We start from the raw sequence: 57,671 nt of genomic DNA on the forward strand, positions 1-57,671 counted from the left end.
ACGCCGTCCTTCCGAATCACCCGAAGCTGGTAGTCGATGTTCTCATGGACGACTCGGACCGAGCCACCCTCGAAGACCAGGATCTTGCTGGCGGCAAGATTACCACGCAAATTGGTCAAGACGATCCAAGGCCGGCCGCCCTGGGGCGCCGGCATCACGTCGACCTTCACGAAGTGGTCGAGCTTCTTGCCGACGAAGCGCCCGAGCTCCTGGAGGTCGCCGCCGACGTGACGATAAATGTAGAGGTCGCTCTGGTCAGTCAGCAGAACTTCGGGCTCGCCGTCGTTGTCGACGTCGGCGTGGGCCAGGGCCCGGACCTCGAAGGGCAAGCGCTGGGAAACGGCGACGTAATCCTGGGTGGAAGCGGCCGGCTCGACCTTATTGGAAACCTTCGGCTCGGACTCGCGGCGCGGGGCCGGCTTCTCGACTTTGGCCGGCGCAGGCGCCGGGGCCGGCTCAGCTTCGGCCTTGAAGACTTTTTCCGGTGGGGTCGGCTTGGCGGCCGGGATCGGAGCTGGAACCGGCGCGGAAACCGGAGCCGTCTTTTCGGCCTTGGATTTCGGCGCCGGCAGAGCTTCGGTCACGACCGGCGCCGGGGCCGGCGCGGCCGGAACTTGCAAGCGGGAGGCGGCGAAGGATTCCAAGCTGGGCAGGAGCTGATTCTCGCTCGCGACCTCCAGATAATCCTGGCTCACCCGGCCGCTCGAATCGACCCACTTGAGCAAGACCCGGTAAGTTTGGCCAACGATATTGATCCGGCCGGCGACCAAGAGCGCATCGTCGCCCTTGCCTTGGGCCGTGTTTTTCAATTTATCGGGATCCAAAGTCTGGCCGACCGTTCGGGCCGAAACGCCCTTCTTGATCAAGGCCCCCACCACCGCATCTTGAGCCGCCCCCGAGAGATAGGCCTGATCCTTCGGACCGTTGACCGAAAAGGCCCCGACCCCGACTCCCGATTGGGCCGCCGCCAATGGGGCTAAGATTACGGAAAATAAGAGAATTTGAATGGAGAAAAAAAGCCGCCGCGTCATGGTGGCGGACTATCTTCATTCCCGAAGGCTGGGTCAAGTCCTGAATCGGGGGAAGGCAAAAGGGCCCTAGTCTCCGCCCTGCAGCAAGTAGGCTCTTATGAAGCCGTCCAGGTCGCCGTCTAAGACGCGCTCGGCGTCGCCCATCTCGAAGTCGGTGCGGTGGTCCTTCACCATTTTGTAAGGATGCAAGACGTAGGAGCGAATCTGGGAGCCCCATTCGATCTTCTTCTTGGTGGCGTCGACCGCTTCCTTGGCGGCCCGGCGCCTTTCCATCTCCTGCTCGTAGAGGCGCGAGCGCAGGACCTTCATGGCCAAAGTCTTGTTCTGCAGCTGGCTCCGCTCGCTTTGGCATTGAACCACGGTGTTGGTCGGCAAGTGGGTGATGCGGACCGCGGTGTCGTTCTTCTGGACGTTCTGGCCGCCGCTGCCGCCGGCCCGGAAGGTGTCGATCCGGATGTCGGCCGGGTTGATCACGATCTCGACGTCGTCGCTGACCTGGGGATAGACGAAGACCGAGACGAAGGAGGTGTGGCGACGCTTGTTGGCGTCGAAGGGCGAGATCCGCACCAGCCGGTGGACGCCATTCTCGGCCTTGAGGAAGCCGTAGGCGTATTCGCCGTCGACGGTGGCGGTGACGCTCTTGTAGCCGGCGCCCTCGCCTTCGGTCATGTCGATGATCTGGGTCTTCCAGCCCTGGCGCTCGCAGTAGCGAAAATACATCCGGGCCAGCATCGAGGCCCAGTCGCAGGACTCGGTCCCGCCGGCGCCGGCGTTGATCGTGAGAATGGCCGAGAACTTGTCCTCCTCGCTCGAGAGCATCACCCGGAATTCGGCGGCCTCGATGGCGGACTCGCCTTGGGCGATGGCCTGCTCGGCCTCGGCCCAGGAGGCGTCGTCGCCGGCCTCTTCGGCCAGCTCGAGCATGGCCGCGGCATCGTCGACCTTGCCCTGGAGGTCCTTGAAGTAAGCCAGCTCCGACTTGGCGTCGTCGAGCTCTTTGCTCAGGCTCTTGGCTTTGAGGGAGTCGTTCCAGAAATCGGGTTGGGCCGAGAATGCCTCGAGCTCGTCGGCCCGTTTCTTCTTGGTGTCGACGTCAAAGACGCCTCCGGACTTGGGAGAGCTTCTCTTGGAGGGAGAGGACGGCGCCTTTCAAATCTTTGGACATGAACCACTCACTTTCGAGGTCGAAATTTGCGAACCAGCCCCGTTCCTAGCAGAACTCCCATAAAAAGCAGCGAAAAAATCGGCAGCGCATCGCCGATCCTGACATAGAGCGTCTTGTCGTCGTAGAGCGGCAGGCTGGTCATGAAAGCCTCGCGAGTAAACAGCCCGCCCTGCCACTGGATGCGGCCTTGCCGGTCGATCTGGGAGCTGATGCCGGTGTTGGCGGCTCGGACTATCGCCCGCCGGGTCTCGATCGCCCGGAATTGGCTGAAGACTTGGTGCTGGTAGGGAGCGCTGGAATGGCCGTACCAGGCGTCGTTGGTCGGGTTGACCAAGACCTGGGCGCCCTTGGCCGTCATGATCCGGGAAATTTCGGGAAAGATATCCTCATAGCAAATCAGGATGCCGAGCGGATGACCGTGGTAATCGAGGTTGTGGTATTCCTTCCCCGGCAGCATCTGGCCGACTTGGGCCGTCATCTTCCGGGCGAAGGTCAGGTATTTTTGCCAAGGCACATACTCGCCGAAGGGAACCAAGTGCCGCTTGTGGTAATAGCCGAGGATCCGGCCGGTCCCGTCGGCGAGCAACACCGAATTGTAATAAGGCTCCTCCTCCAAAACCGAACCGGGCCGAGAGCTTCGGGTCACGGCTCCAAAGAGAACGTCGGCTTTGGACTGGCCCAGGTCATAGGGCGTCTTTTCGACGTCGTAGGGGATCTCGACCGGCAAGGAAGCCTCGGGCCATATCACCAATTGAGCGCCTTCCGACTCCAAGCTCATCGTGCCGTTCTGGAAAATATCCAGGATCTGCCGGGCCGCGCCGCCGCGCCACTTGTCGTCCTGCGAAATATTGGCTTGGACGATGCCGGCCTTGAGGCTCCGGAGCGGAGCGGTGTGGTCCCGGACCAGGCGATAGCGCCCATAGCCCAGGGCGAAGAGGAAGAGCAGCAGCGCCGGCGCCAGCGCCTTCCAAGCCCGCTTCTTCCGGTCTTGGCGCCAGGCGACGAGGAATTCGGCCAAGGCTTCGTTGATGAAGACGATCAGCCAAGTCACGCCGTAAACCCCGAAGAGATCCGAGATCTGAATGAAATGAAGAAATTCGCCTTGGGAATAGCCGACCTGGCTCCAAGGAAAACCGCCGGCCGGCAGATGACCGCGCAGGAATTCGATCCCGACCCAGACCAAGGGCCGCACCCAGAGCATCCGCCAGCCGGTGAAGCGGACGATCCAAGCGCTGATCGCGAAGATGACCGCGAAGTAGGCCGCAAGCACCGCGAAGAGGATGGAGAGCGACATCACGGTCAGGGCCGGCGAGAGCCCGCCGAAGGAGTTCATCGCGGTGTAGATCCAATACATTCCGATGCTGTAGTGAAAGACGGCGGCCACGAAGGCGCCGGCGAAGGATCGCTGGGGGCCGGCGCCGCGCAAGGCGAGGAAGAGCGGGATCCAGGCGAAAAAAGCCAGGAAGCCCAGCTCCGGAAAACGGAAGCCGGCGAAGACCGTCGGATAACTGAAGGCGGCCAAGACTCCGCTTAGAGCCGCAGCGATCCATCCCATTTCATCGAACCTTTCCGGTGCAGGCGCTGGAGGTATTTCCGCTCCAGCGCCTCGAATGCCTTGGCCTGGCGCTCGCCCTCTTCATGATCGAGGCCGTGCAGGTGAACGAAGCCGTGGACCGCCAGCCGCAGGGCCTGCTGGGTCAAGCTTCGCCCGGCCCGGCGGGCCTGGGCCGAGGCCACCTGGGTGCAAATCACGATTTCGCCCAGGTGCCAAGGACGGTCTTTGGGCGGCTCTTTCATCTCCAAGGGAAAAGACAAAACGTCGGTGACCTTGTCGACGCGGCGATGCCGGCGGTTGAGCTCCCGAATCCGGCGGGAGCCGACGAAGCTCAGCTCCAGCTCGGCCCGCCCCCGCTTCGAGCCTCGAAGCAGCGAGGCCAGGCAGCTCTTCAGAGCCGCGGTGTTCAAGCGCCGGTTCTTTCGGGAATAGACCTCAACGGGCATTCGCTTCGCTCTCGCGGGCCCGGATTTCCTTGAGCGGGGTGACGTTGGAGCGCTTCTCCTCCACGTCGGGATACTCGATGCGCTGATGGTAGATGCCGACCAGGACTCGGACGAAGCTCTCGGCGATGAGATGGAGGTCCTTCAATGTCATGTCGCATTCGTCAAGCTGGGCCTCGGTGAAGTTCTTGTTGATGATCTTCTGGACCATGCCCTGGATCTTCTGCGGCGTCTTCTCGGGAATAGAGCGGACCGCGGCCTCGACCCCGTCGGCCAACAGGATGATGCCGGCCTCGCGGGTCTGGGGCCGGGGGCCGGGATAGCGATAATCCTTTTCATCGACGCTATGGCCGGCGGCTTCGGCCTGCTCGACCGCCTTGTTGTAGAAATAGCTGATGATCTTGGTGCCTTGGTGCTGGGGAATGAAGTCGGCGATGCGTTTGGGCAGCTTGTACTCCCGGGCCAGATCGAGGCCGTCCTTGACGTGGGAGGCGATGATCAGCGCCGACATCGAGGGCGCCAGCTTGTCGTGACGGTTCTCACCGCCTTGCTGGTTCTCGATGAAATAGGAGGGCTTCCGCATCTTGCCGACGTCGTGGAAGTAGCTGCCGACCCGGGCCAGGAGCGGATTGGCGCCGATCTCCGAGGCGGCGGCCTCGGCCAGGACCGCGACCAGCTGGGAGTGGTGATAGGTGCCCGGCGCCTTGACGATCATCTCCTTCAGCAAGGGATGGTTAAGGTTGCCCAATTCCAGGAGCTTGATGTCGGTCACGTAGTCGAAGAGCATTTCGGCGATCGGCGCCAGCACCATGACGAAGATCGAGGCCAGGATGCCGCCGGTGAAAGCCAGGCCCATATTGAGCAAGATGTTCGGCAGATTGAGCACGTTGGTGATGCTGACCACCGAGACCAGCTTGATCGCCAAAACCACCATCGCGTTGACCGCCCCGACCACCACGCCGGCCCGCAAGATCTGGCTGCGCCGCTCGACGTGGGCGATGGCCGCGGCGGCCGCGATGCCCGAGATCAGGTAATAGATCGAAAGGTCGAGGTCGCCTTCCAGGAACATCCCGGTCAGGGCGCTGGCGACGATGGCGAAGACCAGCGAGATCTCGGAATTGAGGATGTAACGGGTCAGCATGGCGCCGGCCGCGACCGGAATCGCGTAATACATCGCCTGGACCGAGACATCGAAAGGCAGCAGGTCGCGGAAGGCCGAGGAAAGGGCGGCGGCCAGCCGGACGCTGAGCAAGAGCAAAAGCAAAATCCCGCCCAGGAAGTAGAGGTCCTCGCGGGTCGGGTTGAACTTGCGGATGAAACGGTTGGAGAAGACGTAGGTGATGAGCAGCAGCAGGCAAACGAAAAGGGCGGTGCCCAGGAATTTGATCGCGAAGCTGGTCTGGCTCTTCTGCTTGCGGATCCCCTCGAGCAAGACCAAATGATGGGGCTCGTAACGGTCGCCGCTGCGCAGGATCGATTCGCCGGCTTGGACCTTGATGATGACGCTGCGGACGTTGCCCAGGGCCCGGGCCTTGCGCAACTCGGTTTCGACCGCATCGAAGCTCAAATTGGGCCGGACCAGCCGGCTGGCGATTTCCAAAAGCTGGGCCGAGGCCACCGACTTGCCCTTCTCCTTGGGCGTCTGCTTGGCACGGTCAAGCAGCCCGGTTTGAACCGAATCGAGGGTCTTCACCGCCGAGATGTCCTTGAGCAGAGCCTCGTCCTCGGCCGCTTCCGAGGATTCGCCGGTGCTGCTTCTTTGCACATAGCGCAAGGTGATGCCCGAGCTTTCGGCCCCGGCCAAGTCGTTGCGGTTCAGAACCACCATCTGGGACATCGCCTGGCGCAGCGTATTGCGCAGGCTGTATTCGGTGTCGGTGGAAAACTCGTCCAGGATGAGGGCCCGGATCTGATCCTCGGTCGGCTGAAGGCCGAGGCTGGTGAGGAGGATCCGCTGGATCTCCTCTTGGTCGGCCAAGGTCTGAAGGGCTTGGCGCGAGGCCTCGAAGGCGTCGTGAACCTGCTGGTCGATCTCGGTCAGAACGCTCTCGTCGAAATCGAAGACCGGAGCGACGTTGCGAATGGCCTCGCGGCGATTGGTCTCGGTCGCCTTCTCGTCGACGATCTCGTAGTTCTGGTCAGCCTTGATGTCTTTCGGGGCGACCCGGCCGACCTTGACGTTGGCCGGCAGGTAATCGACGTGAAAGGACAGGGTCAGCGAGATGGCGAAAACCAGGACGGCGAAGACGAACCAGCTGAAGAAAGCGGAATGGAAGAAGCGCCGGAAAGAGCTGAAGTCCGACCTGCGAAATCCGCCAAAGAGCGATGAAAAACTTCGATTTTTTCTTCGATCTCCCATTTACTTGGCGGGCCCCTCCCCCATAATTTGAATGGTGATTTCGCGGCGGGCGACCTTGCTGTCGTCGAAATCGTAAAGCACGACCTCCTGCCAAGCCCCAATCATTAATTTGCCGTCCATCAGGGGCAGAACGAGGCTTACCCCGATAAGGGCCGAACGAATATGCGCGTCGTTGCGGCCGGAACCGGAACGGCGGTTGGGCCGCGGGCCGGTTTCGGCCGGGACCTGGGTCTCGATCCACTTCTTCAGATCTTCGTGGATTTTGGGGTCATTCTCGAGCAGGGCCACGCCGGCGGTACCGCCGGGAATCAAGATCGTGATGACGCCGCTTTGGATCCCCGACTCCCTCACCGCCCGCTTCACATCGTGGGTGATGAGCAAAACATCAACCTTGGCGGTCGTGTTAACGTAATAATTTCTTAGGAAGATCATACCCTTAAAACAACCTCGGCGCGGGGCGGCTTGCAAGCCTTTTTTGATAGTAACCCTGGGGTGGGCTCGGGCCAAGCTGGAAATTGGCTGCTCCTGGCGCAGTGCGCCATGGATTGTCCCCCTTTCCCGTTAAAAATCGTCGGCTTGGACGCAATTCCCACCCCCCCGCCCCCCGATAATGGAATAGTCCGGCTACCCTTAAATCGGGTTGACCGGGGGGATGGGAACTCTTTAAATTGGTTTTATTAAGAGAGAGTTAAGATAGCCGATGGCCACTTCAATCACCACTAGCCGCTCGCGCCCCTTCTATAAGAACAAGTATGTCGAATATCGCCGGATGTACGACGAGGCGCGGAACTTCTCCAAGGCCATGGACACCGCCCAGGGCGGCGGCTCCAATCCCTCGACCAAGTCCCTCGGCTCCAAGCCGCCGAGCCAGGCCCCGGATCTGCCGAAGAACGACGCCAACACCAAGAATTTAGCCAACAACAACCCGACTTCGACCGGAACCAACACCAATCCTTCGCCCTATGGCGTGAAGTCGAGCGAGGTTCCGCCGGCCGTCAACCTGTCGGGCGCTCCCGGCGTCAACGTTCCGGCCACCGGCTCGGCCAGCGAGCGGATGCTGAACAAGGTCAAGGAATACGATCCCTACATTCGCGCCGCCGCCGACCGCTACCAGCTCCCGCCGGAGCTCATCGCCGGCGTCATCTGGCAGGAGTCGCGGGGCAATCCCCGGGCCGTCAGCCATTGCGGCGCCATGGGATTGATGCAGCTCATGCCGGCCACCGCCGCCGGCTTGGGCGTGGGCAATGCCTTCGACGCCGCTCAAAACATCGACGGCGGCGCCAAGTACCTTCGCCAGATGCTCGACAAGTTCGGTGGCCGGGTCGACTTCGCGGTCGCCGCCTACAACGCCGGCCCCGGCAACGTCATGAAACACGGCGGCATCCCGCCCTTCCGAGAAACCCAAGACTATGTTCCCAAGGTCTTGGGCTATGCCAACAGCTTTCAAGTCGCCGGCGCTTTCAATAATTCCGTTCCCTCCAACGCCATCCGCGCGTAGGGGCACCCCTTGCGGGTGCCCAATCCGCCCAACGGCGTCCGTGCATACGGGCGACCGCAAGGGTCGCCCCTACAAGCAAATTCCCTCACCACTAATTTTCACCTCATGCTATCTTCCACCGCATGAAGCGCGCTCGGGTATCCAAAAAACGGGCACAAGAGAAAGCCAAGGCTTTGGCGAAGCCCTCCTTTCCACCGGTGGCGATCACCGGCAGCGGTTTCAAGGGAATGGCACTGCTCCGCTGGCTCGAGAATTCACCGGAGTTTCCCCGGGTCGTCTTCCTCGATTACCGCAAGCCGACCGAGGTCCTGAAGAAAACCAAATTTTATCGAATCGATCTCACCGAGACGCTGGCCGACGTCCAGCTTTACGAGATCCTGGCCCAGGAAGGCATCGACACCTTGGTTCACACCGCGATGCCGATCACGCCGCCCCGCAATATGGCTTGGGCCCATGAGCTGCTCTCGGTCGGCAGCATGTACGTGTGCAACGCCGCCGCCGAAGCCGGAGTCCGCAAGCTGATCTTGGCCTCCACCGCCGACGTCTATGGCGCCTTCCCGGACAATCCGACCTACCTCACCGAGAATAATCCGCCGCGGGCCGGCCGCAGCTCCAAGTTTCTCCACGACAAGATCGACGCCGAGCGCCAGTTCCAAAAATACGCCGCCAAGTACCCCGACAGCGTGGTCACGATCCTGCGGCCGGCGACCATCCTCGGACCGACCATCCAAAGCTACAAGACGCGCTATCTCCAGCGAGCCTTCGTCCCGACCGTGCTGGGCTACGATCCGCTGGTTCAATTCATCCACGAGGCCGATCTCTTTCAGGCTTTCCAGCACGCCATCCGCAAGGATTGCCCGGGGATCTTCAATCTGGCGAGCAAGGGCGTGATCCCGCTTTCCCGGGGCATCAAGCTGATGGGCAAGATCCCGCTGCCCTTGAGCCTGCTGGGATTGAAGTCGCTGATTCAGACCCTTTGGTTCCTCGACATCTCGCCGGCGCCGGCAACCCATCTCGATTTTCTCAAGTACAGCTGCCTGGTGACTTACGAGCGCGCCGAGGCCGTCATGGGCTTCCAACCGCGCTACAATTGCAAAGAAACCCTGCTCGAATTCGTCGGCGCCCAGCGACTCCGCGACATTCGGCTGCAACAGGAGGCCTTGACCACATGAAGCAAAGCTCCTCCACCGACAACCTTTACTACTTGCCGGGCGCGGCCGGCGGCGCCGCCACCGAGCCCGAGGTCGAAAAGTTGATTCGAGGCCTGGCCAAGCGGCTCGGCCACCTCGAGAAAGAGCTCGGCAAGCACCTCAAAGTCATCGAGAAGGAATTGGGCACCCGCAAGAGCTCCAAGAACGGCGCCCAGCAGAAGATCTACAAGGAGCTGAAGAACCTCCAATCGCGGGTCGAGCCCCAGATCCAGGAGATCGTCGACAAGCTGAATTCGACGGTCGGAGCGAAGGCCGATGGCGGCGGGTCGCTCTTCTCGGCCCTGACTTCCTGGATTCCGGGCTTGAGCTTCTTCAAGCGGCACCTGCCCTTCATTTCCGATCCCAGCGTCCTCGAGGAAGAAGTCGACCCCTTCGGCCGCGATCCCAACTTCGAGCAGATGCTCAAGCCCTTCTTCGACTTCATGTACTACAAGTACTGGCGGGTCACGACCCATGGCTTGGAGAACATCCCCAGCTCGGGCCGCGGCCTGCTCGTCGCCAACCATTCCGGCACCCTGCCCTGGGACGGCTCGATGATCCGGCTGGCGGTGACCAACGACCACCCTTCGGGCCGCGACGTCCGTTTCCTGGTCGAGGACTTCGTCTACTATCTGCCCTTCGTCGGAACTTATATGTACCGGATCGGCGGGGTCCGGGCCTCGCAAGAGAACGCCGAGCGCTTGCTGAACAACGACCTGCTGGTCGCGGTCTTCCCCGAAGGCGTCAAGGGCATCGGCAAATATTTCTCCCAGCGCTACCATCTGCAGCGCTTCGGCCGGGGCGGCTTCGTCAAGCTGGCGATCAAGACCGGCACCCCGATCATCCCGGTGGCGGTGATCGGCGCCGAGGAAATCCATCCGATCCTCTACAAGTCCTCGCTCCTGGCCAAGCCGCTGGGAATTCCCTACGTGCCATTCACTCCGACCCTGCCGGCGCTGGGCCCGTTCGGCTTCCTTCCGCTGCCGACCAAGTGGTCGATCTATTTCGGCAAGCCCATCGATCTCAGCGGCTACGGCAAGGAGGTGCTCGAGGACGAGCTCGAGATTCACCGGATCAGCGAGCGGGTTCGGCAGACGATCCAGAATTTAGTGACCGAAGCGCTGAAGAAGAGACACAGCGTTTGGTGGGGTTAAGTTTCCCACCCTCTCCCCTTGCGGGAGAGGGTGCCCCAAAGGGGCGGGTGAGGGGTGGCGCTAAGGAGATGCCTGCTTTGCCGCGCCCTGAGGGCTTTCAAATCACGTACCTTTTATTCTTTAATTTCCGCGCCAGCGCCGCTCCGAACTCCTCGGCGCCGCGGCGGCCCAAGCGGCCGTAGAGGTATTTCTTGCCCAGCTCGACGCCCGGCTGGTCGTAGGGATTCACCCCGAGCAGGCCGCCGGCGTAAACCGTGGCGATCTCGAAGAGGTAGAAGATCTGGCCCAAGCTGTAAGGGTCGGGCCCGTAGAAGCTGAGCTTGAAGCTGGGCACCCCGGCCTCCTTCAGCGAGGCCTCGGTGGCCGAGAGCTCGGCGTGGAGGATCTCGCCCATCGTCTTGCCGCCGAGATAGCCCAGGCTCTCGATCTCGGGATAGAGCTTGGGAATGCTCAGATCGGTGTCGAACTTCTCCTGCGACCACAGCATCACCATCTTGTCGGCCGGTCCCTCGACGTAGAGCTGCATCTGGGAATGTTGGTCGCGGGGCCCGCTGGCCTGGACCGGCGTGATCCCGGCCCGCACTTCCTTGCCTTCCACATCATAACGCTTGCCCAGGCTCTCGGCCCAAAGCTGGCGGAACCACTCCACCGTCCGATTGAAGCGCTCGGCGTAGTTAAAGACCACCAGCTGCTTGCGGCCGTGCTTCTCGGCCAGGAGATAAGCGACCACCGCCAGCATCCCGGCCGGATTGGTCCAAAGATCCTCGCGCTGGCAGCGCTTGATCATCCGGATGGCTCCTTCGACCAGCTCCCGGATCGAGACGCCCAGAAAGGCCGAAGGCAAGAGCCCGACCGGCGAGAGCACCGAGAAGCGGCCGCCGACGCCGGGCAGGATGTCGAAGCTTTCCAAATTTTCCTGATTCGCGATCTGCCGAAGAACTCCCTTTTGCGGGTCGGTGGTCATGATCCAATGCTTGCGCGAGGCCTCGGCGCCCAATTTCTGGCGCAGCAGCTCCCAGCAATGAAGGAACTGAGCCATCGTCTCGACGGTGTTGCCCGACTTGCTGACGACGTTGAAGACGGTGCGCGAAAGGTCCAGCGAGGCGAAGAGCCGGCTCAGGCAATCGGGATCGAGGGTGTCGAGGACGTAGAGCTTTTTGCTGCCGGCGGCCGGCGAGCCATAGCTCGGCCCGAGCACCGCCTCTTCCACCGCCTTGGCGCCGAGGCTGGAGCCGCCGATGCCCAAGACCACCAGGGTGTCGAAGTTCTGCCGCAGCTCGGCGGCCCGCTGCTCGACGTGCGAGATGACTTCTTCCAAGAGGGGCAGATGCATGAATTGAACCTGCCCGATCTCGTGCATGGCCGTGAGGGCCCGGTGGACCTGAATAAAATTGGGCGTAACCGCCTCGAGCTCGGATTCGCTGATTCCGGAGGCTTGCTGGGGGGCGAAGGCTTCGTTGAAATCGAGGTGCAGGTCCCGGTGGAGCATGCCCCGAGCGTACAGGAGCCGCTCGGATCGACTCAAGAAAATTATCCCTTAGCGGCGGACGATGCCGCGGCCGCTGAGGGAAATCGATCCGGCCGGGTTGCTGCTGATCGAACCCGTGTAAGAGCTTTCGCTAGGCGGGCGAAAGGTGACCGAAAACGAGCTCGAGCCGTTGGCCGAAAGCGAAATACTGGAAGTCGAGACCGAGAAACCGTAAGGCGCCCCGGCGAGATAAACGGTGACCGGACAGGCACAGGGGTTGCTGATCGAGAAGCTGTGGGTATCGCTTCTTCCGACCTCGACGTCGCCGAAAGAACCGCTGCCGGTGATCGTGACATAGCTGCAGGTGTCGACCGGAATCGGCTCGCTGCCATCGGGAGCGAAGAGATCTTTGGCCGAGCTGAAGAGCTGGGTTTGTTTCCGCAGGCTTTGCAGCGGATCGGAGGAGAACAAAGCGGTCAGGGGCGAGAAGGAGCTCGAGCTTTGAGCCGGGGACCCCGCCGAATCGGAGGCTTGGGGCGCCGGAGCCGGTAGCGAGGCGGAGGTGCAAAGCGGCTCGGCGACGACGACAAAATTGGAGGGGGTGACGGCCTCGTTTCCCATGCTCTTCTCCTTAGATCGAATTTGTTTAAAAATCAAAGACTTGTCAACAAATTCGAAGAGCGGCCGGGTCCACCCCGGCCGCTCCTTGCTTTATCGGAGAAATTTCCCAAGAGATTCCCTATTTTTAATGCTTCCCGCCTTTGCCCTTGCCGCCGCCTCCACCGCCTTGGCCGCCACCCTTGCCACCCTTGCCGCCACTGCCGTTTCCGCCGCCTTTTTCTTTTCCGGCCTTGCCGTTGCCGCCACCATTGCCGCCTTTGTCGACCTTGGCATTCTTGGCGGAGCCGCCTTTGTCACCCTTGTCCGGCTTGGCGCTCAGGCCTTTCGAGCCCTTGTCCTTCCCATCCTTGCCTTTCCATTCGGGACCATCCCAATCCTTCCAATCCCGATCGTCCCAGTCCCAGCCGCGCCAACGATCGTGGCTCCAGCGGCCGTCCCAAAGGCCCATCTTCTTAGCTTGGCCCGGCGGAATCCAGAGACCGTATTTCTTGGCCTGGCCCGGCGGCATCCAATAACCGATCTTGGGATGGACCGGATAGACGATGAAGCGAGTGAAATCGGGTCCCCGAAGCGGGATGCTCGGTAGAAAGAACGGATCCACCCGCAAAATGTCGACGAGGAAGCTCTGGCGAGCCCGCTGAACATAGTAAACGTCGGTCACCGGTTGACCGAAGCCGACCAGCGGAGCCACCGCGAAAGTTTGCATGATCTGGCCGTAGTTCATGCCGGATTGGCGAAGCCCCCAAATCGTGAGCGGCAAAGTGCCGGCGGCCTGGGCCAAAGAAAGGATCGCCGGAACTTCCTCGGCGGGAGCCGCCATCACCGGAGCCACTTGCACCGGCTGAAAGCCGTAGGCCTGCCCATAGAGACTGGAGGCGCGCTGGGCTTCCGGCGAGCCGAGGTCGACATTGATGAGGTTGAAGTCCGCTTGGGCCGGAGCCGCCGCGATCGAAAGGTAGGCGGCTAGAGCCAAGGTTGAGAGCCATCGTTTCATGTGTTTCTCCTTACCAGCGATCCGACGCCCACATCCCCTGAAGGTCACAATTATCTGCCCCGCCCCGGCCCCCCGCCTTTCCCCTTGAATTGATTGCCGTTTCCCTTAGGCGCCGAGGGTTTGACCCGCTCCGGCTTTTGCACGGCCGGTTTGGAACGACCCTTGTCTTTTTCGACCGAGGGCGATTTTTTCTCGGGCTTGCCCGAAGCCGGAGCCGCCGCCTTGCTCGGCTTCTCCTTCTCTTGGCCCGCCGGATGCTCCAAATGCGGCGAAGCCGGGCGCTTCGGCTTCTCGACTTTTCCGCCGCGGCGCGGGCCCGAGGCCTCGTCGGCCAGCTCGCTCAAGCTCGGCTTGGCCTGCTTGGCGAATCCGGCGTCGATCGACTTCTCCAGATCGGCTCGCGAGCGGCCGGCCATCATTTCCGATTGGAATTGCAAGATCGCCTGCCGGCGCGACTCCGGCGAGGCCGTCGCGCCGCGCTTCACCGCTTCGTCGACCAAGGCGGCGGCGTTGCGGGTCCGGGCGCCGGTGGCTTCGAGGGCCGGCGTCATTCGCTTCGGCGGCACCCGCTTGGCCAGGCCTTCGTTGGCCTTGAGCAGGTAGGGCTCGGCCGGCAAGCCTTGATCCTCGAGGGCCTTGGCGCCGCGCAAAACCTCGGAAACGAATTGGGGATCGGCTTGGCCCTCCCGGCTGCGCTTCAGGAAAGTCCGGAGCGCGGGGCCCTGCTCTTGCAGCGCGGCCGCCTGGCGCTCGACTTCGCCGCCCTGAGCTTGGGCCGAGAGCGGCGCCGCGAGCGCGAACCACAGGAGCAGGATGGAGAGGAAAGCTTTCATATCAAAGCCGAAGCACCGAGTTCCTTTCGCCGAAGCCGTCCTCGACCGGCGGGCCGGCGCTTTCATCGACAATCCATTTCTTGCCGTCGACGACGAAGGCATAGCTGTAAATTCCGGCGGCGAGCGGCAGCTCCACCGTGAAGCGGTCTTTCTTTTCGGCCGAAGGGCTCAGCGTCACCGGCGTCCATTGGTTGAAATCGCCGGCCAAGGCCACTTCCTTGACGTCCGGGCTCTCGATCGCGAAGCGGACGAAATACACCGCTTGGCCGTCGGGGCCCGCGGCTTGGCGAATCTCGGCGCCCGGGAATTGATAGGCGGGGCGATCGGAGCGATACCAGATCAGGCTGAGCGCGGCGGCCGCGGCCAAGCCCGAGGCCAGGGCCCATCGCCGCCAAGCCGGCCGGCGCAGCGGCAGGACCGCAGCCGGGGCGGCGGTCGGGAGCCGGCTCATCACCCGGCGGGTGAAGTCGGGCGAAAGCGGCGGAATCGCTTCGCGGGTCCGGCGAAAAGCCTCGATCCAGCCGGCGGGGTCTTCGGCGGCTTCGGGGTGCTCTTGAAAAAAGGCGCTGAGCTCGGCTTCGGAAAATTCCTCTCCCAGCCATTGGCGCCATCGGGCGATGATTTCATCTTTCATGGTCGGGCCTCCCCTTTCCACTTGCGGCGCAATTGAGCCAAGCCTCGCATCACTCTCATCTTCACGTTACTCAAATTCTCACCGAGCATGGCCGCGATCTCCTCGTAAGGGAGGTCGCCGAAAAACCTCAGGCTGAGGGCCTCGCGGTAGATATCCGGCAACTCCGCCATCGCCGAGCGCAAGGCCTCCGCTTCCTGCCGCGCCACCGCCGAAACTTCGGATGAGGCCCGCGGCGACTCGACCCTGGCCAGGTATTCTTCCTCGACCAGCGACTCGGGCTTTCGCTGCCGGCTCCGCCAGTGGTCGCGGCAGCGGTTCAGGGCGATCTGGTGAAGCCAGGTCGAAAATTTGGAATCGCCGCGAAAATTCCCCAAATTCCGGAAGGCGTTGAGAAAGACATCCTGAGCCAATTCTTCGGCGCTCTCCTTCCTGCCCACCCAGGAGTAGACCCAACGGTAAACCGCGTCCTTATGGCGGTCGACGAGCTCGGCAAAAGCCGAGCTGTCTCCGGCCCGGCAACGGCCGAGGGCTTCCAAATCCGGATCGTGGATGGGCTCCATTCTTCCTCAAATCAGGCCTTGGCCGTCGGGGATCGAGACGCCCAAAGCGGTTATAAGTCACAACCTTCCGGGCAGGCACCCGGTCGCCAAACCTTGTAGCAAGGGGATGACACCCCGCTCCACCATTTTTGGGTTTGACGCCCTGCTCCCAGAGTATTAAGTAAGTAAATACTTACTTTATGAGTACCCCAGCCCGACCCCAAAGACTCTCCTTCTCCGAACGAGAGCGCATCATTCTCGAAGCCGCCGGCCGGCTTTTCGCCGAAAAGGGCTTCGTCGGAACCACCACCAAGGCCATTGCCACCGAATCGGGCGTCAACGAGGCCCTGCTCTTCCGGCACTTCCGCAATAAGGAAGAGCTCTACAACGCCCTGATCGCCCAGCGGCTCGGCGACTTCGAAACCGAGCTGGCCCCGGCCCTGAAGCGGATTTTCCCGCTGCCGGCCCGCGAAGCCTTGATCGAAGTCGCCAAGCTGGTGGTGCAGCGCAATCGCGAGAACTCCTCCTTCTGCCGGATCATCTTCTTCGCGGCCCTGGAGAATCACCAGCTCGGCGAGCAATTCTTCAAGCAACGCCTTCCGCTCTGCGAGTTCCTCGAGGGATTTTTCGCCGATAAAATCCGGCGTGGCGAAATCCAGGACCGCTCGCCCCAGGTCCTCTCCCGAGCCTTCATCGGGACCATTCAAAATTACGTCTTGGTATCGCTGGTTTTCAACGCCCCCGACTTCTTCCCGCTGCCCGAGGCCGAGATGCTCGAGGCATTCGTCGACATTTTCCTGAAGGGGGTGCAGCGATGAGGCGCTTCCTGATCTTGCTCCTCCTGCTCGGCGCCGGCCGGCTCGAGGCGGCCGAGCCGAAGATGTCGCTGGAGGAATGCTACCGCTACGCTCTCCAGCGCAGCGAGACCGTGGCGATCAGCGAGCAGGAAATCGCCCGGGCCCAAGCCATTTACACCCAGGCCCTGGGCTCGGTCCTGCCCAAGCTCTCGATCAATGTGAGCGAGCTGCTTCAGGATTCCTCGGCGTCGAGCGACGGAGCCGGCGAGGTCGGCACCACCTTCACCCAATTCAGCCGGCCTTCGGTGGCGGTCACCCTCACCCAGCCGATCTTCCGCGGCTTCAAGGAATTCCGAGCGATCAAGCTGGCCAAGATCAACGAGTCCCAGCAGCGCCTGCTCTGGCGCAATGCCGAGCGGCTCCTCTTCCAGGACGTGGTGGTCTCCTTTCTCACCATCGTCAAGCTGGAGCGGGACATCGAGACTTTCCAAAGCATCCTCAAGGTCCAGCGCTCGAGCTTGGGCGAGCTGAACGAGCGGGTGCGCTTGGGCAAATCGCGGGATGCCGAAGGCGCCCTGCTCGGGGCCGAGATCGCCTTGAACGAGGCCGAGCTCGAGCGCCTCCGTGGCACCCGCCAGATCGCCTACGACAGCCTGGCCTTTCTCACCGGCCTCAGCCCCCAGCCGCCCATTGCCTACGACAATCCGCCGGTTCGGGACTTGAAGCCGCTGGAATATTACATGACAAAAGTCGACAATCGCTTTGACGTCGAAGCGGCGAGGGATGCTTCTCAAATCGCGCGGGGTGAGATCAAGATCCGCCAGGGCGACCTGCTGCCCCAAGCCGACGTGGTGGCCAATTATTACCCCTACCGCGCGGGCTTCCAGCGGGACATCAAGTGGGATGCCACCTTCAATGTCGGCATCCCGGTGTTCAATTGGGAAACGGTCGGTTTCATTCGGGAGGCCAAGGTGAGGGCCAAGCAAAGCGAATTGCAGGAAGAGCTGACCCGGCGGACCGCGTCGACCGAAATCCAGAAGTCCTACGACGGCTACGTCTCGTCGGTGAACCAATACAAGAAGTTCGTCAACGCTTCGTCCAAAGCCCGGCAAAGCTACGACCTTCAATCGAAGGATTTTACGGACGCCTTGATCACGACCATCGACCTGCTCCAGTCGCAGGAAACCTGGCTGGAGGCGCTCCGTCAACGCAACACCGCCGAAGCCCAAGCCTGGCTCGACTGGCTGGGGCTTCAAGTGACATCGGGGATTTTGCCATGAACCTAGCCGAGGTCTCGATCAAGAACCCGGTCTTCGCCTGGATGCTGATGCTGGGCCTCATCCTTTTCGGAGCGATCAGCCTCACCCGGATGGGCATCAGCGAGATGCCCGACGTCGACTTCCCGGTCGTCACCGTCACGATCACTTACGAGGGCGCGGCCCCCGAGATCATGGAGTCGGACGTCGTCGACATCATCGAGGACGCGGTCCTCTCGATCCAAGGCATCCGCAACATCACCTCCTCCTCGCGCCAGGAAAACGCCACCATCACCATCGAGTTCGAGCTCAACCGCGACATCGACGTCGCCCTCCAGGAGGTTCAAACCAAGATCGCCCAAGCCCAGAGCCGGCTGCCCGAAGAGATCGACCCGCCGATCGTCACCAAAACCAACCCCGAGGACCAGCCCATCATGTGGATCTCGCTCTCCGGCGACAAGCCGCTGCGCTACATGATGGAGTATGCCCGGGACCAGGTGAAGGACAAGATGCAGACGGTCAGCGGCGTCGGCGAGGTGCTCTTGAGCGGCTTCGTCGAGCCGAACCTCCGGATCTGGGTCGATCCCAAGAAGCTCGACGCCTGGGAGCTCACGGTCCAGGACGTCATCGACGCGGTCCAGCGCGAGCACCGCGAGATCCCGGCCGGCCGGATCGAAACCAGCGACAAGGAATACAACCTTCGCTCGATGGGCGAGGTTTTCAAGCCCGAGGAGTTCGAGAAGATCGCGATCACCAACCGGGGCGGCGCCCCGATCTACAAGCCGATCTTCATCAAGGACGTGGCCCGGGTCGAGGCCGGGCTCGACGACATTCGCCGGATCAGCCGGGTCAACGGCCGGACCGCGATCGGCCTCGGCATCAAGAAGCAGCGCGGCTCCAACGCGGTGGCGGTGGCCGACGCGGTGAAGCAGCGGATGGAGGAGCTCAATCCGACCTTACCCGAGGGGCTCAAGCTCGCGGTCAACTTCGACTCGACCCGGTTCATCAAGTCGACCACCGACCAGCTCAAGGAAGAATTGGTCCTGGCCGCGATCCTGACCGCCATCGTCTGCCTGCTCTTCCTGGCCTCGCTCTCCTCGACCTTCAACGTCCTGATGGCCATCCCTTTCTCGATCGTCGGCGCCTTCACTTTTCTTTTCTTCGCCGGCTTCACCATCAACAACTTCACCATGCTTGGCCTCATCCTGGCCATCGGCATCGTGGTCGACGACGCGATCATGATCCTGGAAAACATCGTCCGCCACCAGGAGATGGGCAAGCCGCCGGCCAAGGCGGCGCTCGAGGGGACCAAGGAGATCACCGGGGCCGCCATCGCGGCCACCCTGTCGATCATCGCGATCTTCATTCCGGTCATCTTCATGAAGGGCATCCTCGGCAAGTTCTTCTTCCAATTCGGCGTGACGATGGGCGTGGCGGTGGCGCTTTCGCTGCTCGAGGCCCTTACCTTGACGCCGATGCGCCTCTCCTATTTCAAGATCGCCCACGGCAACGAGCAGGGCTGGTTCGGCCGGCTGGTCGACCGGGTCTTCGGCGCGATGAACCGGACCTACGGCCGGATCCTCAAGCTCTGCCTAAATTGGCGCTGGGTCGTGGTGCTGCTCTCGGTCGGCCTCTTCGCCGCTTCCTTCATGGTCCTGCCCAAGGTCAAAAAGGAATTCGTGCCGGCCCAGGACCAGAGCATGTTCCTGATCCGGCTTGAGACGCCGCTCGGCTCCTCGCTCGAGCACACCGACCGGACCCTGCGCCAGGCCGAAGCGATGATCTCCAAGCATCCCGAGGTGATCCGTTACTTCGCGGCGGTCGGCGGCTTCGGCGGCGGCGAGGTCAACACCGGGATCATCTTCATCACGATGCAAGAGCCCCATGACCGGCCGATCGATCCTCAGCTCGGACGCCGGCTCAGCCAATTCGACCTGATGGGCCAGGTCCGCAAGGAGTTGCAGACGATTCCCAACCTCGAAGTCGTCATCCAGGACTTCTCGACCCGCGGCTTCACCGCCCAGCGCGGCTTCCCGGTCGAGTTCACGGTCCGCGGCCCCGATTGGGAAAAGCTGACTCAAGCCTCCCAGTCCTTGATGGATAAGATGAAGAAAGACCCGAATTTCATTGACGTCGATACCGATTACAAATTCGGCCAGCCCGAAATCCAAATCACGCCCAACCGCGATGCCGCCGCCGCCCGCTTGGTCAGCGTCGAGGACATCGGCCGGGTCGTCGGCGCCATGATCGGCGGGGTCGAAACCGGCAAGTTCACCGAGTCCGGCCATCGCAACGACATACGGATCCGGCTGGAGCAGGATTATCGCCAGGACGCCAAGGCGATCGAGCGGCTTTTCGTCCGCAATTCCCGGGGCGAGATGGTGCCGCTGAGCGCGGTCGCCACCGTCAACGAGCGCAAAACCCTCAACACCATCACCCGCAAGGACCGCGAGCGGGCCATCGGCATCTTCGCCAACGTCGGTCCCGGCCACTCCCAGGATGAAGCCTTGAAAGAGGTCGATCGCTTGGCCAAAGAAACCTTGCCCGAAGGCTACCGAATCGTGCTCAGCGGATCGGCCGAGACCTTCAAGGAATCCTTCCAAAGCCTCTTCTTCGTTTTGTGGCTCGGTATCATCGTCGCCTACATGGTCCTGGGCAGCCAGTACAACAGCTTCATCCACCCCTTCACCGTCTTGCTGGCCCTACCCTTCAGCGTGTCCGGCGCCTGGCTGGCGCTTTATTTCACCGGCCTCTCGCTCAACATCTACAGCTTCATCGGGGTGATCTTGCTGATGGGTATCGTGAAGAAAAACTCGATCCTGCTGGTCGATTTCGCCAACCAGCGGCGGGAAGAGGGGCTCGACGTCCGGGAAGCCTTGCTCACCGCCTGCCCGCAACGGCTTCGCCCGATCTTGATGACCTCCTTCGCCACTTTGGCCGCCGCCGTGCCGCCGGCCCTGGGCTTGGGCGCCGGATCGGAAACTCGGGTGCCGATGGCCACCGTCATCATCGGTGGCGTCTTCATCTCGACCCTGCTCACCCTCTTCGTGGTGCCTTGCGCCTACAGCCTCTTGGCCAAGCTCGAGCGCAAGAAATACACCACGCCGGCCAAGGCCGCGGCCGAGAACGGCAATGGAAGCTGGGAAAACGGAAGGGCGTCGGCATAATCCCGGGCCGAAAAGAGAATTATTCGCAGGCCTTGGGAATCGCAACCGTATCGGTCGTTTCGTCCCACCAGATCGAGGCGATGCGTGGCATGAAACCGATCGCCTGAAAGTTGTCGCAAAAGCTGTGCAGCTTGCCGAAGATCAGGGCGATGTCCTCGCCGGGATGATCCTTGTAAAATTTCATGATCTCGCGGACCGCATAAGCCTCGCGGAGGGTGAACATCAATCGATGAAACTCAGGGTCCTTGCGCACCGCGTCCGGATTGCCTTGATGAGAGTTCCAAACTCGAGCCAACTGATCCATCAGCTCATCGCTTTCCCCCGGATCGATCGTGCGATGGAGAGCGACTTCGGGATGGTTGTAAGCATAAATCAGCGCAGCCTGCTTGTAGATGGCCAGCAGGCGAAAGTAGTTCGGCTCCCGCTCCGAAGGAAGGTCGTGCTTGGAGAAGAAATTCTTGAAATCTCCCAAGCCGTCCCGAATGAAATTCATCAAGGGTTCTCGATCGCCGGCGGGAATGTCGATGGGCAAATCCTCGACGAAGACGTGCTTCGGCATAAAGAGCTCCAGCGAATCCACGATATGCCGTTGATATTCCATCCCCGCCCTGTATGGCTCGAGCGACTCCAGGCCCGGGTCCATGTCCGGCATCGAAGAATAGCTTTGGCGGTAGAAATAGATGGTTCCGTATTTTTTCGGATCGCCCAGCAGGTCATAGCGCCCGCGCAAGCTGCCGCTGCTGAGAATGGCGGCGGCGCCCTGGGCCATGGCCGAAGGGGCGCTCGTGGTCGTGGTCGATGAGCAGCCGGTCAAGCCGCCGAGAGCGCTCAAGGCCAAGCCGCCCAAGCTATAGGCCCAAGGGTCGCCATAACTTTCCTCGGGTTTGGAAAAAGCCGGAGATTTGAAAATCTCGGCGGCAAAGGCGCTACGCACCGTCTGGTTGAGCTTCCCGCCGAGATCCCGGCTTTTTTCGAAGTAGCTCTTTCCGGCTTCGGAAGACTCGGAACAGGCCAAAGGCTCCTCGGGGGCCTGCCGGCATAACAGCTCGGATGGATGGATTTCGGAAATATCCCGGCAAACCGGGTCGGTTTCGACAAACATAGTGCCCTCTTGATCAAATGGAATCGGAGCTTTGTCGGCGAGCCCCGAAATTGGTTGCTAATCCATGGCTTAGCGGGGATCGATCGGCAAGCCCAGCTTCGAAAGCCCCAACTCCGCCGCCATCAACAAAAAGCTTTCGGGCCGAAGCCCGGGCTGGAGCATCGACTGGAGCAGGAGCGGCGGCAAGCGCTCGATTCGGGCCCGCCATAGCTTCCGCTCGGCCGGGCCGAGAGCCCGGTAGCTTTCCGGAAAGACCCGGGAGCCGTAGACCGCATAGTGGTAAAGAATGCCTTCCTCGGCTTCAATTCGGTCGAAGCTCACCGGCGGCCGGCCGCCCAAGAGATCTTGGATTTCGGAATCGCGCAACAGCGCCGAGCTCCTGGGCAAGAAACCAAGCCGCGAAAGCCAAGCCTTGGCCATCATCGGTTCATGCTCGGCCCAGTAAGCCAAGTCCGAGAGCAGGTAGGTGGGACAAGACTCCAGGGTGTATTCGAGGCTGCTTTTTTCACTGGCCGGAGGATTCAGCTTTTTCTCCTGGGACCATTGCCGCCAAAGTTGGACGATTTTTTCACGCTTGGCCTCGTTCGCCATCGTTCCGGCGAGCCGGCGAACCCAGTCGCCGCGGATCTCCGGCTGGGCGCGATCGACGATGCCATAAGCCCGGTCGAAGCGTTGGATCTGCTCCAGGAAAGCCGCTTTCACCTGCTCCGGGCTGCTGAAATGACCGATGCTGTCCAGGTTGAGTCGGGCCACCGCCAAGAGCATGCCGTGGGCCGTGACCGCTTCGTCATAGCGCTCCAGCTTGGCCTCGATGGCCTTCCACGATGCCGAGTCTTCGCGAAGTCCCAGTTCATCCAGCCGGCTTCGGGCGCCATCGACATATTGCCGCAGCTCCTTCAAGATCGGATGAATCTTTTTCAGCTCTCGATGCAAGAAATCGTAGAACTGGAAATAGTGCTGGCCTTGGACCGCGGCCGGCGGCGCCGCCACGAACTCGGCCGCGGTGTTCATCGCCCCTTCAAGCAGGGACTCAATGCGGGACTGGCGCTCGAGCAAGCCGCGGCTAAATGCGGCCCAGACCGGATTTTGAACGGGACCTTGAGGCGAATCGATGCTCCACACCGGCGGCCGAAGGGCGGCGCTGTAATCCAGGGTCAATTGGGCGCTCCGCTCGAAGGCCATGTGGGCGGTGTCGAGCAGCCAGGAGTCTTGAAGCTTGCGGTTGGCTTTCCGATCCGGGAAGGCGCGGTTGACCGAAGGCAGCAGCCAGGCGGCGCCGAAAGCCGAGCGCCCGAGGTAGGCGCCGGTCAAGGCGCCGGTCAAGGAAACGACATCCTCCCGAATCTCCTCCGGCGCCGCCATCGCTTTCCGCAGAGCCCGGACGGGCTCGGCGCAGTGGCAAATGAAGGCGTCGATCGAATGGGCGAAGATCGCCAACGGCCCGGTTTCATTGAGTTGAGCGAGGACCAAGCGGGTCCAATCATTCGGTGCGACCTCGGCGGCCCATTCCCGAGGATGCCCGTCTCTTTCCAAGGCCTTTTGCAGCCAATCGAGGATCCAACGATTGGCCTCGCGGGCCTTGGGGCTCATGAAAAACTCGATGGCCTTGATTTTCTCCCGCACTTCGATGCTTCGGCCGCGATGCTGCAGCATGAGCGCCGGAAGATGGAGGCTGAACCAAGAACGGAAAGGCTGGTCGTGGCTACCGAGGTATCGCAGGGTTTCTCCGGGCAAGGACGGCATTCGCGAGGCCGGCGGCGAGGCGTGATTCAGCAAAATTTCGGCATAATCCCGGTTGCCGGCCTTCAGCAAGGCGGTGAGGAGCCGCGGAGCTTCGTCGGGATCCTTGGCCCGAGGCGAGCGGGGATCCAAGCCCAGTTCCGGCGAGAAGCGGTGGAGGCCGCGCAAGACTTCCTTGGCCAAAGCGCCGTACATCATCCCGGAAAGGCGAGCCACTTTAAGGCCCTGGGCCGGGTTCGACGCGAAGTCGATGGGAAAGACGGCTTGGGGCCAAGTTTTTTCGGGAAAGAGCGAGCTCCAGTTGGCGAGGAGCCTCAAGGTTTCCTCGAGGCTCCCCCGGGCGAAGTTCCGCTCGATGATTTCAAAACCCGCCGCCAAACCGGAGGAAGCGCCGCCGATCCGGTCGATCTTGTGCCGCACGGACATCGCCCGCTCGTGGAGCGCCGGCCTGGAGGCGGTGACGAAATGGAGCTCGCGCAGCTGCGAAACGAGCCGCTGGCCCTGGTCGAGATTCTCATGAAACTTCCGGCGCCAATCGGCCATGAGCTCGGTCAGCTCCGGAATCGTCCGGGGCTCGCCGCGATGCCTTTCCATCATATTGGCCCGAAGCTCGGCGGCGGCCCGGAAGCTCGCCAAGCTTTCCAAAATTTTGGCGTAACATTCGGCGGCCTCATAGGCGAGGTCTCGGGCCCGGCTCAGGGCCTGATCAGGGTCGATCGGCGCCGGCGACGGCCTTCTTGTCCCTTCATGGGCCATCGGGAAGAGCTCGACGATTTTGGGCCCCTGCTTGTCGCCGGGCCCCTTTCCATCGCCCGAACCGGCGCTCATGACGTATTGCGGAAACAGCTCCCAGGATTTTTCGGCGATCCATTGGCGATCCATGGTTTGGCGGCGCCACTCGATGCCTTGCATCGCTTTCCGGTAGCTCTCTCCCAAAATCCCGTCGCTCATCCGCCCGGCCACATTGAATTGAAGCAGCGTGGCCAAGGCCTGGAGATGGGCGGCCGCGCCGGTGACTTCGGGGCGCAGACCCCAGCGGCCCTCGACGCCTTGAGCGAGCAGGATTCCGCCGTAGAGGCTCAATTGTTGAATGGCTCGGCCACCGCCCAAGGCCCGGCTGAAGCCGCCGGCCCCCTTCAAGAAGGACAGCGTCAGGCCGGCGGCGAGCAGCTCCTCGCCCAAAACATTCGGATGCCAATCCTGCGGCTCCTGGCTCCAATGCCGAGCGGCCTTGGAGCTGAACACGAAGGCCGGCAGCTCGGCGCCGAAGGCGCCGGCTTGGGTGAAAAGCTTGGCTCCCCAGCCGCGAGTTAAAGGGCCGGGAGCGGCGGCGAGCAAACGCGAGCCGAGCGCGGCCTGACTCAGCCGGAAGACGGTCCCGCCGACCGCGAAGCCCAAGAGGCTGTAGGGATCGGAGGCCTCCCGCCAAAAGCCGCGGGCCAAGCCCTCGGCGCGGTCGCCGACGTTTCCATCGCCCTGGGCGGCGGCGAAGCGGCGCCGGGCCAATTCAACCGGGGCTCGCAAATCCTCGGGGACCGGCCCCTCGACCGCCAAGGCTTGAAACAAGATCCGCGCCCCTTCGGCCTTTCCCCGCTGCTGGAGGCGATCGGCGAGATTGAGTACAGCGAGGGCCCAGAGGCCGGGATCGTTTTCGCCAGCCAGGCTCTGCAATTCGCGTTGAGCGGTGGGATCGAGGGAAGTCGAAAGCCGGTCGCCGAGGGCGGCAACGAGAGTGGCCGCCGGATGGGCCGAAGCTTGCTCCGCGTTGAGTAAAACCGTCCAGCCCAAGGCGGTCGAGCCCGGGCCGGGATGAATGTGCCCCGAGCCGTTCATATCCTAGATGCCGAATCTATCGGTAGCTAAGTGCCGGAGTTGCTAGGGGTTTTGGGGAATTTGTCATCCTGAGCGGCCAATGTCATCCTGAGCGGAGCGAAGGATCTGCGACTGGCCAAGGTTTTTGAAATGCCCATTTTCTTCGTGTCAATTTAGGAGAGTCCGAGAACACGAAGGAGCTTTGGTGCCAAACATTCTCTTGATGGGTCGTAGATCCTTCGCTCCGCTCAGGATGACAAGCCGATCCAGAAACAGCCTTACTTTTTCTTAAAGGTGATTTCCATGCCGAAGACGCCGCCGCCGACTTGGGCGGTATCCTCCAGCGGATCTCCAAGCAGCGGCGCGGCGACGACCAGCTTCATCTCGCCCTCGGCGCTCAACGGCGATCCCTCGAAGGTGATCGTCCCGCCATGGACGTTGGGCGCTTGGCTGCTGTCGATAGTGACGCTGCCGGTGGTCAGCTTCAGGCCGGTGAGATGGATGACGTTAGAGCCGTTGAAGGCCGTGCCCTCGAAGGTCAGGGAGCCGTCGGCGCCGAGTGGCGCTTGGCCGGTGTCCTCTTCGAGCGAGATCTCCAGCGACTCGAGCGGCGCGCCGTCGGGCAGCGGGAAGGTGACCTTCGGCCAGTTGTTCTTGAGAATTTGGACGTTGCCGCCGGAGAGCTCGGTGAGCTTGAGGGTGCCCGTCACCGAGTCGGCGACAACGAGGTCGGTCAGGACCGGCTCCGGCAGATCCTTGTGGCTCAGCGTGGTTCTCACCGCGAGCACGTCGAACTCTTGGCCGGCCCCGCCGTCGGTCGTGCAGCCTTCGGCCGCGGTGGCGGCCTTGCCCCGCAGCTCGATCTGCATCACGCCGAGCTTGGGGCCGTTCAACACCACGTCGAGGTAAGTGTTGTGATAGCCGTCCCCTTGGGTGACGACCTTGGGGTTGTAGCTGGCCTTCACAGTCATGATGCCGCCGGGCGGGATGATGATCTCTTGGACCATGTTGCCGACCGCTTGCTTGACCGTATTGCCGACCGAAACCTCATCGACCGTGAAGAATTGGAAGTAGGACTCGCCCTCTTTCAGCGTCTCCGGATGCTTGCCCTGGGCGTCGAAATCGTTGGTGCCGAATTCGAAGTGAACGCCCTGGATTCGCTGCGGCTCGGAGGTGTTGTTATTGCGGATTTGGAGGGTCTTCTGCTGGCCGACGCAGGCCACGGTCTCGTAGTTGGCGATGGCCACGACGCCGCTGACTTGCGGCGCTTCGCCGGCGCAAGCCGCCAAGCTGAGAAGCCCGAAGAGAAGGAAAATTTTTTTCAAGGATTGGACCAACACGACTTCCCCTAAAATCAACCCCCGATGCACCCTGCACCGTCTATCGGAAATATCGGCGCCCTCACTCAAATGTTGTGAAAAATCAAATGCTTGATGACAAGGCGCGTCAGGCGCTAGTTTTGAAAGCTATGCGCCGCCTATTTGCAATCTTTTGCATGACCCTTGGACTCCTGCCCTCTCCCCTCGCGGGAGCCAAAGGGCAAACTGACGACTTAATGTCGCCAGGCAAACCTTTGGATAGTGTTAGCCATTCCGAGCTTGCTGGTGGCCGAAGGCCGGGAGAGGGGTCTTGGCCCCGCGGCGACGGCCAAGTTCGCATCTACAACTATCACTTGAATGAATTCGCCGAAGTGACCTTCCGCAAAGGGGAAAACCTGGATCCCGAGGGCCTAAAAGCTTTCCAGGCCCTGCTCCGCTCCCGCGACAACTTCGAGCAAAAAGCGATCGACCCCCGCCTCCTCGACCTGCTCGACCACCTCCAGGATCACTTCCAAGCCGATCAAATCGAGATCATTTCCGGCTACCGGCGCCAGGAGCTCAACCAGTCCCTCCTCCGCCAAGGCCACAAAGTGAGCCCGGTCAGCCTCCATACCCAAGGCCAAGCCCTCGACATCCACATCGACGAGATCCGGGAGGAAACGCTGCGCGACTATCTGGCCGGCCTCAAGCTCGGCGGTCTCGGTTATTACGGCCCGCTCGACTTCGTCCACGTCGACGTCGGCCCGGTTCGGCAATGGGCCGAGCCCCGGGGTCCCCGCAAGCTGGTGGGAGTGCTCGATCCCCAGGCAGCGGTCCGCCTGACCAGCGACCGGAACGATTACTTGCCGGGGGAAACGCTCCATTTCACCTGGGAATGGCCGGAGGCTTTCGACCCCGCCCTGATCCAGGAGCTGCGGCTGGAGCTGTTCCGCCGCGGCCGCTGGCAGGCCTGCCCCACCGCCCCCCGAAGCGAAAAGAGCTTCGGCCTGCCCAGCGAAGTCCTCCGCTGCGAGGGCCGAGAGCAGCCCAGCTACGGCAAATTCCGCTGGACCTTCCACTTGAAGGATGGGTCGCAAACCCTTTCCTCCAATGAATTTTACCTAAAAAAACAATAAGGTTTTTCCACAACCTTCCCTAGACTCCCACGACAAGCCCTCATCGAGGGAAACCGGTTCCGATGGGTGAGAACGGCACAACGTCGGCCGCCATTCCGCGAGGCACCTCGCTAGTATCAGGAGTTGGACCCGCAGCGGCGCACACTCCGAGCTTTGGCGAACTCCGCCAAAGGCTGGGTCCGAGTCTACCGGCGGCCGCCCGCCGCGAGCTCGAATCGCTGGGAGCCGAGAGCGATCCCGAGCTGCAAGCCATGGGACTCCTCGGCCTGGCCTCCCGCCTCGAGCATCAGGGCCATGAGGCACTCGCCCTCCAGGTCCTTCAAACCTTGCAAGAGCTTCCTTCCGTCCCGGCCGATTTGCGGCACCGGGCTCAAATCCGCCAAGCCGCCTTGAATGGCCAGGGAGCGCCGATCGGCGCCCGAGCCGAAGTCCTGTTTCGCCGTTTCGGCGGCGAAGTCACGAACCCTTCGGCCCTCTTCGCGATGGGCGCCGCCGGCGCCGTTTTTCGGCTAGCCCGCTTGGGAGCCTTGAGCCGCTTCGCCGCTTCGCCGGCGTCGGCTCTAACCCGGGGACGCCTGGCCTCGCCGTTGGCTTCGACCCTGGGCTTCCTCGCCGAAGCTCCGGCTTTCACCTTGGCTCATCGAGCGGCCGACGCGATGCTGGACCGGCCCTTGGACTGGAGCGGTGAGTCTTTAAGACGGGAATTGACATCGAGCTTCATCGCGCTAGGAGCGATGCGCTTAGTCGGAGCTACCCCCTCCTTTGTAAGGAGGGGGTTGGGGGGAGGTAGAACCGCTGCAGCGACATCAAGCTTCGGCGTCTCTGCCAACGCTCTACCCCTCCCTGGCCCTCCCCTTCCAAAGGGGAGGGAATTCCTGGAACCAACGCTCGCGCTCTACGCCGGCATTCTGCTCGGCCACGGCTTGGAAATGGGTCTTGGGCTCAGGCCGACCCAAAGCTTCGACGAGCTGCTCTTCGACTCGGCGGCGATGCTGGTGCAGTTTCATGTCGCCGGCAACCTGAGCCGCCGGGCCTTCGGGGCGAATTGGTCGCGCTGGGAAAACGGGCTCGAGCTCCAGTCGCGGCAGCTCGCGGCGGAGCTTCGGTCGGGGCCTGCCCTTTCCCTGGCCAATCCGGCTCTCCTGGGCCCTCCGCTTCCCGAAGTGCTGCAGATGACCTCGACTTCTCACAAAGGCAGCGGCGGCTTGCGCCTGGTGAGCTCGGCCTCACGGGCCGGCGAGTCCTCGGGCCCGCCCTCGCTGCCGCCGGAGAAAATCCGGGCCCTGCCCCGCGGCGGCGTGCTGGCGCGGACCGCGGCCGGTTGGATTCAGTTCGGCGTCCCGATGTGGACCAACAAGGACCTCTACGAAATTTTCATCCAAGCCAACGGATACAAAATCCCGGCCGAGGAGATCCGCGAGCACCTGCCCCGGACCTATATTTTCGACCTCGACTACGTCCCGCGCCACGACGGCCTGCTGCCGGCCGATTTCATGCAGTACATGTACTACGTCAATCGCGGGATGGAGTGCGCGCTGGTCGCGCCCGACGCGCCGACCGCCCAGCGGCTCCGCGAATTCCTCGACCTATCCTATCAAGGGCCGCGAAGCGAGGCTTTGACCGCCCAAGTCGAGGGCGAATACCCGGCCGGAGCGGTCGGTCGTCCTCGGATGGGCGAGGAGATCAGCCGGGGCTTTCCGGCGGAGGCGCCGGAGACGCTCCGCCGCATCTCTCACCTGAACCAAGCCGGCGAATATCTCGACGGCGAGGTGCGGGTGGTCAAGCTCGGCCCGCTCCGCTACGAAATCTTCGAATCGGGAACCTCCCAGGGCGTCCTCGACCTGAAAGACCATCCCATGCCCCCGCCGGCGAGCGAGGAGCTCCACTCGCCCGAGCTGACCAGGGCCCGGCGCAAGGTTTTGAGCGAAGGCCGCCCGGCGATATGGCCGATCGGGACCGGCCACGGCTTCACTTTTCGCGAGGAGACCAGCGGCTTCCTGCTCTGGAACGGCGGGCAAGCGGTGGTCGTCGATCCGCCCTCGAGCACCGTGGAATTCCTCCGCCGCCACCGCTTGCCCCTAAGCAAGCTGCAAGGCATCCTCCTGACCCACGGCCACACCGATCACTACGGCAATGCGGTCCCCCAGCTGCTCCAATCCCGGCCCGATCTCAAGGTCTACACGACGCCGACGATCAACCGGATGCTGCGCCGCCAATATGAGCTGGCCATCGGTGGAAACGTTTCCTGGAACTTCGTGCCGCTCTATCCCCAGAGTTTCACCAACTTGCTCGGCCTCCACCTGCGGCCCGAATACTCCTTCCACCCGGTCCCCGCGATCGGCTTTGAAATCTATGACCGGCCCGATGTCCGCGCAGGCCGGCTGGCCCTCTCCTTCACCGGCGACACTTATGCCGACCATGTCGACCTCTGGCGCCACACCCAGGGCGAAAATCCCTTGATGAGCGTGGCCCGGGCCACCCAGGTCCTGCGCCACGGCGCCCTGCTGATGGCCTCCAAGGGCCAGAATCCGCCGCCGGTCTTCCTGATCGAAGGCGGCATCCCGCCGATTCACATCAATCCGCTGCGCACCCGCGAGCTCTTGGACCAAGCCGAAACCTTGGGCGTCGACACCTCGCGGGTTCGGGTCTACCACGTCGCCGGCGACAAGGCGGCCGAGGCCCGAGTGCCGAAATGGCCGGCCGGGGTCGAGGGCTTCTTCGATTTGTCGGGGTATTTCAAGAAACGGCGTTAACAACCCAAATGCCTTGAGATCACGATCCGCTGGACCTCGCTCGAGCCTTCGCCGATCTCGAGCAGCTTCTGGTCGCGGAAGAACTTGGCCACCGGATACTCTTCCATCAGGCCATAGCCGCCGTAGATCTGGACGGCGTGGTTGACCACCCGATTCATCACTTCGGAGGCATAGAGCTTGGCCATCGCCGCTTCCTTGGTGAAAGGCCGGCCCTGGTCCTTGAGCCAAGCCGCCTTGTAGAGCAGGGTCCGGGCGGCTTCGATCTCGGTTGCCATGTCGGCGAGCTTGAAAGCGATGGCTTGATGCTTGGCGATCGGCACGCCGAAGGTCTTGCGGACCTTGGCGTAGTCGAGCGCGGCCTCGAAGGCCCCTTGGGCCCCCCCGACGCCCATCGCCGCGATGCCGAGCCGGCCATGGTCCAAGGTGGTCAGCATCATCTTGAAACCCTCGCCGCGGCGACCCAGCAGGTTTTCCTCCGGGACTTTCACATCCTCGAAGTAAAGCTCGGCGGTATTCGAGGAGCGCCAGACCAGCTTGTGGTGCATCTCGCGGGCGGTGTAGCCCGGCGTCCCTTGCTCGACGATGATGCAGCTGATTTCCTTCTTGTCGCCGTCCCGGCCGGTGACGGCCTGGACGCTGACGCCGGCGGTCATCGCGTTGGCGGCATTGGTGATGAAGATCTTGCTGCCATTGATGATCCAATGGCCGTTTTCGAGCCGGGCGGTGGTCTTGCTGTTGCCGGCGTCGCTGCCGGCGTCGGGCTCGGTGAGACCGAAGCCCCAGAGCTTTTCGCCGCTGCAAAGCGCCGGCAGGTATTTCTGCTTCTGGGCCTCGGTGCCCCAACGGTAGATCGGCAGAATGCCGAGGGTGTTCTCGGCTGCCATCGTCGCGGCTTGGCAACCGTCGACTCGGGCCACCTCCTCGACGGCGAGGACGTAGGAAAGATAGTCGAGCCCCTGGCCGCCGTATTTCGGGTCGACCGTCATGCCGAAGAGCCCAAGCTCGCCCATCTTGCGGGTGATATCGAGGCTGAACTCCTCTTTCTCGTCGAGCTTCTGCCGGACCGGCTTGATCTCCTTCTCGGCGAAGTCGCGAACGGTTTTGCGGAGCATTTCTTGTTCGGGGGTGAGGTCGTGATTGAGCATGAGGCGTGAATTAGCGAGATAGCCTTTCCCGATCAAGGCTTATTTGAGCGCCAGGCGGCCGTAGCCTTTCTCTTCCAGATAACGCGGGTAGAGCTGGTAGGCCGGCTTGATCGCCGGCAGCAGCTTGAGGATCTTGGGGATCGGACCCTTGGCCGACATCTCGCGCCGGGCCAGCGCCATGACCAAGTTGACCTTGCCGTGCCAGAAGCGGTGGGCCACGTCGGCCTTCATGCTCATCTGGACGTCGGGCTTGAATTCGGCGTCGTTGAACCTCAGCCGCACCGGCTCTTCGGCCGTATCGGCGGCGATGCTCAGATCGGGGTCGCTGTAATTGAATTGAATCTTGAGCTTGGCTGCCTTCAGCTTGGGACCGATGACCGGATCGCTGAACAGCCGATCGAAGAAACCACCCAGCACCTCTTGCAGCTCGGCCGTCGATTGAAAATAAGCCATCAGTAAGCCTCCCGTATTTTCGCCAAGACTTCCTCCTCGGTGACTTCGCGCGGATTGAAAAAGCTGGTGCCGTCCTCGACCGCAAGGCGCGCGATCTCGGGCAGGTCGGCCTCCTTGACCCCGGCCTCGCGGAGAGTTTGGGGAAGGCCGCAAGCCCGGTGCAGCTCGAGCCGCAGGTCGCGAACCGCCCGGATGACCGCGCGGGCGTCGGCTTCCTCGTCGCCCGAAACCTCCAAGCCGAAGGCCGGCGCCATCCGGGCGTAGCCGGCGGCGGCGACCTCGAGGTTGTACTCCATGCCATAGGGCAGGTAAATGCTGTTGGCCATGCCGTGGGGGACGTGGGCGATGCCGCCGGTGGCGTGAGACATGGCGTGGACCACGCCGACCATGGCGTGGTCGAAGGCGATGCCGGCCATGTTGGCCGCCGCCATCAAATTTCCGCGGCGAGCCGGGTCGGAGCCGTCGCGCACCGTCTCGAGCAAGTTTGTTCGCAGCAGCTCGATCGCCTTCAGGGCCAGGGCCTCGCTCATCGGGTTGGCTTGGATGCTGGTGACCGCCTCCACCGCGTGGGTCATCGCGTCCATTCCGGTCATCGCGGTGACTGCGGGCGGAACCGTCAAGGTCAGCTCCGGATCGAGCAAGGCCAAGGTCGGAACCAGATGGGAGTCATTGAAGGAAAGCTTCAGCCGATTGGCGGCGTCATAGATCACCGCCGAGGAAGTGACCTCGCTGCCGGTGCCGGCGGTCGTCGGAATGGCGATCAAAGGCTTGAGGTCCTGGGTGATGGTCTGGGAGCCGGAGTAGTCGTTGACCAGATCGCCGCCCAAGCTCAGCAGGATATTGGCCGCCTTGGCGGTGTCGATCGCCGAGCCTCCGCCCAACACCACCAGACCCTCGGCGCCGGCCTCCTCCGCCTTTCGGGCGCAATCCTGCACCGTCTTGAGCTCGCTGTTCGGCGGGACCTCGGAAAATAAACCGACCACTTCGACGCCGGCGGCTTCGATCCCTTGCTTGATCGTTTCAGCCAAGCCGTTCTTGGCGAAGAAGGGATCGCAGACCAGGAAGAGCTTGGCGACCCCGAGCTGACCCAGCTCATTGGAAAAATCCCGGGCCAAGCCGGGCTGAAAGAGGACCTTGCTGCGCAGAAAGAACTGATAGGCGGCGATCTCCACCGCGAAAAGGTAAAGGGCCAAGCGGGTGACGTCAACGATGGATTTTCGTCAATTCCATGACATAAATTATCATAATTTACGATAAATTTTTGTCTCATCTGGAATGGTTAAAAAAATAAATAATATATAAATCAAGTCTTTGAATAGCCGATGACTTGCTGAGTCGAGCCCTGGTACCCCATTTGCTCATACTGAGAATGTCCGTCGGCTCGTACCCGGCGGACGCCAAGGTTATCCGAGGGAAAGGACGAAAGCATTACCGGGCAGCATCCCCCTCGCTCAATCGGGCGTCAGCGCACTCCAACAATTGAATAGGTCTAGCGGACCAGGTTTCTCAGGGAGGGTATCAACCATGGAACGTCGATATCGAATGGATGCGTGTATCCGCATCCTGCTGGGCTGTTGTTTGTCTTGGATTCTTATCGCCGGAGCCGGCTCGCCAAGCGCGTGGGCGACCGGCGGAGGCGGAGAAGAGCCCGAAGAATGCGGACAACAAGCGGTTAACGTTTGCATCATGCTGGATCGGACCGGAAGCGTGTCCTCCAGCGAGCGCACCAACGAGGCGACCGCCGCCAAGACCTTGGTCGGTCAGATCGCCAATCTCGACAATGGAACCCGGGTGGCCATCGGCCGCTTTGGCGACGGCAGCAACGGCGGCCTCGAGGCCGAAATCGTCAAGTCCATCGCCACCGTCACGCCGGGCAACCTCGGAACCTTCGAAACCAGCATCAACAACGCCCTGGCCAGCGGCAGCAGCGTCGGAACCAACGTCAAGGATGCCATCAACGTCTGCAAAGACCACCTGATCAACAACAATAACGGCAATCAGAACATCCTGATCCTAATCTCGGATTTCGATCCCAACGAGCCGACCAATCCCGATAGCTCGGCCCTGACCGCCGCGACCAACGCCAAGGGCGCCGGGGTCCGGATTTTCGCCATCGGCTTCGACAATGCCGGAGCCAACACCGCCGACAATGACAATCGCGCCTTGGGCGCCTCGATCGCCAGCGGCAATTCCAGCGACAACTTTTGCACTTCGAGCGTTTGCGGCTCGACTCAGATCAACGCCGAGAACACCGACGGCGACGATTGGTTCATCTCGCCGACCGCCTCCGGTCTAACCGCGATCTTCGATTCGATTTTTGAAGTGATCCAATGCGAGGACGACGGCAACCCCTGCACGGTCGAAGCTTGCAACGAGCAAGGCCTTTGCGGCTCCTCCTTCATCCCCAACTGCAAGCCTTGCCAGCATGACAACGAGTGCGACGACGGCAACGCCTGCAACGGCGACGAGTTCTGCGGCGGCAACGGCACCTGCCAAGCCGGCACCAGCCTGACCTGCAACGACAACAGCCTTTGCACCACCGACAGCTGCAATCCGGCAAGCGGCTGCGTTTTCACGCCGAAGACCTGCGACGACGGATTGAGCTGCTCGGTCGACTCCTGCAACCCGCAGGACGGTCAATGCAGCTTCGACACCTCGAGCTGCGAATGCGACGAAGCCTCGGACTGCAATGACGGCAACGCCTGCACCGACAATGCCTGCGTCCAAGGAGAATGCGTCTACACCAACGACAACGGCAACTCCTGCGACGACGGTCTCTTCTGCAACGGCACCGAATCCTGCGATGCCGGGGAGTGCAAGCATTCCGGCGATCCTTGCGCGGCCGGCGGCGAATGCGCCGACAGCTGCGACGAGGAGACGAATAGCTGCAACGACGAGGCCGGAACCTCCTGCAACGACGGCGACGGCAACGCCTGCACCTCCGGCGAATGCAACGGGGATGGAGCCTGCGTTTCCCACAACAACGATGCCGAGTGCGACGACGGCAACCCTTGCACGCTCGACGACGAATGCTCGGGCGGCGACTGCGCCGGCACACCCAAGAGCTGCGACGACGGCGTCTCCTGCACGCCCGACAGCTGCAACGAAGGCACCGGCGAATGCGAGAACCCGACCGGCGAATGCGAGTGCGTCACCGACGGCGATTGCGACGACGGCAATGAATGCACCACCGAGTTCTGCAACGACCAGAACCAGTGCGAGCGGAGCAACAACGAGAATGAATGCGACGACGGCCTCTTCTGCAACGGCTCGGACACTTGCGGCGGCGGGACTTGCAGCGTCCATGCCGGCGACCCCTGCGGCACCGGCGGCGAATGCGCCAACAGCTGCAACGAGGAAACCGATAGCTGCAACGACCCGGCCGGCACGCCCTGCACCGACGACGGCAAGGTCTGCACCACCAATACCTGCAACGGCGACGGCGAATGCGTCTCGACCGACAATGAGCTCGGCTGCGACGACGGCAACCCCTGCACCGAGAATGACACCTGCTCCGAGGGCGAATGCAATCCCGGAACCGAAAAGGACTGCGCCGATGAGCGCAGCTGCTCCGAGGACAGCTGCAACGAAGGCACCGGGCTCTGCGAGCATGACCTGAGCGAATGCGGCTGCTCCCTCGATGCCGACTGCAACGACGGCGATCCTTGCACCGTCGACAGCTGCAACCAGGACTCCGGCACCTGCGACAACAGCGAAATCGACACCGGAGCCACTTGCGACGATAACGACGCTTGCACCATCGACGATCAATGCGATGCCGAGGGGGTTTGCGGCGGTGTGACCCTGAATTGCGACGACGGCGAAGTCTGCACCGAGGACTCCTGCAACACCGAATCGGGTTGCGTGAACGACGAGATCCCGGAGTGTGGAAATCCCGAGCCGACGCCCAGCGTGACGCCCGACCCCACCCCGCCGGGAACTCCGCGCGGCGAGCCGCCGGTTGACTCTCCCGTTGGCGGCGAACAGCCAGGCGGACCGGTGGGCGGCGAGGAAGGTCTCTTCTTCGAAGGCTCGGGTTGCGCGCTCAACCCTGCTTCGGCGGGAGATCCCTCGCCGATTGGGGTCGGCATGCTAGCCGGCCTGGGATTGGCAGTGGCGCTTGCCAGCCGCCGTCGACAGGCGACCGCGGTCCGACGAGTCGGAAGAGGCTTGAAAAGTCGATCGTCCAAAATCGGGTGACGTTTGGGCCGGGCGCGGCCCTAAGGGCCGCGCCCAGGTCACCGACGGTTACCGCGAGACCGGAAAGGAATTCTGATCTTTTAAAAGGTCTGATCAAAACCCTCGTGAGGCGCGGGTTTTGCTCTTCTCCAGGGAGGTGGAGGAGAGGCAACGGCTCGAGATCTCCAATCGAGTCACTCTAGGTAAGGAGCCTTCTATGCATACCCTCCAGGCGCAACGCCATATCGTTCTGTGGTTCGGAGTTTTGTGTATCTGTCTCGCGGCAAGCTCGGCAGCAGCCATCACCTGCCCCATCCCGCCCAATCCGGGGCAATGCATATGCCATAACATCCACGGTGGCAGCGGCGAGATATGCCCTTCCACCAGCGGAATCGTCAGCGGCCACGATGCCCACATCGAGTGCTTCAACAACGGCGGGGTATCGTGCAGCGTCGAGGACAGCTGCGGCAAATGCGACGGCTGCGGCAACGGGGTCCTGGAAACGAACTTGGGCGAGGAATGCGACGACGGCGACAACATCTCGGGTGACGGCTGCGACGCCGACTGCAAGATCGAATGCACGTCCGACGCCCAATGCGCCGACACCAACCCCTGCACCGACGACGTCTGCAGCCAGATCACCTTCCATTGTGTCCATACCAATAATAGCGCCCCTTGCGAGGACGGCAATTTCTGCACCGAGAACGACGTTTGCTCGGGCGGCGCCTGCAGCCCCGGCAGCCCCGTCGATTGCAGTGACGGCATCGAATGCACGATCGACGCCTGCGACCCGGCCAACGGCAATTGCTCCTCCGACCCGGCTTCCTGCGAATGTCAGATCGACGCCGACTGCGATGACGGCAACGCCTGCACCGACGAATTCTGCAACGCGAACAATGAATGCGAGCGGAGCGACAACAGCGACCCCTGCGACGACGGGCTATTCTGCAACGGCCCCGATACCTGCGGCGCGGGCTCCTGCAGCGTCCACGAGGGCGACCCTTGCGATTCGGGCGGCGAGTGCGCCGATGCCTGCAACGAGGAAACCGACAGCTGCTTCGATCCCGAGGGCACGGTCTGCACCGATGACGGCAACGTCTGCACCGACAACGAATGCAACGGCCAAGGCGAATGCGTCGCCTCCAACAACAACGCCGATTGCGAGGACGGCGACGACTGCACTTTGAACGACGTCTGCACCGGCGGGGCCTGCCAGCCCGGCTCGCCCAAGGATTGCAGCGACGGCATCGACTGCACCGTCGACTCCTGCAATCCGGCCAACGGAAATTGCAGCTCCGACGCCAAATCCTGCGAATGCGAGATCGACGCCGACTGCAACGACGAGAATGCCTGCACCGACGAGTTCTGCAATGACAACAACGAATGCGTCCGCAGCGACAACTCCGACCCCTGCGACGACGGGCTCTTCTGCAACGGGGCCGACACCTGCGGCGCGGGATCTTGCAGCGTCCACGACGGCGACCCCTGCTCCAGCGGTGGCGAATGCGCCGACCTGTGCGACGAAGAGGCCAATGCCTGCAACGATCCGGCCGGCACCGCTTGCACCGACGAGGGCAATCCCTGCACCGATAACGCTTGCGACGGCCAAGGCCATTGCATCGCCACCAACAACGAGGCCGCTTGCGACGACAACGATGCCTGCACCTTGAACGACCAGTGCTCGGGCGGCGAATGTGCCCCCGGCTCACCCAAAGATTGCAGCGACGGCATCGACTGCACGGTCGATTCCTGCGACCCGGGCACCGGCGATTGCTCCAGCGACGCGACGAGCTGCGAATGCGAGGTCGATGGCGACTGCGACGACGGCAACGCCTGCACCGACGAGTTCTGCAACGGCAACAACGAATGCGAGCGGAGCGACAATTCCGACCCCTGCGACGACGGGCTGTTCTGCAACGGCGCCGATACCTGCGGCGCGGGTTCCTGCAGCGTCCACGCCGGCGACCCCTGCGCCGAAGGCGGCGAATGCGCCGATGCCTGCGACGAAGAGGCTAATTCCTGCAATGACCCGGCCGGGACCGCCTGCACCGACGACGGCAATGTCTGCACCGACAACGCCTGCAACGGCGACGGCCAATGCGTCGCCACCAACAACACCGCCGACTGCGACGACGGAGACGAATGCACCCTGAACGACCAATGCTCGGGCGGCGAATGCGCCCCCGGCTCGCCCAAGGATTGCAGCGACGGCATCGACTGCACGGTCGATTCCTGCAATCCCAACAACGGGAACTGCAGCTCCGACGCCAAATCCTGCGAATGCGAGATCGACGCCGACTGCGACGACGAGAACGCCTGCACCGACGAGTTCTGCAACGACAACAACGAGTGCGTCCGCAGCGACAACTCCGACCCTTGCGATGACGGACTATTCTGCAACGGCGCCGACAACTGCGGCGAAGGGTCTTGCAGCGTCCATGCCGGCGATCCCTGCGCCGAGGGCGGAGTCTGCGCCGATCAATGCGACGAGGAGAACGACTCCTGCAACGACCCGGCCGGCACCGCCTGCACCGACGACGGCAACGTCTGCACCGACAACGCCTGCAACGGCGACGGTGAATGCGTCGCCACCGACAACGGCGCCGACTGCGACGATCAGAACGAATGCACCTTGAACGACCTCTGCTCCGAAGGAAGCTGCGATCCGGGCACCCTGAAGGACTGCAGCGACGGCCGCGACTGCTCGGCCGACAGCTGCGTGCCGGAGAACGGCCAGTGTCTCCACGATCTCAGCCTCTGTGCCTGCAGCGCCGACGGCGACTGCGACGACGACAACCCCTGCACCTTGGATAGCTGCGCCGTCTCGGCCGGAACCTGCAGCAACGTGGCCCAGCCCGGCCTCGAATGCGACGACGGAAGCGATTGCACCACCGACGATTTGTGCAACGCCGACGGCATTTGCACCGGACCGGCCTTGGACTGCGACGACGGCGACGACTGCACTAGCGATTCCTGCAATCCCGACTCCGGCTGCATCAATGAGGCGATCCCGGAATGCGGCCCCGAGCCGACGCCGACTCCCACGGGAACACCCCGACCGGGGCCGGTCGATTCGCCGGTCGAGGGCGAGCCGCCGGGAGGTCCTGCCGGCGGACCTAGCGGGCTCTTCCTCGAGGGCTCCGGCCCCTGCTCGCTCAACGCCGCCGCCAGGCCTTCGAATTTCGGCCCGGCCTTGCTGATCCTGGGGACCCTCGCGGGTCTGGCCTGCCGGCGCCGTCAATCGGCGGCCGAAAGGCGAAACAGCAGGAGCTTCCACTGAGCTTCGGCTCGGGGCGCGCCTCGATGCGGCGCGCCTTTGGCCCGAGGCTGCAACTTTTGGATGAGGGGGCCCAAGCCCTGGGGCTGGAAAACCGGGCTTGAGCAGAGCTTGGCGCTGCAAACGAAGGCCGCGCTTCGCTCCAGCGCCGGGTATCCGACGTCGGAATTCGGCAAGGGCCCCTCGCTTCGATCCCACCACTCCACCCGCAAATAGGCTTCGGGCTGCCGCGAAGCTTCGGCGAAGAGCGCCCCGGCCTGGGGGTCGCGCTTCGATCCGACCACGGTGAGATGGAGTGGCGGCGCCGCCAGCTCTTGGGCGGCCAGCAAGATGCCAGGTTCGGTCAGCCGCGCGGTCGCGACTTGGGGAAGTGCCAGCCAGGCCAGGGCTCGGCGGGCGCCGCCGAAATACTCGGAATTCCCGGTGTAATGCCCCAGAAGGTTGAGGAAGCGAGCCGTCCCGGTGTTTTCCTCCAAAGTCCGGGCCGGCTCCAGGATGCCGTCGCCGCGGGCCGTGAAATACCCGCCGTCCTTCGCTGAAAAATTCCGCAGGATGAAATCGGCCGAGCCCCGAGCCGTCTCGAGCCAACGGCGCTCGGCGGTGGCGGCGTAAAGCTTGAGGGCGGCCGTTCCCACCGCCAGCGTGTCCCCCAGGAAGGGGCCGCCCTCGTCCTCGGCATCGTGACGAAATCCGCCGGCCGCCGGACCCTTCAAGCGCGAGGCCCAAGTCAAGCTGGCATAGGCCCCCGAATCGAGACGGCGATGAGCCAGGACCCAATCCAAGGCCCGCCGGGCCTCCTCCAAGGCTTCGAGCTCGCCGGTGGCAAGGTAATACTCGATCAAAGCCTCGGCGGCCCAGCCGTTCTCCCGGGCATAGCGGTGCCGGTCGATGCGGGGCATGCCGCGGAGGCGGCGCTCGCCGTCATCGAGCGCGAAATAATCCGAGGCATGCCGCCCCGGCACCAAATCGGCGTCTTGGCTGGCGTAGAAGGCTCCTTCCGGCGACCGGAGAAAATTCTTCAGATAGGATCGAATCGCAGCGGCGGCCTTTCGATGCTCCGGGTCTTTCCAAAGGCGATAGGCCCGGGAATAAATCTTCAGATTGTCGCGCTGAAAAGACAGGATCTTCTCGAAATGGGGATTGGCCCAGTTGCCGCCGTGGGAATATTGGTAAACACCGCCCCAAACCGGATCGACCAAGGCCGCCGCCGCTCTCAAGGTTTTCCGGGCCCGCCCCTCCTCCTCGCCATCGCCGGCCGCCGCCAAGTGCAGCGAATATTCCAAGCTGTCGGCATCGAGAAATTTTTGGCTCAGCCGGAGGCCGCCTTCCTCGGGGTCGAAAGCCTCGCGGTGACGCCGCCGCAGCTCGACGGCCAAATCCTCGCTCAGCCCCGCGAGCGAAGGCGCGGCGGCAAGCCGGCTTGGGTAAGTCGGCTCGACCAGCGGCCGGGGATCTTGGTCCAAGCGCCGCAACAGCTCAGCCATTTCGGGAGCCGCCAGAAAGCCGGCTCGCTTGGCGAGCTCCCGGCCCTGGGCGTCGAAGACCACGGTCGCCGGCCAGCCATAGTCCCGATAGCGGTTGGCCAGGTCGGGCCGCGAGTCCTGGTCGACTTTAACCGCGAGGTAACGCCGCTCGATCAGCTCGGCGATTTCGGGATGGGAATAGGTTTGCTCGTCCATCACATGGCACCAGTGGCACCAGACCGCCTCCAAGTCCAAGAGGACCAAGCGGTTTTCCCGGGCGGCCCGCTCGAAGATTCGCTCGGACCAGGTCTGCCAAGGAATCGCCGACCCGCCGGCGGAGGCCGCGGCCGAATGGAGCAGCAGGGCGAATAGAATGAATAAGCGGCGCATCGCGTGTCTCCTGGATTCCGGTGATACGCCGGGATTCCGGGGATGGATGCGGGTTTAGAGCGGATAAATCGAGGCTTGATAGAGGACCGGGCCGGTCGGCGCTCCGGTCGGCGAGCCGCCTTTGGGCTCGAGGCTGACCGCGAGGCCGGTGGCTTGAGCCAGAATCTTCATTTTGCCCGCCGCCACCGGCATCGTCATCGTCCCCTGCATCGGCAGCAAGCCCAAGGAAACCGGCGCTTGGCCGCCGGCCGGCAGCATCCAGAGCTCGCAATCGCGATCGGCGGGCATGGCCGGGAGATCCATCGCCGTCACTTTGAGCATCTTGCGGTCGGGCATGACGCTCACCATCCAGGCGGTCTTGTCCGACTTCGGGTCGGAGATCATCGCCACCTGGGCCGGCAGCGGCCTGCGGAAACCGGGACCGAATCCGACATAGGTCAGGAGCAAGACGGCCAGGGCGCTGCCCAGGAAAGCCAAATTGCGCCAGAAGTTGAGGCTCTCCCAAAGCGAGAGGGTTTTGCCCTCGCCCTGGACCAGGCGCTTCTTCGGCAGATTTTCGTAGACCCGAATCCAAAGCTGGGCCGGCGGCTCCACCGGTTCGAGGGTCTCGACCACCGAATTGAAGCGCCGCTCCCAATTCCGCAAGGACCCGCGCAATCCGGCGTCGGTCTTGAGCCGCCGCTCGAAGCCGCGGCGGGTGCGCTCGGCGAGCAGGCCCAAGGCGTATTCGCCGGCGAGGACTTCGCGGATTTCGGGTCGCTCCAGCTTCATCGCTCCAGGCACCTCCGAAGTTGATCCAAGCCCCGCCGAACCCAAGCCTTGACGGTGCCGAGCGGCCGGGCCAGGGCCTTGGAAATTTCGCCGTGGCTGAGGCCCTTCCAATAAGCCAGGCCCAGGCTTCGGCGCTGTTCCTCCGATAATTCCTCGAGGCAGCGGCCGAGCGCCTCCGATTCCAGGCTTTGGGCGGCCCTCTCCTGGGGGCCGGGGCCTTCGTCCTTCAAAACGCCGAGCAGGGGCTCGAGGTCGAGCGGCATTTCACGGCGGTTGCGGCGAAGGCGGTCGATCGCCGTGTTGCGAACGATGGTCCCCATCCAGGTGAGCGGAGAGCCTTTGGCGATGTCGTAATCGCTCGATCGGGTCCAGATCTTGGTAAAGGCCTCTTGGAGCACTTCTTCCGCCCACTCCTTCTTGGAGAGGATACGCAGGGCCAAGGCGAATAGATGCGGAGCCGAGGCCTGGTAAAGGTCGGAAAACGCGGCGACTTCGCCGCGGGAGCAACGGGCCAATTGTTCGGCGGTGGCTGGCATCTTAAATTAAAATCCGCTTCGCCCGGAGACTCTGCAACAAGGCCTGACCCTCGGCCAAATAGCCGGCGTCGGCCGGGATGGCCTGCTCCTTGGCGACGGCCTTGAGCAAGGTTCCGGCGGCCTGGGGCCCCTTTTCCAAGCGCCGCAACAAAGCGGCGATCAGGCCGTTGACTTCCATGAATTTCACCTCGAGGCTTTGGGGATCGCGCCACAGGAGGAGGTGGTAATATCCTCGGGGCATTTTCTTGGGATCGCGGAAATCCTCCGAGATGAAGTGCACCGGCCAGCGATAGCTCGCCAGGGCATGGGCCGGGTTCAAGCGAAACTTCCCGGCCGGCGTTCGCCCTTCGTCCTCGGGCGCGAAGCGCATCTCGATCTCGAGGTACTCGTATTCCAGCAGCTCGCCGAGATAGGGATATTTCTTGGCCAAGGGATGGCGGCGGGCCTTCAAATAACCGGAAAATTCGCCGGCCAGCTCGCGGAGAATCTCCGACTTCGGGGGCGCTTTCTTGAGGAAGGCCCAGAGCAAAGCCCACCACTCCTTCTCGCTCAAGAGCGACCGCGCCACCGGCGAGATGTTCTTGAGGGTGTCGAGCATTCGCTCGCTGACCAGCTCGCGGTAAACCCGGTAGCGGCCCTTGGGCCGGTAGCTTCCGTCAAAGCAGATCTTGGCCCAGAATTTTTCGGTTTGCTCGAGATGGGGAAAATCGGCCTTCACGCGATCCTCCGCTCGGCGGCGGTTTTCTGGAAGATTCGTCGCGCCATCGCGACTTCGGCGAGGCTTTCCGACAGCGGCGGCAGGTTGTGATCCCGCTCCACGATGACCGCCTTGGGTTCGGCCCGGGCCGCGACGTAGCGCAGCAAGTCCCAGACCGGATCGATCACCGGCGCGCCGTGGGTGTCGAGGAGAAAGTTCTGATATTGGATGTGGCCGGCGACGTGGATGTGAAGGACCCGCTCGTAGGGCAGCGTCTTCAAGTACTCGAAGGGATCGAAGCCGTGATTGACGGCGTTGACGTAGATGTTGTTCACGTCGAGCAGCAGCGAGCAATCGGCCCGCTCGGCGACTTCGGCCAAAAATTCCCATTCGGTCATCTCATGACGGCCGCCGGGCGCGTAATAAGAGACGTTCTCGACCGCGAAGGGCATTTCCAAATAATCCTGGATCTTGCGGATCCGCGGCACGACGTGGCGCAGGGCTTCGCGGCTGAAGGGCAGCGGCAGCAAATCGTGGAATTGGGCGCCGAGGACCGAAGAGTAGCAGAGATGGTCGCTCATCCAGAGCGCCCGGGTCTGCTTGAGGAAGGCTTTCAAATCCTTGAGGAAGGCCTTGGCCGGCGGATGCTTCGAGCCGAGCGAAAGGCTGAGGCCGTGGATCACGATCGGATAGCGCTCGGCCAGCTCGCGATACTGGCGGTAAAGGCGTCCGCCGGTCTTCATGTAGTTTTCGGGGGCGATTTCCAGGCAATCGAGGACCGAGGGCTTGGCGGCGAGGAGATCGTCGACATTTTCACGGCGCAAGCCGAGACCGAAGCCGAGGTTTTGGATTTCGGAACGTCGCATTCGTCATCCCGAACGGAGTGAGGGATCCACTATGGAGCTCCGTAGCGGATTCCTCGCCCCCTTTCGGGTCCTCGGAATGACAGGGGGCCGGCCGGCGTCTCCGACCGGCCCCTTGGTCGAATTACTTGTGGCCGCCGCAAGAGCCGGCGCCGCAGGACTTGGAGGCGTCGCTCTTCTTGGCTTCCGGAGCCGGGGTGCCGGCCGGCTTCTTGTCGCCGCTGCAGTGCTTGTCGCCGCCGCATTTCTTGTCGCCGGAACATTTCTTGTCACCGGAGCACTTTTTATCACCGGAGCATTTCTTGTCCCCGCTGCAGTGCTTGTCGCCGTCCTTTTTGACCTCGCCGCTCTTGGTGTCGGCGGTCGCAGCGGTGGCTGCCGCTTCTTCCTTCTTATCGACGGCCTGGGCGACCCGGTAACCGACTTCCAATTCGGCCGACTGGAAAAACCTCCCGGCCGAAACCGAGCCGGCGGTCACCGAGAGACCGGGACCGGCCACCACCAATCCGGCCAGAGCCGAACCGAGCAAAAGTTTCTTGTTCTTGGACACTTTCGACTTCGACATAGGGATCCTCCATTAAGGGGTTGTTACCCGTCGCTTACGAACCACACGGGGATTTGGATGCGGAGGAATGTAAGGAAGCGCTATTTAATTGTAAAGAAAAGGATTTCGCGATTCCCCCCTTTTTCAAAGGGGGGTGAGAACACTACGCCTCTTTCACCCTCTTCAAGGGCTCGGCGTTGGGATAATCGACCAAGGGGACCGGGAACTTGCCTGAAAAGCAGGCGTCGCAGAACCACTCGCCGTGGTTCTTGTCGAAGTAGAACATGTTCTCGATCGAGAGATAAGACAGGGTGTCGCAGGTGATGTAGCGCCGGATCTCTTCCAAGCTGTGGGTCGCCGCGATGAGCTCCTTCCGGTCGGGCGTGTCGATCCCGAAGAAGCAGGGCCACTTGGTCGGCGGACAGCTGATCCGGAAATGGACTTCCTTGGCCCCGGCATCGCGGAGCATCTTGACGATCTTGCGCGAAGTGGTGCCGCGGACGATGGAATCGTCGATCAGCACGATCCGCTTGCCCTGGACCAGCTCGCGGACCGCGTTGAGCTTCACCTTGACCCCGAAGTGGCGGATCTGGTCGGTCGGCTCGATGAAGGTGCGGCCGACGTAGTGATTGCGGATCAGGCCGAGCTGGAAGGGAATCCCCGATTCCTCGCTGTAGCCCAAAGCCGCCGGGACGCCGGAGTCGGGCACCGGCACGACCATGTCGGCCTCGACCGGATGCTCCTTGGCCAGCTGGCGGCCGAAGCCCTTGCGGATCTCGTAGACGTTGCGGCCGAAAACCTGGCTGTCGGGCCGGGCGAAGTAAACGTGCTCGAAGATGCAGAGCGCCTTCTTCGGCGGCTTGGGGAAAGGCTTGAAGGACTTCATCCCGTCCTTGTCGAAGACCAGGATCTCGCCGGGCTCGACCTCGCGGACGTATTTGGCCTCGACCAAGTCGAGGGCGCAGGTTTCCGAAGCCACGATCGGGCTGCCGTTCAAATCGCCCAGCACCAGCGGCCGCCAGCCGTAGGGATCGCGGGCGGCGATCATCCGGCTCTTGGTCAGGATAAGCAGCGAATAGGAGCCCTCGACCCGCTTGAGGGCGGCGATGATCCGCTCGATCAAGTCTTTCTCATGGAAGGCCGCCAAGAGGTGAATGATGATCTCGGTGTCGGTGGTCGATTGAAAAATCGAGCCGTGGGCCTCGAACTCGCCGCGCAGGGCCTGGGCGTTGACCAGGTTGCCGTTGTGGGCGATGGCGATCTCGCCCCGCGAGTAGTCGTAAACCAGCGGTTGGGTGTTCTTGAGATGGGAGGCGCCGGCGGTGGAGTAGCGAACGTGGCCGATGGCGGCGCTGCCGACCAAGCTGCTGAGCTTCCGCTCGTTGAAAATGTCGGCGACCAAGCCCATCTGACGGTGGGCATGAAGCCGCTCGCCGTCGGCGCTGACGATGCCGGCGGCTTCCTGGCCGCGATGCTGGAGGGCATAAAGCCCCAGATAGGCGATCTTGGCCGCCTCCGAATGGTTGTAAATACCGACAATCCCGCACATATTCGTTTATTCCCCGCGACGCACGATTCGTTCGAAACCTTTATCCCAAACCTCCCGGAGCCGGGCAATAGGCAAATCCAGCCAGGGCCCGAGGCGAAAACGGCCTTTTTGCACCGCCCCGAGACGATGCAGGGGCAAGCCCGAGGCGGCGGCCAGCTCTTGGAGGGTGGCGGCCCGGCCGGGCTTGACCGAGAGCAAGATCCGTGAGGCCCCTTCGCCGAAAAGCAGCTCGGCAATCGCCCTCCCCTCGCCCGCCTTTTCCAATACCGCGTCGATTCCCAAGTCGGGATCGGCGGCCGTGAAGCAGGATTCGGCCAAGGCCACCGCCAAGCCGCCGTCGGAGACGTCGTGAGCCGAGGCCAAGAGCCCTTCGCCGATGGCGCGGAGCACGAAGTCCTGGGTGGCTTTTTCGCGGCTCAAATCGAGCGGCGGCGGCGCGCCGGCGGTCTTGCCGTGGATCCAGCTCAGGTATTCGCTGGCGCCCAGGCTTCCAACTAGGTCGCCCAAGAGGAAAATCAAGTCGCCGGCCTCGCGAAATCCCGAGGCCAGGCATTTGGAGGCGTCCTCGAGCCGGCCGACCATGCCGATGGTCGGCGTTGGAAAGATCGAGACGCCGTTGGTGTCGTTGTAGAGGCTGACGTTGCCGCTGACGATCGGCGCGTCGAGGGCCCGGCAGGCCTCGCCCATGCCCCGCACCGCCTCGGCGAACTCCCACATGATCTCGGGCTTCTCCGGATTGCCGAAGTTGAGGCAATCGGTGGTGGCCAGCGGCTTGGCCCCGCTGCAGGCGAGGTTGCGGGCGGCCTCGGCCACCGCATGCTGGGCGCCGAGATGGGGGTCGAGATAGCAATAGCGGCTGTTGCAGTCGCTGGTCACGGCGACGCCTTGCTTCAAGCCCTTGATCCGGAGGACCGCGGCGTCGGAGCCGGGCTGGACCAGGGTGTTGGTCATCACCATGTGATCGTACTGGCGCCAGACCCAGCGGCGGCTGCAGAGGTTGGGCGAGCCGACCATCTTCAGCAAAGTCTCGTTCCAATCGGCCGGATACTTCAGCTCGTCCCAGGAAATCTTCTGCCGGGCCTGCAAATCGACCGGCTTCTGGGGACGGTCGTAGAGCGGCGCCGCGTCGGTGAGCGGGCCGATCGGCAGCTCGGCCACGACCTGGCCGTCTTTTTTCAGGCGCATCCAGCCGTCGTCGGTGACCTTGCCGACCACCACCGCGTCCAGATCCCATTTCTTGAAGATCTCGACGACCTTCTCCTCGCAACCGCGCTTGGCGACGAGCAGCATCCGCTCCTGCGACTCGCTGAGCATCATCTCGTAGGCCGTCATGCCCTCTTCCCGGACCGGGATCTTGTCCAAGTCCATCTCGATGCCGCTGCCCGAACGCGAGGCCATCTCGAAGGAGGAGCTGGTCAGGCCGGCCGCGCCCATGTCCTGGATGCCGACCAAGACGTCCTCGGCCATCACCTCGAGGCAGGCCTCGAGCAAAAGCTTCTCGGTGAAGGGGTCGCCGACTTGAACCGTCGGCCGCTTCTCCTCGCTGGCCTCGTCGAACTCGCCCGAGGCCATCGTCGCCCCGTGAATGCCGTCGCGGCCGGTCTTGCTGCCGACGTACATGACCGGATTGCCCACGCCCTCGGCCAGGCCCTTGAAGATCCGATCGGCTTTCACCAAGCCGACGGTCATCGCGTTGACCAGGATATTGCCGTTGAAGGAGGCGTCGAAGAAGACCTCGCCGCCCACCGTCGGAATGCCCATGCAGTTGCCGTAGCCGCCGATGCCGGCAACGACGCCGCCGACCAGGAAGGGCGTCTTGGGATGGTCCGCGGCCCCGAAGCGCAGCGAATTCAGGTTGGCGATCGGCCGAGCTCCCATGGTGAAGACGTCCCGGAGGATGCCGCCGACGCCGGTGGCCGCGCCTTGGTAAGGCTCGATGAAGGACGGATGATTGTGCGATTCCATCTTGAAGGCGATTCCCCAGCCGTCGCCGATGTCGACGACGCCGGCGTTCTCGCCGGGACCTTGAATGACCTGGGGCCCGGTGGTCGGAAGCTTCTTCAAGTGAAGCCGGGAGCTCTTGTAGCTGCAGTGCTCCGACCACATGACCGAGAAGATACCGAGCTCGACCAAGTTGGGCTCGCGGCCCAGGATCTGGAGAACGCGCTGGAATTCCTCCTCCGAAAGTCCGAATTCCTTGGCTTGTTGCAATAGTGAAGTCATAAATTCTTATCCCCCTCCCCTTTGTAAGGGGAGGGTTAGGGAGGGGTAGAGCGTATCGCGATAGGCAAAAGATTTTGCATACCGCCAACGCTCTACCTCCCCCTGACCCCCTCCTTACAAAGGAGGGGGAATTAGCTCAGCAAACTCTCGAACAAAATTTTTCCGTCGGTCCCGCCCAGGGCCGCCTCGACCACCCGCTCGGGATGGGGCATCAACCCGACCACGTTGCGCCGGCCATTGCAGACGCCGGCGATGTTGGCCAGCGCGCCGTTGGGATTGGCCGCCTCGCTGGCCTGCCCCTGCTCGTCGACGTAGCGAAACACGACCTGGCCTTCGCCTTCCAGCCGCTGCAAGCCTTCGCCATCAATATAATAGTTGCCCTCGCCGTGATTGATCGGGATGCGGAGCAGCCCGCCGGTCTTGGCTTTCTTGGTGAAAGGAGTCCTTTCGGTCTCGACCTTCAAGGTCACGTATTGGCAAAGGAATTGGAGCGACTTGTTGCGCAGCAAGGCGCCGGGCAACAAGCCGGCCTCGGTCAAAATCTGGAAGCCGTTGCAGATCCCCAGAACCGGCCCGCCCTTTTCGGCGAAGGCCGCCACCTCGCGCATCACCGGCGAATACTTGGCGATGGCCCCGCAGCGCAGGTAATCGCCGTAGGAGAAGCCGCCGGGCAGCATGATCGCGTCGCAGCCCTTCAGGTCATGGTCCTTGTGCCAAAGATAGACCGGCTCGAAGCCGACGTTGAGGCCGAGGGCGTGGTAGAGATCATGATCGCAATTGGTGCCGGGGAATAGGACGACGCCGACTTTCACCTTAGAGTATCTCCACTTCGAAGCTTTCGATGACGGTGTTGGCCAACAGCTTGTCGGCCAGCGCCTTCAACCGCGGCTCGGCTTTAGCCTTGTCCTCGGTGTTGAGGTCGATCTCGAAGACCTTGCCGGCCCGGACGTCGGTCAATTCCTCGAAGCCGAGGGCGTGGCCGCTGTTGAGGATGGCCTTTCCTTGGGGGTCGAGGACTCCCTTCTTCAGCTTTACCGTCACTTTTGCTTTCATAGTTCTCCTATTCCCTCCCCTTTATAAGGGGAGGGTTAGGGAGGGGTAGAAAGTACCGCGATGGGCAAAAGATTTTGCGCATCGCCCACGCTCTACCTCCCCCTGCCCCCTCCTTACAAAGGAGGGGGAACTACCTTCCAAATACCCGCTTAAAGATCGTCCCCACATGCTTGGTGTGGTGCTTCAAGTCGAAGATCGCGTCGATCTGCTTGGGGCTTAGATACTTCAAAACCTCGGGCTCGGATTTGAGGAGCTTGGCGAAGCTCTCCCTCGTCTCCCAGACCTTCATCGCGTGGCGTTGGACGATGGCGTAGGCATCCTCGCGCCGCATCCCGGCTTCGATGAAGGCTAGCAAGACTTGCTGGCTGTGCACCAGCCCTCCCAGGCTTTGCAGGTTCTTCAGCATCCGCTCGGGATAAACCAGCAGCTTTTCCAGCAACCCGGTCAGCCGGCCGAGCATGAAGTCCAAAGTCACGGTCGCATCGGGCCCGATCACCCGCTCGACGCTGGAGTGGCTGATGTCGCGCTCGTGCCAGAGCGGCTGGTTCTCCAAGGCCGCCACCGCGTATCCCCGGATCAAGCGGGCCAAGCCCGAGAGGTTTTCCGAAAGCACCGGATTGCGCTTGTGCGGCATCGCCGAGGAGCCCTTCTGGCCGGGCGAAAAGTATTCCTCGGCTTCGAGCACCTCGGTGCGTTGGAGGTGGCGGATCTCGGTCGCGATCTTGTCGACGGTCCCGGCGATCACCGCCAGGGCCGAGAAGTAAAAAGCGTGGCGATCGCGCTGCACGATTTGGGAGGAAGCCGGCGCCGCCTTGAGGCCCAGCTTCTTCATCACGTATTTTTCAACCGCCGGCGGGCTGTGGGCGAAGGTGCCGACGGCGCCCGAGCACTTGCCGTAGGCGATCTGCTCCATGGCCAATTCCAGCCGCTCGCGATTGCGCCGCATCTCGTCGTACCAGATCGCCAGCTTGAGCCCGAAGGTGATGGGCTCGGCGTGGATGCCGTGGGAGCGCCCGACCTGGATCGTGTCCTTGTGCTCATGAGCCCGCTTCTTCAAGACCTTGAGCAAGGCGTCGATGTCGGCGAGCAGGATCTTGCCGGCATCGCGGAGCTGCATCGCCAGGCAGGTGTCGAGGACGTCGGAGCTGGTGAGGCCCATGTGGAGAAAGCGGCCCGAAGGGCCGACGAACTCGGCCACGCAGCTCACGAAGGCGATGACATCGTGCTTGGTGACCGCCTCGATCTCCTCGATCCGAGCCAGGTCGAAGCGCGCCTTCTTTTGAATGTTCTTCAGGTCTTGGGCGGGAATCTTCCCCAATCGGGCCCAGGCCTCGCAGGCGGCGACTTCAATGTCGAGCCAGCGCTGAAACTTGGCCTCGGGCTCCCAAATTTGCACCATGGCGGGTCGGCTGTAACGTGCGAGCAAGGGAACTCCGGAAAGAAAAGGGCTGAAAGATCAACGGAATCAGCGAGGGTCGATTAACGTAGGGGTCCCTTAGGAAGCAAGAGAAAACGCGCCGCCAAGCGTCATCCTGAGGGGAGCGAAGCGACGAAGGATCTGCGACTGCCCAAGAAGCTTAAGGCTCCAGCGCAGCTTCGTGCCCTCAGAAACCCGCTAACGGCACGAAGGGAATCGGCCCTTCGAAGGCCCTTGGTGGGTCGCAGATCCTTCCCCCAGTCTCACTTGAACCTGCGGCGTTCGACTGGGGCCCCCGCTCAGGATGACTTTGTTTGACCGTCAACCCCTTCAAATGCATAATATTCAAAAGGAAAATTTTGAAATTGGCGCCGCGCTATCAAATTCAAAAGATTTTAGGCGAAGGAGGCATGGGAAGGGTCTTTCAGGCTTGGGATTCCCAGCAGCGGAGGAAGCTCGCCCTCAAAGTGCTCAAGCCGGAGATGGCTTCGGCCTCGCTGGCCGAGGAATTCCGCTTGCTCAGCCGGCTCTCCCACCCCAACTTGGTCGGCATTTTCGATTATCACGCCGAGCTCTCCGAGCATGTCGACGATCCCCAACTCCACGGGCCTTGCTTCACGATGGAGCTGTTGGAGGGCCGGCCCTTGGACCGGCTCGAACCGGCGACCGATCCTGAGCAAATCGTCCGGATCCTAGGCGGCGTCGCTTCGGCCCTTCACTATTTGCATTCGCGCAACATCCTCCATCGCGACCTCAAGCCCTCCAACCTCTTTTGGGACTCGAGCCGGCTCCGGCTCTTGGACTTCGGCTTGTCCGGCGGCGCCGAGCGCCACGGCGCCGGCGCCGGCACTCCGGCTTACCTCCCGCCCGAAGCTTTTTGGGGCGAATACGGTCGGGCCGGCGATCTCTTCGCCTTGGGAGCTTCCATTTACGAGTGGCTTTGCGGCGCCCCACCCTTTCCGACCTGGCCTCCTCCGGCCGGAAAAGCGGTCAAGGCCCGGCCCTTGAACTCATCCCGCCCCGAGCTGCCGGACTTCCTCGGCGACCTGCTCGCCCGTCTCTTGGAAATCTCGCCGGGCCGGCGGCCGAGCTCGGCCTTGAGCCTCGTTCATTTTCTGCGTCGCCATGGCTTGGAGGGAAGCGACGGCGAAAGCGCGGTCGCCCTGCCTTCCCGCTTGGCCTGGCAAAGTCCGCCGGCGGTCGTGGAAGCTTGCGGCCGGGCGCGGCGCGGCGAAAGCGGCGAAAAATTCTTGGCCATCGTCGGGCCCAGCGGCAGCGGCCGGAGCCGCTTGCTCGAGGAGCTGCGCTGGGAATCTCAGCTCGGGGGCGGCGAGTGGCATTCGCTGACGCCGCGCGAGGCGGCGACCTGGCATTCGCGGCTGCTCCGCCGATTCAATGGCAAAGAGCTTTCCCTGACCTTGACCGATTCGCTGACCGCCTTGCTCGCCGGCGGCCGCGACCGGGCCGTGGCCTTCGAGGATTTCCACGAGTGGCCCGAGTCGACCCTCCGTGAAATCCGTTTGCTGCTGGAGATGGCCGAAGGCCGAAGCGACATCCCGACTTTTTTCTTCGACGTGAACAGCGAGCTGGAAGGGCCGGATCTGCGAGCCTGGCGGCGGCAGCTCGAAAGCTCGGCCGCCGGCCGAAGCCTGGATCTGCCCGAGCTAAGCGAAGCCCAGGCCCGGTCCCTGCTCGCATCCGCTCCCTTGGAAAAGCCGCCGGCCGAAGCTTGGACCCGAGGCTGGCTCGAGCAAAGCGGCGGCCGGCCCCTGCTATTGATGGAAGGCCTGCGCCGCGGCCTGGCCGAGGACTTCGCCGCCGCGGCCGTCACCGCCGCTTCGGCGCCGGAGCGGCTGCGCGAAGCGGCGCGGCGCCAGATCGAAGGCCTCTCGACGCCGGCGAAAAGGCTTTTCGCCCTTTTCTTGAGCCGGGGAAGGGCCTTGGATTTGGCGCAAATCGCGGCCCTCGAGCCGGAAGAAAATTGGGAGCGGGATTTGGCCGAGCTGGACCGAAGCTCGCTGCTCCGGCTCGGCCCCGGAACCTCGAGCTCGAGGCGCTTGGCCCAGCCCTCGCTCCGCGATTTTCATCTATCGGCTCTGCCGGCGGACCTGCTTCGGGAGGCCCACCGGCGCTGGCTGCGGCATGATCTCGCCCAAGCCCCGCCGCCGGAGCAAGCCGGAAGCCTGGCCCTTCATCTCGCCGAGCATGCCGCGGCGGTGGGCGACGCGGAGCTGGCAAAGACTTGGGGCCTGGCCGCGGCCGCCTACCATGAAGGCCGCGAGGAACCGGCCGCGGCCCTCGCTTGTTATCGAAAGCTGCTGCCACTCGCCGCCGGCGCCGAAGATCGCTACGTCCTCCACGGCAGCATGGCTCCGCTTTTTCACCGGCTGGGCCGCTACGCCGAAGCCGGTCAAGCCTATGCCCAATGGTCGGCCGACCGGCCCGACGATGAGACGAGATTGCAGAAGAACAAATTTCATCTGTTCAGCGGGATGGTCGAGTACTCGGCCGGAAATTGGGACGCCGCCCGCGAGCATTTCGAAAGCAGCTTGAAAATCGGCCCCCCCGGCATCCATCCCCGGCATCACCCCTATCACGCCCGGTCGCTGAACTTCATGGCGGCGATCGAAAAGCGCGCCGGCCGGCCCGAGGCCGCCCGCGAGCATTTGCGGAAGGCGCTGGAGCTGGCCGGCGAGGATGGAGTGCTGCGCGGCGAGATCGAGCAGCGCTGGGGCGAGCTGGAGCAAAGCCTCGGCCGCTTCCTCCCGGCCTTCGATCACTTGCGGCGCAATCGGGAGCTTTTCCAAAAAACCCGAAAGCCCCAAACCGAGGCGGTGTCCTATCAATTGCTGGGACTCTGGGCCCAGGACTACGGCCGTCTCACCGAGAGCGAGCGGCTGATGAGCCGCTCGATCGAATTGTCCAAGGCCGGCGGCGCCGTTCTCCAGGCCGCCCGCTATTTGCAAAACCGGGCCCTGCTCCATCTCGAGATGGCCCGCTACGGCGAAGCTTGGGAAGAAATGAAAGAGGCCGGAAAAATATTGCGGGCCTACGGCAACGAGGAAGACTTGAACCTGAGCCGGCTGCACCTCGCGGAATTTCACTCCCGTCTCGGAAATCCGGCGACCGCCGCGAAGCTGCTCGAAGAGGCCGCGAACGCCGAATCGACTTCAAGCTGGGAGCTCCTCTATCAGAGGGGCCAGCACCGGCGGCGCCAGGGCGCCTTGGCCGAAGCCGAGGCCGATTGGCAAGCCGCCGCGTCGGACCAGGCCGGCTTCGCGGCCCGAATGAAATTGGCGATGGCCCGGCTGGGATTGGCCGCGGCCTTGGGCCGGCTGCCCGCCCATTCCGAGCTGCTTCAGGCCACGCTTCGCGAGCTATCGGGCCTCGAGGGCCGGCTCTACCCGGCTTGGCGCCGAAGCCTGGAGCTATGGAGCGCCGAGACCGAGCGCCTGCCCGGTCTATTGCCGGCCTTCCTCGGCGCGCTCGGCCAGCTCGAATCGCCGGAGCAGCGCCGCGAGCTGTTGGCTAACTCGGCGCTGGCCTTGGCCCGGCGAGGCTTGGGGCAAAGCGCTCAAATTTTATGGCAAAAACAATGGGAAGAAGGGCTCCAGATCGCGGCCTCGCTTCCCGAGGAGCTAAAAATGGAATACGAAAAAAACCTCGAAGGCAGCTCGTTGGACGAAGAGCTGAAAAAGATCATCGGTGCGACTCAAGAATTCCCCCCCTTTGAAAAAGGGGGGGCCGGGGGGGATTTAAAAGCGTCGGCGCCAAACCCAGTCTCCGCACCCCCGCCCCCTCCTCTCCCGACCCGCGGTCTCTCCGAGCAGCGCTTCCGTCAATTCAGCGAGATCGCGCGCCAGATCGCCGGCAAGACCGCGCTGAACGAAGTCTTGGAGCGAGTGATGGACGCGGCGATCGAGTTGACCGGCGCCGAACGGGGCTTCTTGCTTTTGGAAAATCCCAAGAGCCCGGCGCCGCTGGCCGGCTTCGAAGTCAAGACCGCCCGTCACTTCAACCAGCAGAGCCTGGGCGGCGAGGAGCTGCAGATCTCGATGACCGCGGTCCGCCAAGCGATGGATCGCGGCTCGACCTTGCTCAGCGCCAATGCCCAGCACGACGAGCGGCTCAAGGACAAGCAAAGCGTCGTCCAGTACCAATTGAAATCGATCCTGGCGGTCCCGCTCGAATTGGAGGGCCGGGTCTTGGGGGCGATCTACCTGGACCACCGTTACGCTCCCGACTGCTTCCGCGAGGAAGACATCGTTCTCCTCGACTCTTTTTCGGCCCAGGCCGCCCTCGCCGTCCAAAAGGCCCGCTTCATCGCCGAGCTGAAGCAGGCCAACTCCAAGCTCGAGGAAAAAGTCCTAAGCCAGGCCCAGCGCATCGAGGTCCTCTCGGTCGAGCTGGCCCAGGTCCGCGACCAGCTCCGCTACGGCTACGACGAGATCGTCGGCGGCTCGCCCAAGATGATGGAGGTCTTCCATTTGCTGGATCACGTCAGCGACACGATGATCCCGGTCTGGATCTACGGCGAGTCCGGCACCGGCAAGGAGCTGGTGGCCCGTTCGCTTCATGAGAACAGCTCCCGAAAGAAAGGCCCGCTCGTCACGATCAACTGCAGCGCCATCCCCGAGACTTTGCTCGAAAGCGAGCTCTTCGGCCACAAGCGCGGCGCCTTCACCCACGCCGACCGCGACCGGATCGGACTCTTCGAGCAGGCCAGCGGCGGCACCCTCTTCATGGACGAGGTCGCCGATATGTCGCTGAACATGCAGGTCAAGCTGCTCCGGGTCCTGCAAGAGAACGAAGTGCGGCCGCTCGGCGCGGCCAAGGCGGTCAAGGTCGACGTCCGGCTGGTCACGGCCTCGAACCAGGACCTGCAGCAGCTGGTCGCCGATGAGAAATTCCGCCAAGACCTCTATTTTCGGATCAACGGGATCACCATTCCATTGCCGCCGCTGCGCGAACGCAAGGAGGACATCCCCCTGCTGGTGAGCCACTTGATCGAAAAGCTCAGCCATTCTTTCAAGCTCGGGACTTCCAAGCTGAGCGAGGCCGCCTATGAAAAATTGGTGAGCTATTCCTGGCCCGGCAATATCCGCCAGCTCGAGTCGGTGCTGCGCAACGCCTTGCTCTTCGCCCAGGGCGGCGAGATCGGCCCTCACCTGCTCAATCTCCCGCCCGAGGCCCGGCCCGGCGTCATCGGCGGCCGCAGCGTCGAGGAGAGCACGCCCAAGAGCCAAGAAAGGGCCGAAGAGCGGCGGCTCATCATCGAGGCCCTCCGCCGCCACAAGATGGACAAAAACGCGGCGGCCAAGGACCTCGACGTCACCCTGCGCTGCCTCTACATGCGGATGGACCGCCACGGCATCCCGAAGAACAAATCGGTCCTCGCCAAATTTTTGGGCTTGAAGAATTAGTCGGCGCGGAAAAATCCAGATATCGACGATTTCCCCCTTTGAAAAAGGGGGAAAAGGGGGATTTAAAGCGGTCGCTGGAAAAAGAAAGCCTGGAAATCGAACCTCGTTGCTTTGCAACGGCTTTGAATCCCCCCTGGCCCCCTTTTTCAAAGGGGGGTAAGAGAAGGCGCCAAGAACCTCCGTCAATCAACGGTCACCGGGACGGGCCGGTCCTCGACCGATTGATAATCGGGACTCTCGCCGGCCGCTTCGACACAATGCTGATCGGTGTCGGCATTCTCGAAGCTCAAGGGCGAAGCTAGCTCGGCGACGATGACCTGCACCAGGGCCCCGGTCACCGGCAGGAGCACGTCGAGCTGGGCCGGCTCCTCATGGGTGATGAGCATGGCGAAGAAGGGGTCCAGCGGCGGCCGCAACTTCATCACCGTCGAAAAATGGCCGACCTCGGCATCGTTCAAGGCTCGGGTCACCTGGTAGCGCTGGGCGTTCGGATCGGTGATGCGCAGAAAGCCGGCGACGCCCATCTGAGTCCGGTCGTTGAAGACCTGGCCGCTCAATCGGACCTTCAAATCGCCGTTGGCTTCTTGGCATATCACCCTGCCCTTGGCCTCGCGCAAAACGTAATTGTAGCCGTGCACGTCCTTGGAGGGTCCGGAAAATCCCGCATCGAGCGGCTGAGCCGCCGAGCCGCTTCCGCCGAGCGGGCCGCCCACGGTGGTGTCGCCGACCGGACCGGCGCCGCCGCTGCCCGGAGCGCCGCCGATGCCGCCGGAGCAAGCCAGCAGCAGAAAAGTCAGGAACAGAATGGGAATGAAGCGCCGACCCACGATTTTCCTCCGAACCACCTTATTTATCGTAGGGGAGAGCCCGGGAGTTGTCCATCGAAGCCCTGCCTGGCACCATATTTTGAAATTGTGAACCATGTGAAATCTATTCATTCAAATTATTCAATTCTAGGCGCGATCAATTTAATAACTTATTAAAATTATTCATGATTTAAGTTTAATGGTTTTGGCCCAGCGCTTGCTTTTCTTCCTGGCATCGGCGTCGAGGAAACGACGCCTCAAGGAGGATCGAAAAAATGGAAAGCAATCGCGTTCGTCAATCTCAAGTCACCGGAACCCCCGTCTACGACTCCAAGGC

42 protein-coding genes (1 of these 42 running past the window's edge) are annotated in these 57,671 nt (G+C 62.7%); 12 read left to right on the plus strand and 30 right to left on the minus strand.

Going from position 1 to position 57,671, the window contains the following annotated elements; all coding sequences use genetic code 11:
• The 6 genes from VJR29_12460 to VJR29_12485 form a co-directional block, all read right to left on the minus strand.
• The coding region (locus VJR29_12460) for a VCBS repeat-containing protein (protein ID HKY64219.1) at positions 1–1,031 on the minus strand (1,031 nt) is incomplete at its 3' end.
• A 66-nt stretch (positions 1,032–1,097) separates the two neighbouring features.
• A protein-coding gene (gene prfB / locus VJR29_12465; protein ID HKY64220.1) for a peptide chain release factor 2 occupies positions 1,098–2,196 on the minus strand; the annotation gives its coding sequence in 2 pieces (ribosomal slippage) (positions 1,098–2,135 and positions 2,137–2,196; 1,098 coding nt in all).
• 7 nt (positions 2,197–2,203) lie between these two features.
• Positions 2,204–3,751 carry an apolipoprotein N-acyltransferase gene (gene lnt, locus VJR29_12470; protein HKY64221.1) on the minus strand — a complete coding sequence of 516 codons (1,548 nt, stop codon included), beginning with the start codon at positions 3,749–3,751 and terminating at the stop codon, positions 2,204–2,206.
• Complete coding sequence (gene ybeY, locus VJR29_12475; GenBank protein HKY64222.1) at positions 3,727–4,197, minus strand: rRNA maturation RNase YbeY; 471 nt, start codon at positions 4,195–4,197, stop codon at positions 3,727–3,729. The genes lnt and ybeY overlap by 25 nt, the downstream gene beginning before the upstream one ends.
• Positions 4,187–6,553 carry an HDIG domain-containing protein gene (locus VJR29_12480; protein HKY64223.1) on the minus strand — a complete coding sequence of 789 codons (2,367 nt, stop codon included), beginning with the start codon at positions 6,551–6,553 and terminating at the stop codon, positions 4,187–4,189. The genes ybeY and VJR29_12480 overlap by 11 nt, the downstream gene beginning before the upstream one ends.
• Entirely contained in the window at positions 6,554–6,985 is a 432-nt protein-coding gene (locus tag VJR29_12485; protein HKY64224.1) for a secondary thiamine-phosphate synthase enzyme YjbQ, read from the minus strand.
• A 268-nt stretch (positions 6,986–7,253) separates the two neighbouring features.
• Here VJR29_12485 and VJR29_12490 point away from each other — a divergent pair, with 268 nt between their 5' ends.
• The 3 genes from VJR29_12490 (at position 7,254) to VJR29_12500 (ending at position 10,395) form a co-directional block, all read left to right on the plus strand.
• Entirely contained in the window at positions 7,254–8,051 is a 798-nt protein-coding gene (locus tag VJR29_12490; protein HKY64225.1) for a lytic transglycosylase domain-containing protein, read from the plus strand.
• A gap of 173 nt (positions 8,052–8,224) precedes the next feature.
• Positions 8,225–9,223 (plus strand): NAD-dependent epimerase/dehydratase family protein, encoded by a 999-nt coding sequence (locus VJR29_12495; GenBank protein ID HKY64226.1) that lies wholly within the window; start codon positions 8,225–8,227, stop codon positions 9,221–9,223.
• Positions 9,220–10,395, plus strand: coding sequence for a lysophospholipid acyltransferase family protein (locus tag VJR29_12500; GenBank protein ID HKY64227.1), 1,176 nt, complete (start codon positions 9,220–9,222; stop codon positions 10,393–10,395). The genes VJR29_12495 and VJR29_12500 overlap by 4 nt, the downstream gene beginning before the upstream one ends.
• Positions 10,396–10,492: 97 nt before the next feature.
• Here VJR29_12500 and VJR29_12505 read toward each other — a convergent pair whose 3' ends face one another.
• The 6 genes from VJR29_12505 to VJR29_12530 form a co-directional block, all read right to left on the minus strand.
• Positions 10,493–11,920, minus strand: coding sequence for a glucose-6-phosphate isomerase (locus VJR29_12505; protein HKY64228.1), 1,428 nt, complete (start codon positions 11,918–11,920; stop codon positions 10,493–10,495).
• A 12-nt stretch (positions 11,921–11,932) separates the two neighbouring features.
• Entirely contained in the window at positions 11,933–12,484 is a 552-nt protein-coding gene (locus VJR29_12510; protein ID HKY64229.1) for a hypothetical protein, read from the minus strand.
• Between the two features lie 124 nt (positions 12,485–12,608).
• Positions 12,609–13,478, minus strand: coding sequence for a hypothetical protein (locus VJR29_12515; GenBank protein HKY64230.1), 870 nt, complete (start codon positions 13,476–13,478; stop codon positions 12,609–12,611).
• A 50-nt stretch (positions 13,479–13,528) separates the two neighbouring features.
• Entirely contained in the window at positions 13,529–14,311 is a 783-nt protein-coding gene (locus VJR29_12520) for a hypothetical protein (GenBank protein ID HKY64231.1), read from the minus strand.
• 1 nt (position 14,312) lies between these two features.
• Complete coding sequence (locus VJR29_12525) at positions 14,313–14,945, minus strand: glycogen-binding domain-containing protein (protein ID HKY64232.1); 633 nt, start codon at positions 14,943–14,945, stop codon at positions 14,313–14,315.
• Entirely contained in the window at positions 14,942–15,505 is a 564-nt protein-coding gene (locus VJR29_12530; protein HKY64233.1) for an RNA polymerase sigma factor, read from the minus strand. The genes VJR29_12525 and VJR29_12530 overlap by 4 nt, the downstream gene beginning before the upstream one ends.
• A 179-nt stretch (positions 15,506–15,684) precedes the next feature.
• Between VJR29_12530 and VJR29_12535 the strand changes: the two genes are divergently transcribed.
• Genes VJR29_12535 through VJR29_12545 form a run of 3 tightly spaced genes read left to right on the plus strand, consistent with a single transcriptional unit; the run spans position 15,685 to position 20,704 of the window.
• Complete coding sequence (locus VJR29_12535; protein ID HKY64234.1) at positions 15,685–16,302, plus strand: TetR/AcrR family transcriptional regulator; 618 nt, start codon at positions 15,685–15,687, stop codon at positions 16,300–16,302.
• Positions 16,299–17,561 (plus strand): TolC family protein, encoded by a 1,263-nt coding sequence (locus VJR29_12540; protein ID HKY64235.1) that lies wholly within the window; start codon positions 16,299–16,301, stop codon positions 17,559–17,561. The genes VJR29_12535 and VJR29_12540 overlap by 4 nt, the downstream gene beginning before the upstream one ends.
• Positions 17,558–20,704, plus strand: a complete 3,147-nt coding sequence (locus VJR29_12545; GenBank protein ID HKY64236.1) for an efflux RND transporter permease subunit — start codon at positions 17,558–17,560, stop codon at positions 20,702–20,704. Before VJR29_12540 ends, VJR29_12545 begins: the two co-directional genes overlap by 4 nt.
• A gap of 19 nt (positions 20,705–20,723) precedes the next feature.
• Here the strand turns inward: VJR29_12545 and VJR29_12550 are convergent, their stop codons facing one another.
• The 3 genes from VJR29_12550 to VJR29_12560 all read right to left on the minus strand — a co-directional run bounded on the left by VJR29_12550 (position 20,724) and on the right by VJR29_12560 (position 26,698).
• Positions 20,724–21,806 carry a hypothetical protein gene (locus VJR29_12550; GenBank protein ID HKY64237.1) on the minus strand — a complete coding sequence of 361 codons (1,083 nt, stop codon included), beginning with the start codon at positions 21,804–21,806 and terminating at the stop codon, positions 20,724–20,726.
• A 69-nt stretch (positions 21,807–21,875) separates the two neighbouring features.
• Positions 21,876–25,379, minus strand: coding sequence for a hypothetical protein (locus VJR29_12555; GenBank protein HKY64238.1), 3,504 nt, complete (start codon positions 25,377–25,379; stop codon positions 21,876–21,878).
• Between the two features lie 257 nt (positions 25,380–25,636).
• Entirely contained in the window at positions 25,637–26,698 is a 1,062-nt protein-coding gene (locus VJR29_12560) for a hypothetical protein (protein HKY64239.1), read from the minus strand.
• Between the two features lie 215 nt (positions 26,699–26,913).
• Between VJR29_12560 and VJR29_12565 the strand changes: the two genes are divergently transcribed.
• Both VJR29_12565 and VJR29_12570 read left to right on the plus strand, forming a co-directional pair.
• Complete coding sequence (locus VJR29_12565; protein ID HKY64240.1) at positions 26,914–27,792, plus strand: DUF882 domain-containing protein; 879 nt, start codon at positions 26,914–26,916, stop codon at positions 27,790–27,792.
• 62 nt (positions 27,793–27,854) lie between these two features.
• A complete protein-coding gene (locus tag VJR29_12570; GenBank protein HKY64241.1) occupies positions 27,855–30,545 on the plus strand; it encodes an MBL fold metallo-hydrolase in 2,691 nt (896 codons plus the stop codon).
• Here the strand turns inward: VJR29_12570 and VJR29_12575 are convergent.
• The 3 genes from VJR29_12575 to VJR29_12585 are packed head-to-tail and all read right to left on the minus strand — an operon-like array spanning position 30,542 to position 33,336.
• On the minus strand, positions 30,542–31,690 hold the full coding sequence (locus VJR29_12575; protein HKY64242.1) for an acyl-CoA dehydrogenase family protein: 1,149 nt from the start codon (positions 31,688–31,690) through the stop codon (positions 30,542–30,544). The two genes, VJR29_12570 and VJR29_12575, sit on opposite strands and share 4 nt — an antisense overlap.
• Positions 31,691–31,729: 39 nt before the next feature.
• On the minus strand, positions 31,730–32,143 hold the full coding sequence (locus tag VJR29_12580) for an SCP2 sterol-binding domain-containing protein (GenBank protein ID HKY64243.1): 414 nt from the start codon (positions 32,141–32,143) through the stop codon (positions 31,730–31,732).
• Positions 32,143–33,336: an iron-containing alcohol dehydrogenase gene (locus VJR29_12585; GenBank protein ID HKY64244.1), complete on the minus strand. Its 1,194-nt coding sequence runs from the start codon at positions 33,334–33,336 to the stop codon at positions 32,143–32,145. The genes VJR29_12580 and VJR29_12585 overlap by 1 nt, the downstream gene beginning before the upstream one ends.
• Before the next feature lie 385 nt (positions 33,337–33,721).
• On the opposite strand from VJR29_12585, the gene VJR29_12590 reads away from it, so the two are divergent.
• On the plus strand, positions 33,722–36,343 hold the full coding sequence (locus tag VJR29_12590) for a vWA domain-containing protein (protein ID HKY64245.1): 2,622 nt from the start codon (positions 33,722–33,724) through the stop codon (positions 36,341–36,343).
• A 196-nt stretch (positions 36,344–36,539) separates the two neighbouring features.
• A complete protein-coding gene (locus tag VJR29_12595; protein ID HKY64246.1) occupies positions 36,540–39,602 on the plus strand; it encodes a hypothetical protein in 3,063 nt (1,020 codons plus the stop codon).
• Here VJR29_12595 and VJR29_12600 read toward each other — a convergent pair.
• From VJR29_12600 to purB, 11 genes are all read right to left on the minus strand, one after another.
• Positions 39,560–41,452, minus strand: coding sequence for a DUF255 domain-containing protein (locus VJR29_12600; GenBank protein ID HKY64247.1), 1,893 nt, complete (start codon positions 41,450–41,452; stop codon positions 39,560–39,562). The two genes, VJR29_12595 and VJR29_12600, sit on opposite strands and share 43 nt — an antisense overlap.
• Before the next feature lie 54 nt (positions 41,453–41,506).
• On the minus strand, positions 41,507–42,223 hold the full coding sequence (locus tag VJR29_12605) for an anti-sigma factor (GenBank protein ID HKY64248.1): 717 nt from the start codon (positions 42,221–42,223) through the stop codon (positions 41,507–41,509).
• Positions 42,220–42,759, minus strand: coding sequence for a sigma-70 family RNA polymerase sigma factor (locus VJR29_12610; GenBank protein ID HKY64249.1), 540 nt, complete (start codon positions 42,757–42,759; stop codon positions 42,220–42,222). The genes VJR29_12605 and VJR29_12610 overlap by 4 nt, the downstream gene beginning before the upstream one ends.
• A 1-nt stretch (position 42,760) precedes the next feature.
• Positions 42,761–43,477, minus strand: a complete 717-nt coding sequence (locus VJR29_12615; protein HKY64250.1) for a putative DNA-binding domain-containing protein — start codon at positions 43,475–43,477, stop codon at positions 42,761–42,763.
• Positions 43,474–44,322, minus strand: a complete 849-nt coding sequence (locus VJR29_12620; protein HKY64251.1) for a DUF692 domain-containing protein — start codon at positions 44,320–44,322, stop codon at positions 43,474–43,476. The genes VJR29_12615 and VJR29_12620 overlap by 4 nt, the downstream gene beginning before the upstream one ends.
• A 121-nt stretch (positions 44,323–44,443) precedes the next feature.
• Positions 44,444–44,884 carry a hypothetical protein gene (locus tag VJR29_12625; GenBank protein HKY64252.1) on the minus strand — a complete coding sequence of 147 codons (441 nt, stop codon included), beginning with the start codon at positions 44,882–44,884 and terminating at the stop codon, positions 44,444–44,446.
• 142 nt (positions 44,885–45,026) lie between these two features.
• Positions 45,027–46,412, minus strand: a complete 1,386-nt coding sequence (gene purF / locus VJR29_12630) for an amidophosphoribosyltransferase (protein ID HKY64253.1) — start codon at positions 46,410–46,412, stop codon at positions 45,027–45,029.
• A gap of 6 nt (positions 46,413–46,418) precedes the next feature.
• Entirely contained in the window at positions 46,419–48,635 is a 2,217-nt protein-coding gene (gene purL / locus VJR29_12635) for a phosphoribosylformylglycinamidine synthase subunit PurL (protein HKY64254.1), read from the minus strand.
• Positions 48,636–48,766: 131 nt separating this feature from the next.
• On the minus strand, positions 48,767–49,447 hold the full coding sequence (purQ, locus tag VJR29_12640) for a phosphoribosylformylglycinamidine synthase subunit PurQ (GenBank protein HKY64255.1): 681 nt from the start codon (positions 49,445–49,447) through the stop codon (positions 48,767–48,769).
• A 1-nt stretch (position 49,448) separates the two neighbouring features.
• A complete protein-coding gene (gene purS, locus VJR29_12645) occupies positions 49,449–49,688 on the minus strand; it encodes a phosphoribosylformylglycinamidine synthase subunit PurS (protein ID HKY64256.1) in 240 nt (79 codons plus the stop codon).
• A gap of 130 nt (positions 49,689–49,818) precedes the next feature.
• A complete protein-coding gene (gene purB / locus VJR29_12650; GenBank protein ID HKY64257.1) occupies positions 49,819–51,114 on the minus strand; it encodes an adenylosuccinate lyase in 1,296 nt (431 codons plus the stop codon).
• 356 nt (positions 51,115–51,470) lie between these two features.
• Here purB and VJR29_12655 point away from each other — a divergent pair, with 356 nt between their 5' ends.
• The gene (locus tag VJR29_12655; GenBank protein HKY64258.1) at positions 51,471–56,528 is read left to right on the plus strand and encodes a sigma 54-interacting transcriptional regulator; all 5,058 of its coding nucleotides are present in this window, start codon (positions 51,471–51,473) and stop codon (positions 56,526–56,528) included.
• A 182-nt stretch (positions 56,529–56,710) separates the two neighbouring features.
• Here VJR29_12655 and VJR29_12660 read toward each other — a convergent pair whose 3' ends face one another.
• A complete protein-coding gene (locus VJR29_12660; GenBank protein ID HKY64259.1) occupies positions 56,711–57,355 on the minus strand; it encodes a hypothetical protein in 645 nt (214 codons plus the stop codon).
• A 254-nt stretch (positions 57,356–57,609) separates the two neighbouring features.
• Between VJR29_12660 and VJR29_12665 the strand changes: the two genes are divergently transcribed.
• Positions 57,610–57,671: the 5' portion of a hypothetical protein gene (locus VJR29_12665; GenBank protein ID HKY64260.1), read on the plus strand. 1,426 nt of this gene lie beyond the right edge of the window; only the first 62 of its 1,488 coding nucleotides appear in the window; it begins with the start codon at positions 57,610–57,612; its stop codon lies off the right edge, out of view.

This window comes from bacterium (assembly GCA_035281585.1).
GTDB lineage: Bacteria > UBA10199 > UBA10199 > DSSB01 > DSSB01 > DATEDP01.

What these genes read in the sequence shown, in the direction of transcription:
- purL (HKY64254.1), bottom strand. Translation starts at nt 48,635, where the DNA reads ATGACTTCACTATTGCAACAAGCCAAGGAATTCGGACTTTCGGAGGAG.
- VJR29_12530 (HKY64233.1), bottom strand. Translation starts at nt 15,505, where the DNA reads ATGGAGCCCATCCACGATCCGGATTTGGAAGCCCTCGGCCGTTGCCGG.
- VJR29_12595 (HKY64246.1), top strand. Translation starts at nt 36,540, where the DNA reads ATGCATACCCTCCAGGCGCAACGCCATATCGTTCTGTGGTTCGGAGTT.
- VJR29_12525 (HKY64232.1), bottom strand. Translation starts at nt 14,945, where the DNA reads ATGAAAGATGAAATCATCGCCCGATGGCGCCAATGGCTGGGAGAGGAA.
- VJR29_12540 (HKY64235.1), top strand. Translation starts at nt 16,299, where the DNA reads ATGAGGCGCTTCCTGATCTTGCTCCTCCTGCTCGGCGCCGGCCGGCTC.
- VJR29_12570 (HKY64241.1), top strand. Translation starts at nt 27,855, where the DNA reads ATGGGTGAGAACGGCACAACGTCGGCCGCCATTCCGCGAGGCACCTCG.
- VJR29_12610 (HKY64249.1), bottom strand. Translation starts at nt 42,759, where the DNA reads ATGCCAGCCACCGCCGAACAATTGGCCCGTTGCTCCCGCGGCGAAGTC.
- VJR29_12600 (HKY64247.1), bottom strand. Translation starts at nt 41,452, where the DNA reads ATGCGCCGCTTATTCATTCTATTCGCCCTGCTGCTCCATTCGGCCGCG.
- VJR29_12605 (HKY64248.1), bottom strand. Translation starts at nt 42,223, where the DNA reads ATGAAGCTGGAGCGACCCGAAATCCGCGAAGTCCTCGCCGGCGAATAC.
- VJR29_12480 (HKY64223.1), bottom strand. Translation starts at nt 6,553, where the DNA reads ATGGGAGATCGAAGAAAAAATCGAAGTTTTTCATCGCTCTTTGGCGGA.
- purS (HKY64256.1), bottom strand. Translation starts at nt 49,688, where the DNA reads ATGAAAGCAAAAGTGACGGTAAAGCTGAAGAAGGGAGTCCTCGACCCC.
- lnt (HKY64221.1), bottom strand. Translation starts at nt 3,751, where the DNA reads ATGGGATGGATCGCTGCGGCTCTAAGCGGAGTCTTGGCCGCCTTCAGT.
- VJR29_12620 (HKY64251.1), bottom strand. Translation starts at nt 44,322, where the DNA reads ATGCGACGTTCCGAAATCCAAAACCTCGGCTTCGGTCTCGGCTTGCGC.
- VJR29_12485 (HKY64224.1), bottom strand. Translation starts at nt 6,985, where the DNA reads ATGATCTTCCTAAGAAATTATTACGTTAACACGACCGCCAAGGTTGAT.
- VJR29_12550 (HKY64237.1), bottom strand. Translation starts at nt 21,806, where the DNA reads ATGTTTGTCGAAACCGACCCGGTTTGCCGGGATATTTCCGAAATCCAT.
- ybeY (HKY64222.1), bottom strand. Translation starts at nt 4,197, where the DNA reads ATGCCCGTTGAGGTCTATTCCCGAAAGAACCGGCGCTTGAACACCGCG.
- VJR29_12580 (HKY64243.1), bottom strand. Translation starts at nt 32,143, where the DNA reads ATGGCTTATTTTCAATCGACGGCCGAGCTGCAAGAGGTGCTGGGTGGT.
- VJR29_12555 (HKY64238.1), bottom strand. Translation starts at nt 25,379, where the DNA reads ATGAACGGCTCGGGGCACATTCATCCCGGCCCGGGCTCGACCGCCTTG.
- VJR29_12565 (HKY64240.1), top strand. Translation starts at nt 26,914, where the DNA reads ATGTCGCCAGGCAAACCTTTGGATAGTGTTAGCCATTCCGAGCTTGCT.
- VJR29_12545 (HKY64236.1), top strand. Translation starts at nt 17,558, where the DNA reads ATGAACCTAGCCGAGGTCTCGATCAAGAACCCGGTCTTCGCCTGGATG.
- VJR29_12515 (HKY64230.1), bottom strand. Translation starts at nt 13,478, where the DNA reads ATGAAACGATGGCTCTCAACCTTGGCTCTAGCCGCCTACCTTTCGATC.
- VJR29_12625 (HKY64252.1), bottom strand. Translation starts at nt 44,884, where the DNA reads ATGTCGAAGTCGAAAGTGTCCAAGAACAAGAAACTTTTGCTCGGTTCG.
- VJR29_12510 (HKY64229.1), bottom strand. Translation starts at nt 12,484, where the DNA reads ATGGGAAACGAGGCCGTCACCCCCTCCAATTTTGTCGTCGTCGCCGAG.
- VJR29_12575 (HKY64242.1), bottom strand. Translation starts at nt 31,690, where the DNA reads ATGCTCAATCACGACCTCACCCCCGAACAAGAAATGCTCCGCAAAACC.
- VJR29_12500 (HKY64227.1), top strand. Translation starts at nt 9,220, where the DNA reads ATGAAGCAAAGCTCCTCCACCGACAACCTTTACTACTTGCCGGGCGCG.
- purF (HKY64253.1), bottom strand. Translation starts at nt 46,412, where the DNA reads ATGTGCGGGATTGTCGGTATTTACAACCATTCGGAGGCGGCCAAGATC.
- VJR29_12535 (HKY64234.1), top strand. Translation starts at nt 15,685, where the DNA reads ATGAGTACCCCAGCCCGACCCCAAAGACTCTCCTTCTCCGAACGAGAG.
- VJR29_12490 (HKY64225.1), top strand. Translation starts at nt 7,254, where the DNA reads ATGGCCACTTCAATCACCACTAGCCGCTCGCGCCCCTTCTATAAGAAC.
- VJR29_12520 (HKY64231.1), bottom strand. Translation starts at nt 14,311, where the DNA reads ATGAAAGCTTTCCTCTCCATCCTGCTCCTGTGGTTCGCGCTCGCGGCG.